Genomic DNA, 56,091 nt, shown 5'->3' with positions numbered 1-56,091 from the left:
CGATTCATTTACGAGCGGCGCCGATATGGTCAACAACCTGCTGATCCAGGGCAACATCGCCGTCAACAACGCCAACAACGCAACCGGCGCAACATTTGATATCAGCAATATCGGCGGCACGGCGGCGTCGGGGACGACGGCGGTCCTGAACGCCACGATCCTCAACAACACGCTGACCAACAACAGCACAACCGGTGGCCATGTTCTGGACGTCCTCAACAGCAGCGCCGGCGACGGCGAGACGCTCAACCTCAACATATCGGGCAACAACACCACGCTCGGCGCATCGACGCTCGGCGAAATCCGGCTGCGGCAGCTGAACGGGACATTCAACATCCAGGGCGGCATCGGCGCCGTCAGCGGCAACAATAACGGCGATACGCTCTCGCAGACTGGTTCTTTCGGGACCGTCGGTTCCGTCACGCTGCCGAGTCTGCCGACCGGCGGTTTCTAGGGGTAGTTCGCCTCGTCAGCGCAACAATCCGTCAGGATTGGCGCTGGCCATAGTCGATGCAAAGAGGCACGCCAGCCAGGACAGAAGTCGGTGGCGGCGGGACTGTTTCGTATTGCGTGAGTCCGCCACGCTGACGCAAATTTAAATAAAAGCAAAGTCAAAAAAATTTTTTTATTTGCACCTTGCGTGACGTTGCGTAAATTAGAAGTATCTGTTTGGTATGGATCGAAATCGAGGGAGCGACGATGTCGGAACCATTTCTTTCCGAAATCAGAATCATGTCTTTTGTGTTCGCGCCGAAGGGCTGGGCGCTTTGTAATGGGCAGTTGCTGCCCATCAACCAGAACCAGGGGTTGTTTTCGCTGCTGGGGACGACGTTCGGCGGCGATGGTCGCGTGAATTTCGCGCTGCCCAACTACCAGGGACGCGCGCCGATCCACGTCGGCGGCGGTCATACACTCGGCGAGCGTGGCGGCGAGCCGGCCCATACGCTATCGATCTCGGAATTGCCCACGCACACGCACATGATCAATGCCAATAGCAATCCCGGAGGGGTCGCCAATCCGAATGGCGCGATTCTCACCAAAGCTCCGGCCAACACCTACGGCACAGCCAGTCAGCTGGTGGCCATGGCGCCGGCTTCGGTCTCGAATACCGGTGGCAGCCAGGCGCATCTCAACATGCAGCCGTTTCTGACGTTGAGCTTCTGCATTGCCCTGCAGGGCATCTTTCCGTCGCAGAATTGAGGGAGCGCAACCATGGGACAACCCTATGTAGGCGAAGTTCGTATATTTGCCGGCAATTTCGCGCCGGCCGGCTGGATGTTCTGCAGTGGACAACTTCTGCCGATCTCAGAGAATGAGACTTTGTTTCAGTTGATCGGCACCACCTATGGTGGCGACGGGGAAAGCACGTTCGCACTGCCGGATCTGCAAGGGCGCCTTCCGATCCATCAGGGCAACGGCTTTATCCAGGCCGAAACCGGCGGCGTCGAAACGGTGACGCTGACGGTCACCCAGATCCCGGCGCATTCGCATGCGCCGTTGGGGTCCACAGCGACGGCCACGTCGCAGCTGCCGACCAGTTCGGTATTGGCCAATACGCAGGCTCAGACCTACTACAATCTTGCCGACAACGCGTCACCCATGGCTGCCAATGCCATCTCGAGCACGGGCGGCAGCCAGCCGCATGACAATTTCCAACCCTACCTTTGTGTCAATTTCATCATCTCGCTGTTCGGGATATTCCCCTCGCAGACTTAAAGAGGTCCGTCATGGCCAACCCGTTCGTCGCCGAAATCCGCATCTTTCCGTTCAATTTCGCGCCCACGGGATGGGCTTGGTGCGACGGGCAGTTGCTGCCGCTGTCTCAGAACACCGCCTTGTTCTCACTGCTCGGCACCACCTATGGCGGCAACGGCAAGAGCAATTTTGCCTTGCCTGATCTTCAGGGTCGCGCGCCGATGCACCCCGGGCAAGGGCCCGGCCTGTCGTTGCATGATCTCGGTGAGACTGGCGGTTCCGAGACCGTGACGCTGCTCGAAAGCGAGATGCCGGCCCATGCGCATACCATGCTGGGCGCCGAAGACGATGGCTCCTTCAAGACACCCCAAGGCAATTTCGTGGCGGCGGGCAACCAGATGTATCTGGGCTCAAACCCAGCCATCAATGTCCAACTGGCGCCGGAAGCGCTCGCGCCTGCCGGCGGCGGCCTGCCGCACAACAACATGCAGCCCTATCTCACCTGCTATTTCTGCATCGCGCTGCAGGGCGTATTCCCGTCACGGCCCTGATTTTTCGATGAACGACTTTCGCGTGGTGGTTTCGGCCGGCTGGGTACGGTCGGCTGGCGCCGGACTGACGTTTCGTCCGATGACGGATGCCGATCTGCCATTCCTGTCACGGGTCTATGCCTCGACCCGTGCCGAAGAACTGGCCGTGACATCCTGGACCGAGGCGCAGAAGACCGCATTTCTCGACATGCAGTTTCGGGCACAGCACACACATTACCGGCAGCATTATGCGCAAGCCGACTGGCTGGTGGTGATGTTTGGCGCCGACGACATCGGCCGCCTCTATGTCGAGCGTTGGCGGAACCAGTATGGCATCATCGACATCTCCTTCCTGCCGGCGTATCGCGGCAAGGGGTTCGGCGCGGCACTGCTCACCGATCTCATCGATGAGGCTGCCGCCATCGGCAAGGCGGTCTCAATCCATGTCGAGAAGAACAATCCGGCGCGGCGGCTCTACCAGCGCCTTGGCTTTGCTGTCGCCGAGGACAAGGGTGTCTACGACCTGATGGTTCGTTCGCCGGGCTGATCGTCACGCGCCGCGATACCAGGATACGATGGTGAAACGTTCGTTGCGGGTGACCGGGGTGACTTCGTGCGTCGTTTCCGAACGAAATGCGACGAGAGAGCCCGGCAGCGCCGGCATGGCGACGCGCAAATCCGGACCGCTATACGGACCATGCAGGACCAGCGAGCCGCCTGTGTAGCTTTCGGGCGTGGGATCGTCCGATTGGCGGTTGAGAAAGATCACCGCCGAGATTTTTCTGAATCGCGACTCGTCGTGAACGAGCGGCGTGTTGCCATCCTGGTGCGGGACGAAGAAATCGCCTTCCTGGTAGTGGAGGAACTGGGGTTTTTCAACGTGGCCGAGCGCGACGCCGAAATGCTGCTCCAGCGCTGCCTTCTGCTGCGCCAGCAGCATGTTCACCAGCGCTTCGGTCGCCGGCGAGACCTCGGCGCGCCTGGTCCTGCGAACCTCCGACCATTCCGGCTTCTGGCCCGCGCGCCCCATCAGGCCGGCCGGGCCGCCGCAGCCAGCCCTGATTTCCGCGCACAGCGCACTGCACGCTGCTTGGTCAAACACGCCTGCGATCTCGATAAAGTCGATCATGTCTCCAGCCGTCCTCAGCTGCGGAGTGCCCTGTTGGTCCGATCGTCGCTCTGATTGGCCGGATCGCCCGAAAATCAGTTGAAGACGGCCTCATAGACATAGCCGGTCGCGTCGACCGAAACCGGCACGATGAAGATGTCGTCGGTGATGGCGTCATTGGTGAAGTGGTAGGTGGCCTGGGGCAGCCCTATGTCGCGCGGCCCTTTGAACATCAGCGCGAAGCCGCCGCCGGGGCGCGGGCTGGCGACGATCTGGCGAACCGCGGTCAGTTCGAGGGAAACCGACCTGCCGCCAATCGCAATACCGAAAACCGACCCGACCGCACGTTCGAAATCCGCTACAGAAGCCATGCTGTTCGCCCTATCTGCCCGCACAAAACGGCAATGTCGCCGCTTCGCGGCAAGCTGTCCATAGCCGCCTGGCGCCTTCCGGAATTTACGCGCGCAAAACTGTCGTGCCAACCCGCACTACTTCGAATCCATGCACGCTCCTTTGCCGACGCAAGTGTCAGCGAAACAAAAAAACGATTTCGACTTTTCGGCATCATGCGTTAATTGAACCGACGCGATCGGGTGGCGGCAACAGGGAGACGGGCAATGGCTGACAGCGAGACAAAGCCGGCACCGGCAGCGGAAAACGCGACGGGCGCTGCCTTGCCGCTGTTCTACGCCAGGCCCGAGGCGCTTAACCCGCTGCGGCACGGTTCGCTCGGCCTGACCGCGCGGACCGACTTCTCCTTCGCCCGCTCCGCCAATGCCATTCCGGTGGTGGCCTCGGAAATGCCGGCGGCGATGCGCTCCTATCCGATCGTCTTCGTCGGGGCGGCCAAGGCGCCGGTGATCATCACCGGCCTGCGCCAGAACGAGAACCTGTTCGTCGATGCCAGCGGCAAATGGACGGAGCCGCACTACATCCCGGCCTATGTCCGCCGCTACCCCTTCATCCTCGCCGACGACAGCAAGACATCTGGGCGGCTGACGCTGTGTGTCGACCGCGCCAGCGAGCGTGTTGTCGACCAGCTGCTGGCGCCATTCCGCGACGAAGGCGGCAAGATGGCGCCGTTCTTCAACGGCACCGAGCCGACCGAGGCGACGAAACAGGCGCTCGCCTTCTGCAACCAGTTCCAGATCGACTTCAATGCGACCAGGGCGATGGTCGAGAAGATCGACGCGCATGGGCTGTTCGCGCCGCGCCAGAGCAAGGTGACGCTGGAAGGTGGCGAGATCCTCAACCTCACGGACTTCCAGGTGATCGACGAGCCGGCCTTCAACAAGCTGAGCGACGAGGCTTTTCTTGACCTGCGCAAATCGGGCGCACTGGCGCTGCTCTATTGCCACCTCGCGTCGAGCAACAGCTGGACGTCGCTGGTCTATCAGGCGTCGGCGCGAGCGAAGTAGCGCGCTGGCCGACATCGCAGGCGCTTTGCCAAAGTACCCGGCGCGAGGCGCCGTTCAATTCATGCGAATTTCTGATCCGCCAGCAGCGGCATCTCAACGCCGCGCCGCAATCCCGTCGCGACAACCGACACCCTGAACTTTCCCGCCAGTGCCCGGTCGAATATGGCGCCGACGATGATGTCGGCGTCGGCGTCGACCTCCTCGCGGATGCGGGTGGCGGCCTCGTCGACCTCGAACAGCGTCATGTCCATGCCGCCGGAGATCGAGACCAGCACGCCCTTGGCGCCGATCATCGAGGCTTCATCGAGAAGCGGGTTGGCGATTGCCGCTTCGGCAGCCCGCTTGGCGCGGCCTTCGCCAGTGGCTTCGCCGGTGCCCATCATGGCGCGGCCCATGTCGCGCATCACGGACTTTACGTCGGCAAAGTCGAGATTGATCAGGCCTTCCTTGACGATGAGGTCGGTGATGCAGCCGACACCCGAATAGAGGACGCGGTCCGCCATGACGAAAGCGTCGGCGAATGTGGTCTTGGCATCGACGATCCTGAACAGGTTCTGGTTGGGGATGACGATCACCGTATCGGCGCATTCGCGAAGCCGCTCGATGCCCTCTTCGGCCGATTGCATCCGGCGTTTGCCTTCGAAGGTAAACGGCTTGGTGACGACGGCCACGGTCAGAATTCCCGCTGCCCGCGCGGCCTGCGCGATGACAGGCGCGGCACCGGTTCCGGTTCCGCCACCCATGCCGGCGGTGACGAAACACATATGCGTTCCCGCCAGATGGTCCATGATCTCGTCGATCGATTCCACGGCTGCGGCGCGGCCGACTTCGGGCAGGGACCCGGCGCCCAGACCTTCGGTGATGTGAGCGCCCAACTGGATCAGCCGCGATGCCTTCGACATGGTCAGCGCCTGGGCATCGGTGTTGGCGACGATGAATTCCGCGCCCTGCAGGCCCTCGGCGATCATGTTGTTGATGGCGTTGCCGCCACCGCCGCCGACGCCGACGACCGTTATCTTCGGCCTCATCTCGGAGATTTCCGGCCTGGTCGCGGTGTTCATTGCCGTTTCTCCCTGGGAAAGCGTGGTCGACATGATCGTTGCCGGCACCCGCACGAAAACTTGGTCGTGAGGGATGCCAGAATCAGGCTCGTGGCCATGCCACAGGGAATCAGAACGCGGAGTCTGCGGCAAGGTGCAATGCACGTTGCCGATGTCACACGGAAGGTGAATTCGGGGTTTTGCCGGTGAAATGAACGACAATCTCGCGCCACATGGATTATTGTGGCGCCTTCGTGCACCATCAAAACCGTCTTCACCCAGGGTCAATTCATGGCAAATCCACCGCGCCGACCGACAAATCCAATGGAGGCTGCCGAAGCCGCCTTCAAACCCATCAAGAAACCGGCGGCGCCGGTTCGTGAAGCATCAGCCGCGCCCAATGTCAGAGAACTTGTTTCAATCAGGATCGACCGTGCCGTGCTGGATTATTTTCAGGAGGATGGGCCCGGCTGGCAGGATCGCATCAACGACGCGCTACGGAAGGCTATAGCCGGCAAGCCGATCGTCTGACCGACTGACCTCGGTCAGTGCAGGCCGAACTCGCGCAGCAGTTCTTCGCGATAGCGCACGAACCGGCTTTCGCTGCGGTCACGCGGGCGGGGCAAGTCGACATCGATCAACCGTGCCGCGCCGCCTTTCTCCTTGGGCAGGATCAGCACCCGGTCGGCAAGATAGATCGCCTCTTCCAGATCATGAGTGACCATGACCATGGTGACGTTCTCCTCGCTCCAGATGCGGGCCAGTTCCTCCTGCATGCCGATCTTGGTCATGGCGTCTAGCGCGCCGAGCGGTTCGTCGAGCAGCAAGATTTCCGGCTGCACGGTCAGTGCCCGGGCGATGCCGACGCGCTGCGCCATGCCGCCCGAAAGCTGGCTCGGCCAAGCATCGGCGAATTCGGCGAGGCCGACAAGCGCGATGTAGAAGCGGGCTCTTTCCTCGGCGTCGGCCTTGGCCACGCCGCGCACTTCGAGGCCGAAGGCGACATTGCCGAGCACCGTCAGCCAAGGCAGTAGGCGCGGTTCCTGGAAGATCACCGCGCGCTCGGCGCCGACGCCGTGAACCGGTCTGCCGTCGATGGCGACGCCGCCGCTGTCGGCTGCCTCCAGCCCGGCCAGGATGCGCAACAGCGTGGTCTTGCCGGAGCCGCTGGCGCCGACAATGACCAGGCATTCACCGGAGCGGACGTCGAGGTTGAGCGTCCTCAGTACGGCAAGCTGACGCCCGCCCAGCGTGAAGGATTTGGAGAGGTCGCGGATCGAGACCTCTCCGCCGCGGTTGGTGCCAGTCATTTCAGCGCTCAGTTCGTCTTGGTTTCGCCGGGCCGGTACAGGATGTCGGCGGCCTTCAGCTTGCCCTTGGCCAGGCGACCGTCGCGCTCCAGCACGGCGACCCAGAAATCGATGTCGCGGTCGTCCGCCTTCGCCCCTTCGCGCAGGCCAAAGCCGGTCCAGTATTTGGCGAGATCGCCATTTTCGCCGCGCTTGTTGAGAATGTCGGCGAGCACCTTGCGAGCTTCGTCCGGGTTCTGCCGCGACCAGTCGGCGGCGCGGGCCGACTGCTCGACGAAGTTGCGCGCGGCGTCCGGGTTGGCGGCAATGAAGTCGCGCCGCAGCACGACGAAGCCGCCGGCGAGTTCACCCAGCACGTCGGTGTCGTTGAACACGCCGCGCACGCCGCCATTGGCGACCAGCGCGCCGGCGAAGGTCGCCTGCCAGTAGCCCAGCCCGGCGATATCGACCTGGCGCGAGCGCAAAGTTTGTTCGAGCTGCGGCCCGGGCACGACGACAAGGTTGGCGGCATCCGGCGGCAGGCCGACGCTGTGCAGCGCCTCGCGCACCGTATAGTCGAGATGGGCGCCAAGCGTGTTGACCGAGATGGTCTTGCCGGCGATGTCGGCGATCGATTTGATCGGGCTGTCTTCCAGCACGTAGAAGACGCTTTTGACTTGGCTGTTGATGCCGTTGCTCGGATAGGCGGCGACGAAGTCGTTGCCGCCGGAGATCGAATTGATCACCGCGGCGGTGGCGGCCGAACCGAGGTCGACGCTGCCGGAGGAAAGCGCAAACAGCGATTCCGGGCCGCCGGCGGCATAGCCGACATTCTCCAGCTCGATGCCAAGGTCTTTGAAATAGCCGAGCTCGTAGGCCAGCTCATGCGGGGAGATGCTGCCCCGGCTGGCGAGGTAACGGAACTTGACGGCTGCGGCTTGCGCAAAGGCGAAGCGGGGCAGGCCGGCAGCGATGATGCCGGCGGCAATCGGTGCACCGGCAAGCAGGGAACGACGAGTGATTTTCATGGTCCGATCTTTCCTAAGTCGAGAGGAGGGGCAGGCCGAGATTGAGAGGGTTGGTCAGTTGACGGGATTGCTCCAGCGGCACAGCCGCCGCTGCAGGACAACCAGCGCCTGGTTGGCGATCAGGCCGAGGCCGGCGAGGATGACGATCGCCGCGAACATCAGCGGGATCTGGAAATTGTATTGCGCGTTCATCACCTGGAAGCCGATGCCCTTGTTGGCGCCGATCATTTCAGACGCGATCAGCAGCAAGAGCGCCGTGGTGGCACTCAGCCTCAATCCAACGAAGATCGAGGGAATGGCACCGGGCAGCACGACGCGGCGGAACACGGTGAGCCGCGTCGCGCCATAGACGCGCGCCATTTCCAGCAGCTTTGGATCGACTTCCTTGACGCCGCTGGTGGTGTTGAGCAGCAGCGGAAACAAAGTCGCCCAGAAGATGACGAAGATCTTGGAGGTTTCGCCCAGCCCCAGCAACAGGATGAACACCGGGTAGAGCGCCAGCGCCGAAGTCTGCCGGAACAGCTGCAGGATCGGGTCGAGCGCGGTTTCGACGGCGCGCACCTGGCCCATGAACAGGCCGAGCGGAATGGCGACCGCAACGGCAGCGGCGAAGGCAATGCCGGCGCGCTGCAGGCTGATGGCGATGTCGCCGAGCAAGATGCCGCCGGCGAGTCCTTTCCACAGGGCGGCAACGATCATGTCGACCGGCGGCAGCACCGCCGCATTGACCCACCCGACGCTGCTCGCGACCTGCCAGAGCGCCAGGAACCCTAGAAGAACGCCGTAGCGCGACAGGAAACGGACGGCCGCCCGGCCGCTGGGTCGCAGGAAGTCAGTGTCTACGCCGGTTCCGCTGCGGCGTGCGCCGATCGTGATCGGCCGTTCGATGTGCTGCAAAGTCATCGTCTTGCCCTTTCTTGGAAGATTGTTGGCGCGCCGGAGGATTATTCGGCAGCCAGCACGGTCGAGCGTGCTGATGTCCACGGGTTTTCCGGCCGCCTGAGGCCAAGGTTCTCGCGCAGCGTCCTGCCTTCGTAGGCGGTGCGAAACAGGCCGCGGCGCTGCAGCTCGGGGATGACGAGGTCGACGAAGTCGTCGAGCGCACCCGGAAGCCAGGGCGGCAGGATGTTGAAGCCGTCGGCCGCCTCGCTGGTGAACCATTCCTCCAGCAGGTCGGCCACCTCCGTGGCGCTGCCGACGATGGTGTAGTGGCCGCGCGCCGTCGCTACCCACTGGTAGAGCTGGCGGATGGTGAAGTTGTTCTCGTCGGCGATCTGGCGGATCAGCGCCTGGCGGCTTTTCATGCCTTCGGTTTCCTTGCTCGGCGGCAGCGGGCCATCGAGCGGATAGCCCCTGATGTCGAGTGTCTGGCCGGCCAAGCCGTTGAGCAAAGCAACGCCGTCCTCCGGCAGGATCAGGTCGTTAAGCTGCTGGTATTTCTCTCGCGCTTCTTCAGTGGTGCGGCCAACGAAGGGCGCCACGCCGGGCATGATCAGCACCTGGTCGGGATCACGGCCGACAGCGGCCACGCGCGCTTTGATGTCGCGGTAGAATTCCTGCGCCGTCTCAAGCTTCTGATGGGCGGTGAAGATGACCTCGGCCGAGTGCGCGGCGAGCCCGCGTCCATCCTCGGACTGTCCGGCCTGCACCACCACCGGATGCCCTTGCACCGGACGCGGCACGTTGAGTGGACCTTTGACGCTGAAATGCTCGCCCTTGTGGTCGACGTCGTGCAGCTTGTCCTTGTCGTAGAAGCGACCAGACTGCTTGTCGCGGATAAAGGCGTCGTCCTCCCAGCTGTCCCACAGCGCCTTGACCGTGTCGACATGCTCATGTGCCCTTGCATAGCGCTCGGCATGGTTGGGCTGGACATCGCGGTTGAAGTTCTGGGCGGTCTCATCACCGGCCGAGGTCACGACATTCCAGCCGGCGCGGCCGTTGGACAACAGATCGAGCGAGGCGAATTTGCGCGCAAGCGTGTAGGGCTCCTCATAGGTGGTGGATGCCGTGGCGATGAAGCCCAGATGCGTGGTCAGCGGCGCCAATGCCGCAAACAATGTGACCGGCTCGAAGCCGGCGATCTTGGCGTTGCCGCCCTCGCGAGCGCCAAGACCGACCGTCAGATTGTCGGCGAGGAAATAGGCATCGAACAGCCCGCGCTCGGCGGTCAGCGCAAGCTGCTTGTGGAACTCGAAATTGGTTGCGCCGTCGGCCGGCGCGTCGGGATGGCGCCATGCCGCGATATGCTGTCCGCCACCGGGCAGGAAGGCGCCAAGCTTGATCTGTCGGGACTTGCTGGGTCTGGTCATTGCGCTTTCCTTCTGGACGGTGCGGGAAGGGGATACTGGATTGTTGGCCGGTGACGCGGTTCAGGCGGCAACGCTGACACTGGCGGGCACCCCGACGATCCGGCTTGCCTCGGCGACCGCTTGCCGGGCGCGGGCCTGGATGGCCTCGGACACCAGCACACCATTGGCGAAGTCCTTGTCGGAGGCATAGATCGCGGTCGGCAAGGTCAGCGCCTCGAAGAAGCCGAACAAAGGTCGCAGCTGGTGTTCGACAATCAGCGAATGACGCTCGCCGCCGCCGGTCGCTGCGAGGATGATCGGCTTTCCCCTCAGGGATGACGGGTCGAGCAAGTCGAAGAAATGTTTGAAAAGTCCGGTATAGCTGCCTTTGAAGGTCGGCGAGCCGACGACCAGTATATCGGCGCCCAGCAATTGCTCGACGATGTTGCGGGCCGATGGATCGAGATCGGCAAGTCGCCTTGCCTGCGGGAAGGAAGGACCGAGATCCTCGATGTCGAAGACGGTCGAGGCTGCGCCGGTGTTTTGCGCCACTTCGCCGACGATGTGGCTGACGAATGCCTTGGTCTTCGACGGACGGGTCAGGTTGCCCGACACCCCCACCACCAGCTTTTTCGACATTTTGGGCTCCTCGCAAAGCGATCCATGTGCATTAAGACTACCGATTTTGTAGAATTAAATGAGCGAGAAGATTTCAAACCCAACCCGGCAAGCGGATTGAGTTTGCGGCAGGTCGCCGTTGATTGGATTATTCGTTGCGAAGGGGCGGCCTAGACGCTTTCGAGATAGGTCTCGAGCTCGAAGTCGCTGACATTGAGCGCGAACGTATTCAGCTCCTGGCGTTTGCAGGCGATGAAGGAGTCACGCAGGATGGCCGGGAAAATCTCCGCCACATGCTGCCCGCTTTCGAAGCTGGCGATTGCCGAGGCCCAGTCCGGCGGCAGCTTGGCCGGCGGCAGTCCCTGACCGTCATTGCCGGCGGGATCGCCCGGCGACAGCTGCCTTTCGATGCCGATCAGCGCCGCACCCAGGATCGCCGCCAGCACCAGATATGGATTGGCGTCGGCTCCCGAAACGCGATGCTCGATGCGGCGTGCGCTGGTCGGCCCACCGGGAATGCGGATTGCGACCATGCGGTTCTCATAGCCCCAGGCCACAGCGGTCGGTGCATAGGAGCGCGGCCGCAGCCGGCGGTAGGAGTTGAAGTGCGGCGCAAACACCAGCGTGCTCTCGGCCATGGCCGCAAGCAGGCCACCGACCGCATGGCGCATTGTTTCCGAACCCTGATCGCTGCCGTCGTCGAAGACGTTGCGACCTTCGGTATCGGTGAGGCTGAAATGGACATGAAAGCCGTTGCCGGCGCGGTCGCCATAGGGCTTGGCCATGAAGCAGGCGGCAAAGCCGTGCTTGCGGGCGATGCCCTTGACGGTGCGCTTGAACAGCACGGCATCGTCGGCGGCGCGCAAGGCATCGGCGACATGGTTCAGATTGATCTCGAACTGGCCGACACCGTTCTCGGCAATCGCGGTGTCGACGGGAATGCCTTGCGTGCGGCAGGCGTCGTAGACGTCGTGGATAAAAGCTTCGAAGTCGTCGATCTCGTCGATCGAAAGGGCGGCGTCGGAATCGAGCCGGCGCCCGGTGACCGGTGATACCGGTCCGACCGGCCGCTGCGATTGCGGGTCGACGAGATAGAATTCAAGTTCCGTGGCGGCGACCGGCGTCAGGCCAAGGGCTGCGTAGCGATCGAGGATGCGGGCCAGCGCCCGCCGTGGGTCGCCCAGGAACGGCGCGCCGGTTTCGTCGGCAAGCCAGAGCGGGACCAGGGCTGTCGGGTGTGCTGTCCAGCTGACAGGCAGGATGCCGCGTCCCGTCCATTGGCAAAGGCCATCGGCGTCGCCGGTCGAGAAAACCAGCGCATTGCCTTCGATGTCCTCGCCCCAGACGTCGAGCCCGATCAGCGAAAAAGGCATGCGCAGCTTGCCTTCCAGCGCCTTGCGGGCCTGTTCGACCGGGATGCGCTTGCCGCGCATGATGCCGTTCAAGTCGCACACCGCAGCCCTCAGGCTGTGGATGTCGTCCCTGCTTTCAAGCCAGTTCAAAACGTCCGCAATTGCATCGCTCAATTTCCGACCCCTGGTTTTTGAAGGTCGTAACCTCTTGGGTTACGATATCCCTGATAAAAATAGCTTCGTGAGTTTTCGAAAACCACTCTGGCTGTCGCCAGGTGCATTTCCTTTATTTTTTCAATTCACTAGCCGGGATGTCGGGAGGCATTTCAAAACCAATTGTGCGATCTGCGATCGCAACATAGCGACAATGTATGAGAAAGCCAAGCTGCCTTTGAGGACGGGTCATCAGTTTCGCGTTTCCGGAAACTTGACCTGCCGCAAGATATGCGCGGCACCCTCGTCGATATCGCGCATGATGGCGGCGCGCGCCCGCTTGCCATCCTGGGCCTCGATCGCCGCAACCGCTTCCTCGTGATAGTCGATGTCGAGAATGGAGGCGAGGTCGTCCTCGAAACCCATGGCCAGGTTCCTGAGAAACGGGCCGATCTGCATCCACACCGTCTCGATCAGAAAGATCATCTGTTCGTTGCCGCAATGGCGATAGATCGAGAACTTGAAATCGTGGTTCTTGCGCAGATAGTCGTCGATATCTCCCTTGCGGGCGGCCAGGGTCAGTTCGCTACCATGGCGGCGGATCGCCCGCAGATTGTTGCCATTGATGAGCCTTGTCGCAAGCTCGGTCGCCGAGCCTTCGAGAAGCGTTCGCACGGCGGTCAGCTGCGAAAAGCGTTCGGCCGAGATGATCGGCACCTCGACGCTGCCATTTGGCATCGGGCTCAATGCGCGCAGTGCTTGCAGCCGCATGAAGGCGCTGCGCACCGGCATGTCGCTGGTGCCCAGTTCCTTGGCCAGCTTGCGCGAGGTCAGTTTCTGGCCGGGCACGAACTGACCCGACATCAAGGCCCGGACGAGTTCCAGATAGACTTTCTCATGCAGGGGAACGGTGTCGACGGCGGTCAACCCGATTTGTGTTTTGTCAGCCATCGGCCACGCGCTGCTTCTTTGTTCTGAAATCTACACAGCTGGCGACATCCGCCGCCAGGTATCTTGCCCCGCCGAACGCGGCGTGAAGGCCGAAGTCAGCAATTTTCGAGCCCATGATAGGCGCGGCAAGCGCAGCGCCGCAAGCCGCGTCAGGATGCCTGTCGAGACATCAAATCTCTGGCGCTGCCGGTAGTCGCTGGCTCAATTCATCGACGAGAACACGCTTGTTTTCCGAGTAGTCGATGGGGACAACGACGAGATGGACGCCGCCGCCGGCGAACGCCTGCTCCAGAGAGGATCGGAGTTCGCCGATGGCGCTCACCCTGGTTCCCTTGGCGCCGTAGGCCTCGGCGTACCTGACGAAGTCGGGATTGCCGAATGTCATGCCGAAATCGGGAAACTCGTCGACCGCCTGCTTCCAGCGGATCATGCCAAAGGCGTTGTCCTCGATGAGCAGGACGACCAGGTTGAGCTTGAGCCTGACGGCGGTTTCCAGCTCCTGGCTGTTCATCATGAAGCCGCCGTCGCCGCAGACGGCCATGACGCGGCGTCCGGGATAGAGCATGGCGGCCGTCATCGCCGACGGCAGCCCGGCGCCCATGGTCGCCAGCGCGTTGTCGAGCAGCAGCGTGTTGGCGACCCGGGTGCGGTAATTGCGCGCGAACCAGATTTTGTACATGCCGTTGTCGAGCGCCAGAATGCCGTCCGCCGGCATGACCGCGCGCACGTCATGGACCAGGCGTTGCGGCGTGAAGCGGTCTTCGGTGGCGCGCGCGGCAATCCGGTTCAAGATGCCTTCGCGCAATGGCAACAAGGCTTGTGCGTTGGGGATGTTGCCTTCGACGCGCTGCGCGAGCAGGCTGAGCGAGGGGCCAATGTCGCCGATGACCTCGGTCTGCGGAAAATAGACCTGCTCGACATTGGCCGGCTGATAGCCGACATGGATCACCTTCGGCCCGTTGGCGCCCATGATGAAGGGCGGCTTCTCGATCGTATCGTGGCCGATGGTGATGATGAGGTCGGCTCGTTCGATCGCGTCATGAACATAGTCGCGTTCTGAGAGCGCCGCCGTGCCCATATAGAGCTCGGTTCCACCCGGCACGGTGCCTTTGCCCATCTGCGTGGTGAAATAGGGGATCTGAGTTCGCAGCACGAACTGGGCGAGGTCCGACGTCGACCTTGGTCGGGACGCCGCTGCACCCAGCATGATGAGCGGACGTTGCGCCTGCATGATCATCCGTGCGGCGCGATCAAGCGCAACCGGGCTCGCCAGGGGCAGTTCGACCGGGTGCGGGGGAACCAGGACCGCCTGTTCGCATTGCTCGGCCGCAATGTCTTCGGGCAGCTCAAGATGGACAGGCCCGGGACGCTCCTCCTCGGCCACGCGGAAGGCTTCGCGTACCAGGGACGGGATCATCTTCGGCGAGACGATCTGGCGCGAAAGCTTGGTCAGCGGCTTCATTGCCGCAACGATGTCGACAATCTGGAAGCGGGCCTGCCGTGACGACAGAATTCCCTTCTGCCCGGTGATCATGATCATCGGCATCGCCCCGAGCAGTGCATAGGCGGCGCCGGTCGAGAGGTTCAACGCGCCAGGGCCGAGCGTGGTGATGCAAACGCCGGGTCTGCCGGTGAGCCTGCCATAGGTCGCCGCCATGAATGCCGCAGCCTGCTCATGGCGGGTCAGGATGAGCTGGATCGACGATTTACGAATGGATTCGACGACGTCGAGGTTTTCTTCGCCCGGAATTCCGAAGATGCGATCGACGCCCTCATTCTCGAGGGCGGCAATGAGCAGGTCAGAACCCTTGTACACGAAGCAACTCCTGGAATGAACGGATCGGGTGAGACATTTTACTGGCGATAGAAATACAACTGAATCAGTAGGTTGTCGGTCAACTCGCTTTCCGGTCGTTCAACCTCACTGAGACGCCGAGACTGTTTTGAACATCAATTGACGTTAAATTAACATCGCGATATGGTTCATTTGGCCGGTATGGTGCCGATTCCATTCTTGTACCCCGTCGCTCATTGGTTGTCGTCAAATCCATGCGAAGCCGCTGCATCGAAAAATTCATGACGCCGGGAGGGCGCTGATCATGCCCTGCCTGCTCGGGATCGACAACGGCCTCACCGTCACCAAGGCGGTGATCTTCGATGCCGATGGCACGCAACTGTCGGTGGCTCGGCGGCGGGTGCCGCAATCGATGCCGAAGGCGCGCTGGGTGGAGCGCGACATGGCTGGTCTGTGGCAAGCGACCGCCGAGGCCATCCGCGAGGCGATTGCATTGTGCGGCCGGCCGCCCAGCGACATCAAGGCGGTGGCGGCGACTGCGCATGGCGACGGGGTCTATCTGCTCGACAAGGACCGCCGGCCACTGGGACCCGGGATCCTGTCGCTCGACAGCCGTGCGGGCGAGATTGTCGACAAATGGTCTCAAGGTTCGGTTTTCGACGAAGCGCTGGCGCTGACCGGCCAGGCGCCGCATGTGTCGGCGCCCTCGGCGCTGCTGGCCTGGATCCGGCAGAATGATCCCGACCGCTATGGGCGCATCGCTCATGTGCTGGCCTGCAAGGATTGGCTGCGCTTTTGCCTGACCGGCACGATCGGCACCGACCGGACGGAGGCCAGCACGTCATTCACGGATTTCCGCACGCAAGCCTTCGCGCCGGAAGCGATGCGCATCTTCGGCCTGGACAATCTTTTCGAGGCGCTGCCGCCAGTGGCGCATTCGGCCGACATCGTTGGACAGGTGACCGCCGAGGCCGCCGACATGACCGGCCTGTCCGAGGGCACGCCTGTCGCCTGCGGCCTGCATGACGTGACCGCATCCGCACTTGGCATGGGCGGCCATGAGGAGGGCACGCTCGCCATCGTCGCCGGCACCTATTCCATCAACGAAGTCGTTTCGTCGAAGCCGCGCGTCGACCGGCGCTGGTTCTGCCGCAACGCCATCGACGCCGGCCGCTGGAACAACATGGCGATCTCGCCGGCCTCGACCGCCAACTACGACTGGTTCCTCGACACGTTCTGCCGCGCGGAACAGGACAGGACGGATGGCGGCTCCATCCACGAATTGCTGGCAGCAGAAATCGACGCTGCGCTGAGAAAACCGTCGACCATCCTGTTTCATCCCTATCTGTTCGGCTCTCCCTATGGCGATGCCGCCAGCGGCAGCTTTGTCGGCCTGCATGGCTGGCACAATCGCGGCGATATGCTGAAGGCGGTTCTGGAAGGCATCGTCTTCAATCACCGCACCCATGTCGAAGCCCTGCGTGACGGCTTTGCTGTCAGAGAGATCCGTCTGACCGGCGGCAGTTCGCGCAACCCGGTCTTCGTGCAGATGTTTGCCGACGTGCTGAACGCCCCGGTCACTGTCACCTCGACGGATGAGACCGCCGCCCTGGGTGCCGCGCTTTGCGCGGGTGCCGCGGTCGGCTTGTTCAAGACGCCGCAAGAGGGGGCAAGGCAGGTCGGCATGACGGCGCGGACATATCAGCCCGCGCCCGCCTCCAGCGCTGTGTTCAATGAGCGGTTTTCGCTCTACGGCCGCATCGCCGAGCAGATGAAGGCGCATTGGCCGGAGATCGAAAGGCTGGCGCGGCCAGGAGGGAACGCATGATCAAGGCCGACGAACGACGCGAAGAGATCGCCGACTATGTGATCAAGCTCGGCCAGGTGCGCATCGACGATCTGGTCGAGCATTTCGGCGTGTCGCGCATGACCATCCACCGGCACATCGACCGACTGGCGCAGCAGGGCGTGCTGCGCAAGCTGCATGGTGCGGTGACGGTTCAGCCGTCCGGTCTCTACGAAAGCGCCTTCCGCTACCGTGTGACGGTCAACAGGGCCGAGAAGGATGCGCTGGCGCGGGCAGCGCTGGACTATGTCGAAGCCGGCCAGGTGGTGATGCTCGACGATTCATCGACGGCAAACGCGGTCGCGACGCTGCTGCTCGACGTCAAGCCGCTGACGGTCGTCACCAACAGCGTGTCGACGGCGGCGCTGATGATCAATGTCGACGACATCGATTTCATCTGTCTCGGCGGCCAGTATCACGGCACCTACAACGCCTATATCGGCATCGTCTGCGAGAACGCCGTGGCGCAGCTGCGCGCCAATGTACTGATCTGTTCGGCTTCGGCGATCACCGGAACCACGGCTTTCATCCAGGATCCGAATGTCGTGCGGGTGAAGCAGGCGATGATGGCCGCATCGGTCAAGCGCATCCTTTTGGTCGACCACGCGAAGTTCGACCGGATCGCGCTGCATGTCTTCGACGATCTGACCAGTTTCGACGCCGTGCTGGTAACCGAGGGCCTGGGCGACGCGCAGGCGCAGAGCCTCGAGCGGGCCGGCGTGAAGCTGCGCATCGTCAAGACGAAGGCGCCATGAGCCCAACCGACGGAGCAGGCACGGACAACGCCGCCGGGCGTGTCGCTACCATGGCTGCGACCGGCGAGGTCGACGTCGTCATTCTTGGCGCCGGCATCAACGGGGCAGGCCTGTTTCGCGACCTGTGCGCGCAAGGCGTCAGCTGCCTGATCGTCGACAAGGGCGATTTCGGCTCGGGCACCAGTGCCGCGCCGTCGCGGCTCATTCATGGCGGTCTCAAATATCTCGAAACCGGCGAGTTCGGGCTGGTGGCGCAGTCGACGCTCGAACGCAATCTGCTTCTGCAAAACGCGCCGCACTATGTCACTCCGCTGCCGACCGTCATCCCGATCTTCTCGTGGAGCAAGGGCATGCTGGCGGCGTTGCGAACGCTGTTCGGCTCGACCAGCGCGCCGCGCAGCCGCGGCGCCATCCTGATCAAGATCGGCCTGATGATCTATGATTTCTACGGTTCACGAAATCAGGTCATGCCGCGCCACAGCATGATCGGGCGCCGGCAGGCGCTTGGCGAGATGCCGGCGCTCAACCCGGCGATCGTCGCCACCGGCACCTATTACGACGCCAAGATAAGCCACCCGGAACGGCTGGTGCTGGAACTGATCCTCGACGGGCTGCAGGCAAACACAGCGTCCGCCAGCGCGAACTATACGGCGCTCGAGACTTCAACCGATGGCGTGCTCACCTTCCAGCGGGAAAATGGCAGTGCCTTTTCGGTGCGGCCGAAGCTGGTGGTCAACGCGGCCGGTCCATGGATCGATGACGTCAATGCGTTGCTTGGCGCGCCATCGAAGATGATCGGCGGCACCAAGGGCTCGCACATCCTGCTGAAGCACGACGAGCTGGTCAAAAGCCTGGCCGGGCGCATGCTCTATTTCGAGGCCGATGACGGCCGCATCTGCCTCGTCTACGACTATCTCGGCCTGGCGCTGGTCGGCTCGACCGACATCAAGGCCGACAATCCGGACGCGGTGCGCTGCGAACCGGAAGAAGTCGAGTATCTGCTCGACAGCGTGCGCACGCTTTTGCCAGGCATGGCGTTCGAGCGCGACCAGATCGTCTATGCCTATAGCGGCATCCGACCCTTGCCGACGTCCGAGGTATCGACGCCCGGACTGATCAGTCGCGATCATTCGGCGCCGGTCGCCGAGCCGGACGCCAACAGGCCGTTTGCGGTCATTTCGCTGGTCGGCGGCAAGTGGACGACGTTTCGCGGCTTTGCCGAGGAAGTCACTGATACCGTTCTCGGCCGCCTGCAGCGCAGCCGCAAGGTGTCGACGCAGTCGATGCCGATCGGCGGCGGCAGGGATTTTCCGGCCAATGCCGCGTCGCGCGCAGACTGGCTGGCTGAGGCAGTGCAGGCAACGGGCGCCGGGGAGGGGCGCCTCGACCAATTGCTGTCGCGCTACGGGACCACAGCAATGCGGATTGCCAAGTGGGCGCCGAATGATGAGGGGCGCCTGCCGGACTCCGACGGCTACGGCAAGGCGGAAATCGACTACATCGCGCGCAACGAATTCGTCGAGCATCTGGCCGATATCGTTATGCGCCGCAGCACCTTGGCGATAGGCGGTTCGCTGACAAGTCGCGATTTACAGGAGATTGCGTCGATCGCCGGGCGCGCGTTGCAGTGGAACGCTAAGCGCCTTGCGTGGGAAGTCGAAGCCGCTGCTGTCGAGCTCGAGGGCAGGAACCTGATGCGGCTGGGCTGATCGCGCCATCGCCGCGCCGATAACTTTTCCTGAGGCAACCCGATCGGTTTGCCCTGTTGCGCCGTGTGCGCCAAACTTCCCATCTCACAGCAAGATTGGGATTTTTCTGCCCCCCGATAGATTTAAGCAAAAACATATGGTTAGCGACAATTTCGGCTACCGCTGCCGACATTTTTTCGCTGTCATTGGCACGAGATAACACAGATTGACGTTAATTTAACATCACCGTATGATCGCCTCATATGCTGACCTCCTAATAGGCCTGCGTTGGCTGCCGATCCATCGGCTGAGGGCACCATCCGCGGAGGGATTGACAGCGATGCAAAGGTATGAAAATTTTTGCACAGAATGATAATAATATCATCTCGGGGAGGAGATGGCTTGAAATCCGGTGGAGCCGCGAACCGCGACCATGAGTCCAGCCTCGCCACGCGTGCGGCCTGGCTTCACTATGCCGGCGGTCTGACGCAGGCCCAGGTGGCCAAGCGGCTTGGCCTGACCAGCCTTAAGGCGCACCGGTTGATCACCAAGGCCAACCTGGAAGGTTTGGTCAGGGTCTTCATCGACGGCGACGTCGCCGAATGCGTCGATCTGGAACAGCGCCTGACCGCCGCCTATGGGCTCGACTATTGCGAGGTGGTCCCCGATCTCGATCAGGACGAGCTGCCGCTGAAGGGTTTGGGCATTGCCGGCGCCCAGTTCCTGAAGCGCGAAATCGATCGCGGCGAAGACATGCTGATCGGCGTCGGCCATGGCCGCACGCTTGCGGCCAGCGTCGAGTATCTGACGCGCACCACTGCTGCCCATATCCGTTTCGTCTCGCTGCTCGGCGGCGTGACGCGCAAATTCGCTGCCAACCCGCACGACGTCATGCATCGCCTGGCCGAACGGACCGGTGCTCAGGCCTTTGTCATGCCGGTGCCTTTTGTCGCCAACACGGCCGAGGACCGCGAGGTGCTGCTTGGCCAGCGCGGCATCAGCGATGTGTTCGCTCTCGCCGGTCGGTCCGACCTGATGTTCGTCGGAATAGGCACGGCCGAGCGAGAAGCCTCGCTGGTCGCAACGGGCATGATCGAACCGTCCGAAATCGACGAGGTCAAGCGTGACGGCGGCGTCGGTGAATTGCTGGCGCATTTCTTCGACGACAAGGGGCGGCCGGTCGAAACGGCGCTGTCAGAGAGAATACTGGCGCTTCCCCGCGACCAGTTGAAGGGCCGCAGGATCGTCGCCGTCGCCGGCGGCAAGGTGAAGGTGCGGGCCATCAAGTCAGTGCTCGAAAGCCGGTATCTGAGCGGCCTGATCACCGACGAATGCACGGCCCGCGCGCTGGTAGAGCAAAGCCGGCTCGACGATGCAGCCGGTGCCACGAAGCGCCGCGCGAACGGAGGATCGACGAATGCGTGACAACGGAAAATCCGCATCGCTGGTGGTTGTATCATGAGCGTGAAGGCTGCCTCCGCACCCGCCCGGCAGGCCTCGCCCGGTCTGCGCCGCGCACTTGCTGGCGCCGCGGTTCTGGTTCTGCTCGGCGCCATGGCGCTCGACACCAAGGTGGTGACGATCGGCTCCGCCGGCGACGTTCGCAACGCTGTCTTTTCCGCCGCCGACTATGGCAAATCGGAATTCCCCAAAGTGCAGACCGATGTCGAGGCGCGTGCCGCCGACGCCGCGACGGTGGCGGCGGCGATCGCCAAGGACAGGGCGACCGCCGAAAAGGAATATGGCGTGCCGGCGGGTGTCGGACCGGTCATCTCGGTCAAGTTCACCGGCGTCGTCGGCGAGGGAAAGTCGGGCATCTACAAGGTCGCCGTCGACGGTTTGCCGGATACGTTGACCGTCCGTGTGCAGACAGGGCCGGCGATCAACGGAACCGAGCTCCGCGACGCCACCGGCAAGATCACCTTCGGTCAGTTCACCAACCAGATCGAGTATCAGGACGCCGGCTCGGCGCTGAACAACGAGATGAAGACGGAGGTGCTGGCGAAAGTCGATACCAGCGCCTTGACCGGCAAGACCATAGCGGTGGTCGGCGCCTTCAAGCTGGTCAATCCGAAGAGCTGGCTGGTCACGCCGGTGAGGCTGGAGGTCAAATGAATTCGGCTTCCGGCACAGAGCCCGCCAATGGCGACGCCGTGCTTTCGGCGCGCAATGTCGTCATGTCGTATGGCGGCGTACACGCGCTCAAAGGCGTGAACTTCGACATCCATCGCGGCAAGGTCACCACCCTGTTCGGGGAGAATGGCGCCGGCAAGTCGACGCTGATGAAGATCCTGTCCGGCGTGGTGACACCGACATCCGGCGACATCGTGCTCGACGGCAATCTCGTCAGCTTTTCCTCGTCTTCGGATGCGCGCGATCGCGGCATTTCGATCATCCACCAGGAACTCAGCCTGGCGCCGAACCTCAGCGTTCGCGACAACATCTTCATGGGTCGCGAACTGCGCACCAGAACCGGCCTCGACTTCGCCGAGGAGTCGCGCCAGGCGCGGGCGCTGATGGCCGACCTCGAAGAAGACATCGACCCGATGACCCTGGTCGAGGATTTGCGCCTGGGGCAGCAGCAGATCGTCGAGATCGCACGCGCGCTGTCGGTCGATTCCCGTATCCTGATCATGGACGAACCGACCTCCGCGCTCAGCGCGACGGAGGTGGAGGTGCTGTTCAAGGTGATCCGCGACCTGACCAGCCGCGGCGTCTCCATCGTCTACATATCGCATCACCTCGAAGAGGCGCTGCAGATCACCGACTATGCCGTCGTGCTGCGCGACGGGGCGATCACGGCGACGGCCGAGGCCAAGGACATCGATCTCGAATGGATCGTCCGCAACATGGTGGGCGAGAATTTCGACCTCGGCTCACCGCCGACCGGCCATGCGTTCGGCGCGGTGGCGTTGTCGATCGAGAATGTCAGCGTCACCGACGCTTCCGGTTCAGGCTATGTCGTCGATCATCTGTCGCTGGACGTCAAAGCAGGCGAGATCGTCTGCATCTATGGGTTGATGGGTGCGGGACGCACGGAATTGCTGGAGGCCGTCGCCGGACGCGTGCCGATGGCGGGCGGACGGGCGCTGCTGGAAGGCCAGGACGTCTCGGGGCTGACCATTGCCCAGCGCATCGCCAGAGGCCTTGTGCTGGTGCCCGAGGATCGGCAGCGCGACGGTCTGGTCCAGACCATGACCGTCGGCCGCAATCTGTCGCTTGCCAGCATCGAGGCATTCGCCAAGGGCCTGTTCCTCTCCCGGCCGAGGGAACGCGCACTGATCGACGAGTCGATCCGCAAGGTGACCATCAAGACCGCAGGCGGCAACGCCATGATCGGATCGCTGTCGGGCGGCAATCAGCAGAAGGTCGTCATCGGCAAGATGCTGACGACAAATCCCAAGGTCATCCTTCTCGATGAGCCGAGCCGCGGCATCGATGTCGGCGCCAAGGCCGAGGTCTTCCGTCTGCTCAGCGAGCGCGCCGCGCAAGGCCTGGCGGTCGTCTTCTCGACCTCGGAAGTCAACGAGTGCCTCAGCATCGCGCACCGCATCGTCGTCATGCGGCGCGGCAAGATTTCAGCCGAATTCGGCGCGAACGCCACCAAAGAGCAGATCATGGCCGCCTCCGGCGAAGCCGTGGTCGCCTGATCACCAGGATTTTCGGAGCCCCGATCATGACCGATGTCAGCCAGGCCAGCAAACAGTCCAGCCCCAGCGCGGGTGGCGAGGGCTTCGACGTGGCCAAGCTGCTGCTCGAGGGCCGGGCCTTCTTTGCCCTGATCGTCATCATCGTCGTCTTCTCGATCCTGTCGCCCTACTACCTCTCGGTGGCGAATTTCCTGACCATGGCCTCGCATGTCGCCATTTTCGGGATTCTCGCCGTCGGCATGCTGCTGGTCATCCTCAATGGCGGCATCGACCTGTCGGTCGGATCGACACTCGGCCTTGCCGGCGTCGTCGCCGGTTTTCTGATGCAAGGCGTGACGCTGACCTGGCTGGGCGTCGTTCTCTATCCGCCGGTCTGGGTGGTGGCGGTGCTGGCCTGCATGCTGGGTGCTGCCGTCGGGCTGATCAACGGCGTGCTCATCGCGCGGTTCAAGGTTCCGGCCTTCGTCGCCACGCTCGGCGTCATGTACATGGCGCGCGGCCTAGCGCTGCTGATGACCAGCGGCCTGACCTACAACAATCTCGGCGGCAAGCCGGAGCTGGGCAACACCGGCTTCGACGCGCTTGGCTTCAACCGCCTGTTCGGCGTGCCGACCGGCGTCGTGGTGCTGGCTGTCATCGCGCTGATCGGCAGCATCGTCCTGAGCCGCACCGCCTTCGGCCGCTGGCTCTACGCCTCTGGCGGCAACGAGCGCGCCGCCGAACTCTCCGGCGTTCCGGTCAAGACCGTGCAGATTTCCGTCTATGTGCTTTCGGGCATCTGTGCCGCCATTGCCGGCCTGATCCTGTCGTCGCAGCTGACCTCGGCCGGGCCGACCGCGGGCACCACCTACGAACTGACGGCGATCGCCGCCGTCGTCATTGGCGGCGCGGCGCTGACCGGCGGGCGCGGCAACATCCGCGGCACCTTGCTCGGGGCTTTCGTCATCGGCTTCCTGTCCGACGGTCTGGTGATCATCGGCATCTCATCCTACTGGCAGACAGTGTTCACCGGCGCCGTCATCGTGCTCGCCGTGCTCCTCAATGCCGTTCAGTATCGCCGCCGTAGCAAGCTTCCGGCTTCGACGGGCGGCCAACCAACTTCTCAGAAACGGGGGAAGGCCTAACCGGCCAATCCTGCCCAAGGGAAGACTGCCAGGTGACTGGAGCAACACCGCGTAAATCATTGGAGGAATGTACATGAAAATCGTGCTTAGAAGTTTGCTTGCCGCCGCGATGGTGGTTGGGTTTAGCGCAGCCGCATCGGCCGCGGGCCTGATCTCGATCATCGTCAACGATCCGGCCAACCCGTACTGGCTGACCGAAGGCAACGTCGCCAAGGCCGAGGCCGAAAAGCTTGGCTATACGGCCAATGTCGCTGCCCACAAGGGCGACACCAACACGGAAAGCAATCTGATCGACACCGCCATCACCAACAAGTCGGTGGCGATCATCCTCGACCCGGCCAATGCCGATGGTTCGGTCGGCGCGGTGAAGAAAGCGATTGCCGCCAACATCCCGGTTTTCCTCGTCAATGCCGAGATCAACCAGGAAGGCCTCGCCAAGGGTCAGCTCGTTTCCAACAACGCGCAGGGCGCGGCTCTCGGTGCCCAGCAGTGGGTGCAGGCGGTCGGTGAAAAGGGCAAGTATGTCGAACTGCTCGGCGCCCCGTCGGACAACAACGCCGCCACGCGCTCGAACGGCTACGCGACCGTGCTGAGCCAGTACCCGGATCTCGAAAAGGCAGCTTCGCAGGTCGCCGACTGGGATCGTACCAAGGGCCACGACAAGATGCAGAGCATGCTGCAGGCCAATCCCGACATCATCGCCGTGATCAGCGGCAATGACGAAATGGCGCTCGGTGCGGTTGCCGCGCTGAAGGAAGCCGGCAAGCTGGCTGGCATCAAGGTCGGCGGCTTCGATGGGTCTCCGGATGCGGTTGCGGCCATCAAGTCCGGCGAACTGCAGTACACCGTGCTTCAGCCAGTGGCCATCTTCTCGGCGAAGGCCGTGCAGCAGGCCGACTCGTTCATCAAGTCTGGCGCCACCGGTGCCACCAGCGAGAAGCAGCTGTTCGATTGCCTGCTCATCACCAAGGACAATGTGGACAAGTACACCGCACCCTTCGTGCTGTCGGAGTAAGACCTGCACAGGGGGTGTCCTTGCGGACACTCCCTGCCTCTTCTACGGCTTCCCTACAACAAAGACTGCTACTTTGAATTGCCTTCATAACCATCCGGAACTTGCCGCATGAAAGACCTGCTGATCGGGATCGACGCGGGAACATCCGTGATCAAATCGGTCGCTTTCGATCTTTCGGGGCGGCAGCTTGCCATGGCGTCGGTGACCAACAGCTTCGTCACGCTGGAAGGCGGCGGCGCCGAGCAGGACCTGGATCAGACCTGGCGCGACATGGTGCAGACCGTTCGCGAGTTGGCGACGAAAATTCCCGACTTGGCGCGGCGAACCGCAGCGGTCGCGATCACCGGGCAGGGCGACGGCACCTGGCTGATCGATGGTCAAGGTATGCCGGTCGGGCGCGCCTGGCTCTGGCTCGATGCTCGCGCAGGACATCTGGTGGACGAGATGCGCGGCGATACCCGGGATCGCACGCGGTTCGAGATCACCGGCACTGGGCTAAACGCCTGCCAGCAAGGGGCTCAGCTGAGCTGGCTGAAGAAGAACAGCCCGGAAATCCTGGAGCGGGCGGCCACTGCCTTTCATTGCAAGGACTGGCTCTATTTCAGAATGACCGGCGAGCGTGCCACCGATCCCTCGGAAGGCACATTCACTTTCGGCGATTTTCGCTCGCGCAGCTATTCCGACGAGGTGCTCGACATTCTCGATCTGACGACGCATCGGCGCCTGTTGCCGCCCATGCTCGAGGGCACGACCGACCATCATACGCTTTCGCCTCCGGCAGCCGGAGAGACCGGCCTGCTTGAGGGCACGCCGGTGGTGCTGGGTTATGTGGACATGGTCAGCACCGCGCTTGGCGCCGGTCTCTATGATCCGAGCGGCAATGTCGGCTGCACGGTCATCGGTTCCACCGGCATTCACACGCGCCTGGCGCGCACCCCTGACGATGTCGTCCTCAACGACAACGCATCCGGCTACACCATCGCCATGCCGGTTCCCGGCGCCTATGCGCAACTGCAATCCAACATGGCGGCGACGCTCAACATCGACTGGCTGCTTGGCCTGGCGCGCGACGTGCTGACCGCCAGCGGCGCAAAACCTTCGCGCGACGAGCTGCTGAAGGCGCTCGATGCCTGGGTGGAAGGATCGGAGCCGGGGTCGCTGGTCTACCAACCTTATATCTCGCTCGCCGGCGAACGCGGACCGTTCGTCGATCCAGACGCACGCGCCGGCTTCATCGGCCTTTCGGTCAAGCACGGCTTTGGCGATCTGGCGCGCGCGGTCCTCGAAGGATTGGCCTTCGCGGCCCGCGATTGCTACGAGGCGATGGGCAGCATGCCGAGCGAGATCCGCCTGTCGGGCGGTGCGGCGCGCAGTCCGTCGCTGCGCCGCATCATTGCTGCTACGACCCGCGCGCAAGTCAGAACCAGCAGCCGCCAGGAGGCAGGTGCTGCGGGTGCCGCGATGATGGCCGCGGTTGGGCTCGGCATCTATCACTCCATGGATGAGTGTTGCGCCGAATGGGTGACGCCGCTTCTGGGCGAATGCGATGCCTATGACGAGGCGCTTTCCCACACCTACGATGCGCTGTTTCCATCCTTCGTCGCGGCGCGCCAGGCGCTGCGGCCGGTATGGAAAGGTATGGCGCACCGCACAGGAGCAAAGTCTTGAGCGATATGTCTGATGTTGTCGATCTCTTCGTGATTGGCGGCGGCGTCAACGGCGCCGGCATAGCGCGCGATGCGGCCGGTCGCGGGCTGTCGGTCATCCTGTGCGAGAAGGACGATCTGGCGCAAGGCACCAGTTCGCGCTCCGGCAAGCTGGTGCATGGCGGCCTGCGCTATCTCGAATATTACGAGTTCCGGCTTGTGCGCGAAGCGTTGATCGAACGCGAGGTGCTGCTGGAGGCGGCGCCGCACATCATCTGGCCGATGCGCTTCGTGCTTCCGCACAGCCCCGAGGACAGACCGGCCTGGCTGGTCCGGCTCGGGCTGTTTCTCTACGACCATCTTGGTGGCCGCAAGCGGTTGCCGGGCACTCGAACGCTGGACCTGAGGACCGCGCCGGAAGGGGCACCGATCAAGGACGAATTCAAACGCGGCTTCGAATATTCCGACTGCTGGGTCGATGATGCCCGCCTGGTGCTGCTCAACGCGCTCGACGCCAGTCAGCGCGGCGCAAAAGTGTTCACCCGCACCGCCTGTATTGCTGCCCGGCGCGAAGGCGGGCTGTGGTCGATCGACATGCAGGACGGCCGCACCGGTGCGGTGACGAAGGTTCGCGCGCGGGGTCTGATCAATGCGGCGGGGCCGTGGGTGAATGACATCGTCAGCCGCGTGGCGGGACAAAATTCCACCCGCAACGTCCGCCTGGTGAAGGGCAGCCATATCGTCGTGCCCAAATTCTGGGAGGGACGGCAGGCCTATCTCATCCAGAACAACGACAAGCGAGTGATTTTCGTCAACCCGTATGAGAACGATCTGGCGCTGATCGGTACGACCGACATTCCCTACGAGGGCAGGCCTGAGGAAGTGGCCGCCGAGGCCAGCGAAGTCGATTATCTGATCAAGGTGGTCAATCGCTATTTCAAGCGGCAGCTGACGGCGCAGGACGTGGTCTACAGTTTCTCGGGCGTGCGTCCGCTCTATGACGACAATGCTGACAATCCTAGCGCGGTGACGCGCGACTACATCTTCGAGCTCGATGCTCCGAATGGCAGCGCGCCGCTGCTTTCGGTGTTCGGCGGCAAGATCACCACCTTCCGCAAGCTGTCCGAACATGCGTTGGAGAAGATCCAGCCGTTCTTCCCGGCGATGAAGAAAGCCTGGACGGCCAAAATTCCGTTGCCGGGGGGCGACCTGCCTAACGCGGATTTCGAGCAGTTTCTGGGCGATCTGCACGCCGAGTTTTCCTGGCTTAGCCCCTCGCTGGTGAAGCACTATGCCCGAAGCTACGGCACGCGCACGCGCGCCTTGCTAAGAGGGGTCAAAGGCGAAGCCGATCTCGGCCAGCGTTTCGGCCCGGATTTCTACGAGCGGGAAGCGGTTTTCCTGTTCGACACCGAATGGGCGATGACCCCCGCCGACGTTCTCGAGCGCCGGACCAAGCACGGCCTGCATATCAATGCGGCGGAGCGGAAGATATTCGAAGACTGGTGCACCAAGATCATGGCGGCGGCGAACTGATGGCCTTCACGCTTTCCCTCAACACCAACCCGCTGGTCAATCGCTTCGCCGATCCGGACGATCTGATCGACGCGATTGCTTATGGCATCGGCATTCGCGACGTGCAGCTGACGCATGAGTTCGTCAATCCGGGCTGGCCGGCGGCAACGATTGCCAAATTCATTCGTAGGTTCAATAGCGCGCTGGCGCGGACCGGCGTGCGCATCACCTCAGGGATGACCGGGCCCTATGGCCGGCTCAATCATTTCGGCCATCCGGACGTGGATGTGCGCCGCTACTATGTCGACTGGTTCAAGACCTTTGCCGACATTTCCGCCGAGCTTGGCGCGTCGGGCATGGGCACGCAATTCGCCATATTCACCTACAAGGATTATGACGATCCGCAGCGGCGGGCAGTGCTTCTCGAGATAGCGCTCGAATGCTGGCGCGAGGTGGCCGAGCATGCCAAGGCGGCGGGCCTGACCTACCTGTTCTGGGAACCGATGTCGGTGGGCCGCGAATTTGGCCACACGATCGAAAGCTGCGTCGAACTGCAGGGCGCCATCGATGCGGTGAAGCTGCCGCTACCGATGCAGATGATGGTCGACATCGACCATGGCGACGTGACCTCGCCCAATCCTGACGACACCGATCCCTATGCGTGGGCGAAAGCCTTTCCATTGCAATCGCCGATCATCCACATCAAGCAGTCGTCGATGAACAAGGGCGGGCACTGGCCGTTCACGGCCGCCTACAACAAGGATGGCCGCATCATCCCGCAGAAGCTGCTCGACACTGTGCGGGCGGGTGGTGGAACCGACAATGAGATTTGCCTTGAACTTTCGTTCCGGGAGAGGGAACCGGTCGATCATCAGGTTGTTGCAATGATCCGCGAGTCGGTGGATTTCTGGGCGCCTTACATCGACAGCGGCCGCGACAGTCTCAAGCCTCGCGCTTGAGGCAAAACGCCGGGCCGAAGGCCGGCGCCCGGCCTGGACACGCATCATCCGAATTTCGGATCGAAGGAGAAAAGAATGTCCCCATATTGGGTCGGCACCAGCTGGAAGATGAACAAGACGCTGGCGGAGGCGTTGCAATTCGCCGAGGCGCTGGCGGCCTTTGTGCCGGGCTTAGATGCGGCGATACAGCCTTTCGTCATTCCGCCGTTCACCGCCGTGCGCGAGGTCAAGGCGGCGCTCGCCAAAACCCGCGTCAAGGTCGGCGCGCAGAATGTGCACTGGGCCGATGCCGGCGCCTGGACGGGCGAGATTTCGCCAGTGATGCTGAGGGATTGCGGGCTCGACCTGATCGAGCTCGGCCATAGCGAGCGGCGCGAACATTTTGGCGAGACGGACAAAACCGTCGGATTGAAAACGGCGGCGGCAGTCAGGCACGGCTTCGTGCCGTTGATCTGCGTCGGTGAGACGCTGGCCGAGCGTGAGGTCGGCCGCGCTGATGAAGTCCTGACCACGCAGGTTCTGGGCGCGCTGCAAGGCCTCTCGGACAATGAATTGTCGGCAGAAATCCTCTTCGCCTACGAGCCGGTGTGGGCGATCGGCGAGAAAGGCATTCCGGCCAGCGCAGACTATGCCGACAAGCAGCAGGCCCTGATCAAACAGGTCGCCGCGAGCCGGTTACCGGACGCCCCGCCTGTGCTTTACGGCGGCAGCGTCAATCCCGGCAATGCCGCCGAATTGATCGGCCAGCCGCATGTCGACGGCCTTTTCATCGGCCGCTCGGCATGGCAAGCGGAAGGCTATATCGACATTCTGAAAAAGGCGTCGGCCGCCCTCGCGCGCTGACCATGAAAACGAAGGAGTTTATTGCCATGAAGATCGCACTTGGAGCCGACAGCGCCGGCAAGCCGCTGCTCGATGTCATCGCCAAGCATCTCGCCACCAAGCCCGAGCTGCAGGTCGTCGATCTCAGCCAGGCCGGCTACTACGCCGATATCGCCGCCGCGGTCGGCCACGAAATTATCGACGGCAATTACGACCGCGCCATCCTGTTCTGCGGCACTGGCATCGGCGTCAGCATTTCGGCCAACAAGGTCCCGGGCATTCGCGCCGCATTGACCCACGACACCTATTCGGCTGAGCGCGCGGCCAAATCGAACAACGCCCAGATCATCACCATGGGCGCGCGCGTCATCGGTCCCGAACTGGCGAAATCGATCGCCGATGCGTGGCTGGCCTCGGAGTTCGATCCAAACGGCCCCTCTGCCGGAAACGTGGATGCCATCGACAAGCTCGACGCGAAGCGCTGAAGATGGGTCTTTCCAGATAGAGTCAAGTTGAGCCTCTATCCTATTGTTTGAATATGATCTTTTTCCGAAAGGGAGATGGTCTAACCGGTCAACGCGACCCGCATCGCCTCGATCACGGTTACGGCGGACGCCGCGCCTGGATCCATATGGCCAAGCGAGCGTTCGCCGAGGCGGGAGGCCCGGCCCTTGGTGGCGATCATCGTCTTGGTCGCTTCCGCGCCGGCCTTTGCCGCCTCGGCCGCAGCCGCGAGGCTGCGGGCCAGATCCTTGCCGGCAGCCAGCGCCTCGCCCGCCGCCGTTGCGGCCGGCGCCCAGGCATCCATCATTGTCTTTTCGCCAGGCTCGGCCTTGCCGCGATCCTGGATGCCTTTGGCCATGGCCTGGAACAGGGCGACCGTGTCCGCGTCATCGAGCGTCACTTTGCCCTTCACCGCTGCAGCAGCGCGCATGAAAGCCGTGGCGTAGAGCGGTCCGGAGGAGGCGCCGACGGCGTTCAGGAACGACTTCGCCGCCGTATTCAGCAAGGTGGTTGGATCGGTCGCCTCGGCGTCCAAGGCCGCGACCGCATCGCGCGCCGCTGCAAATCCCAACTCCATGGCGATGCCGTGATCGGCGTCGCCGATCACGCCGTCAAGCGCGCACAGTCGGTCTCGGTCGGCTGACATGGCGCCGGCGATGGCCGCGAACATCCCGGCGAGGCGGGCGCTGTCGATTGTCGTCATCTGTTTATCCTCGGTGGACTTATCGTTTGACGATGATCCGTTCCGAAAACCGGGTTCCACTTTTCGGGATCATGGTCTAGCCGGCGCGAAACATGGCGCAGTCGCAAGGGTGGTCCAGCATCGTCTGCAACTCGCCGTCGAGTCGGTGCAGCGTAATCGAGGCGCCAGCCATCTCAAGCGAGGTGCAGTAATTGCCGACCCAGGTTGCATGGACGCCGACGCCGATATCGGCCAGCCTTTGCGACAGGCGCCGGTTGATGATGTAGAGTTCCATCAGGGGGGTCGATCCGAGTGAATTCACAAGAATGGCGACGCGGTCGCCGCGCGACGGCGCCATTTCCTGCAAAATATGGTCGAGCATTTCGTCGGTGACCTCGTCGGCGCTTTTCAGCGGCCCGCGCGCGACGCCGGGCTCGCCATGGATGCCCATGCCGATCTCCATCTCGTCGTCGCCGATCTCGAAATTCGGCCGCCTTGTCTGCGGCAGTGAGCAAGGCGAAAGCGCGACGCCCATGGTGAAGGTATGATCGTTGGCCTTTGTGGCGATGCGCTCGCATTCGTCGAAAGACAGCATGCGGTCACAAGCAGCACCGGCCGCCTTGAAGATGAAGAAATTGCCGGCGACGCCGCGGCGCTTGTGCCTTTCGCCGCGCGGCGCGGACGCGACGTCATCGGTGCTCAGAACCGAGCGCACTTCGATGTCGTCCATCGCTGCCATTTCGGCCGCCATGTCGAAATTCATGACGTCGCCGGCATAGTTGCCATACATGAACAGCACGCCGGCGCCGCCGCTGACTGCCTTGGCGCATTCGAGGATCGGGTCGGGAGGAGGGGAGGCAAAGACGTTGCCGATTGCCGCCGCGTCGGCCAGGCCCTTGCCGACAAAGCCGAGGAAGGTCGGCTCATGGCCGGAGCCGCCGCCGATCACCAGGCCAACCTTACCGGGGCGCGGGCCGTTTCTGGCTACAATTGAGCGCGGGCTGCCGGGCACGGCCTGAAGATGTCCTGGATGCGCGGCGAGAATTCCGGCCAGCATCTCGTCGACCGCTTGGCCGCCGTCATTGATAAGTTTCTTGGTTTTCAACAAGTGTCCTCCCAGAATGCCAGTCGACCATGCCATCGCGGTCGTCAAAGGAAAAGACATGTGGCCGGTTGGCTATGTCGTTCGGGCGAAATGGTGCCAGACCACAGCAATACGTGCCTCCGGCCAAGATCAGGATTGCGTTGGTGCATAGGCTGTGGATTTCTCTGATGCTGCCGGCGATCCGGTGCAAAGGGTGGGGATCCCTCGAAACATGGCTTTCAAAAGAGTGCGAATATTCCTGGGGTTGAAGGACGACCCCAATTCTATCCCGCGCCACGCCAGGATTGGCCGATACTCAAAAAGCCTGGATGGTGGATCGTTCGTGAACTGCAGCGAACAATCCCCGGTCGACATTGGCGCATTCTGTGCCATCGGGCCTGGCGTCCGGTTCTTCTGCCAGGCCAATCATCCGACGGAGACAGCCGCGAACTACGCGCTCCAGCACCAGCTGTTCAAAACGAAATCGACCTACGAATATCTGCGATCAAACGGCCCGATCAAACTCGGCCATGATGTCTGGGTCGGAACCGATGCCATCATCCTGTCCGGCGTGACCATCGGCGACGGTGCCGTGGTCGCCGCCGGCAGTGTGGTGACGAAGGACGTCCCGCCTTACGCCATTGTCGGCGGCAATCCGGCCAAGTTCATCAAGAAGCGGTTTTCCGACGAGACAATCGCGGCGATGCTGAAAATCCGCTGGTGGGACTGGCCCTTGGAAAGATTGATGCAGGAAAAGTCGGCCTTCGACTTGCCGGCCGAACAGTTCGTTGCCCGGTTTGGTGGCGGTTGAAGGCGCGCTCATGGATCGTCAACTAACGTGTTAAAAACGCTCGCGATAGTCGCGCGGGTTGGTGCCCAGCACGCGCAGGAAGCCGCGCCGCATCGTCTCTTCCGAGCCGAAGCCGCAGCGGCGTGCGGTCTGGTTGACGGGCTGGCCCCGCTCCAGCATCCGTCGCGCCGCCTCGATCCGGATCTCTTCGACCGCACGAGCAGGTGTCCTGCCCGTCGCCTCCAGATAATGCCGCGAGAAGCTGCGCGGGCTCATATTGGCGTGGTCGGCCAACTGCGTCAGCGACAAGTCGCCGGCCAGATTTTCGAGCACCCAGCCATGCAGCCGGTCGAAGCGTCCGTCACCTTGCTGTAGCTTCAGGGTCTGGCTGAATTGCGCCTGGCCGCCGGGCCGTTTCAGGAAGACCACCAATTCGCGCGCCACCGCCAGCGCCGTGTGCCGGCCAAGATCGGCCTCGACGAGGGAGAGGGCGAGATCGATGCCCGCCGTTACGCCGGCTGATGTCCAGACATTGCCGTCGCGGATGAAGATCGGATCGGGTTCGAGGCGGACTGCCGGAAAGCGCTGGGCAAACTCCGCGCAGCGTCCCCAATGGGTCACCGCGCGGCGGCCGTCGAGAAGGCCTGCCGTCGCCAGCAGCATGGCGCCGCTGCAGACGGAAGCGGTTCGCGTGGCGTCGCGCGAGCGGCCGGCGATCCATTGGACCAACTCGGGATCCTCGCAGGCTGCGTTGACGCCCCATCCGCCGGGCACGATCAGCGTGTCGATCTCCAGCCCGTGCGTAGGCAGCGCCGCTGCCTCCAGCACGAGACCGGCCGATGTCTTGATCCGCGGCGAGGCGGCGACGACCGTGACCTCGTAGGGAGCTGGTTCGCTGGCCTGCGTCCTGAAGTCGTTGGCGCTGGCAAAGACCTGAAGCGGTCCGCTGACGTCGAGAAGCTGGATGTCAGGATAGGCAAGCACTTCGATACGGCGCATTGGGTTTGGCCTGAAACGAGGGGTGAATGGCAATCGTGCCAAAGCATGATGCCCTAGATTGGCCGAAGTCAACCCACGGAGATTTCCATGTCCCTTCGTTTCGGCATCCTCGTCTTCCCCAACGTCCAGCAGCTCGACCTCACCGGGCCCTACGAAGTCCTGGCATCGGCCAAGGGTGCAGAGGTGGATCTGATCTGGAAGGATCGCAACCCGGTGATGTCGTCGACGCACCTCTCCCTCAGCCCGACGGCGACCTTCGACGATTGCCGGCCCCTCGATGTGCTGTGCATTCCGGGCGGGGGCGGCGTCAACGCGCTGCTGGAGGACCAGACAGTGCTCGATTTCGTGTGGGAGCGTGCGGCGCAGGCGCGCTACATCACCTCGGTGTGCAGCGGCGCCCTGGTGCTCGGCGCGGCCGGGCTGTTGAGGGGTAAGCGGGCGACGACGCACTGGTATGCGCATGATTTCCTTGAAGAGTTCGGGGCCATCCCTGTCGACGAGCGTATCGTGGAGGACGGCAAGCTGATTACCGCCGGCGGCGTTACCTCCGGGATCGATTTCGGGCTGCTGCTGGTTGCAAGGCTTCTCGGACAGGCCGAGGCCGAGATCGTGCAGCTCTCGCTCGAATATGCCCCGGCGCCTCCTTTCCAGTCGGGCACGCCTGGCGAGGCTTCGCCTGCCGTGCTGGCGCAGGCAAAGGAGCGGCTCGCGGGCTCGAGGCGGGTTCGCGAGGAAATGTTCGCCCGCTGGCGCGAGGCTCGCGCGGCTGCGCCGTCGCGCGCTCACGGTTGAAGCGGCCCGGTCGAATGGCGCATCTCCGCGCTGTTCGACCCTCCTTCATTTTGGCGGTTGACTCGCCCCCTCGGCCTGTGCAGAAATTGGTTGGACCATTGAACCACTTTAGGCTCAGCCTGCGTGACCGATTTCCTTCCGCCGATCCAGACGACGGCCCGCGACGATGCGGTGCTGAAGGCGTTGGCCGGCTTCGTCATGCAGGAACAGCTGGAGCCCGGCGAGAAACTGCCGACCGAACGCATCCTGGCCGAGCGTCTCAAGGTCAGCCGCAACACCGTGCGCGAGGCGCTGACGCGCTGGGAAGGGCTAGGCCTCGTCGAGCGGCGGCAAGGCAGCGGCACCTATCTCAAGGCGGCCGTCTCGCTCGACATGCTGCACATGCCGCTGACGCTGGCCGGCGGCAATGATTTCACCGGCCTGATGCGGACACTGGAAATCCGCCGCGCGCTGGAAGCCGAAGCCGCGGCGCTATGCGCGGTTCGTGCCGACAAGGCCGACATCGCCGAGATCGAGCGCAAGCTCGACATCATGGAAGAGGCTTTTCACACCCGAGCCGGCATGTCGTCGGAAGAGGATTGGGAGTTCCACCAATCGATCTACCGCGCCTGCGGCAATCCGCTGTTCGAGCAGATCATCGCCGCCATGCATGAACTGTTCCACCGCTTCTGGGAGCATCCGCTGGGCGTGCGCGATTTCGGCCACGCCAGCTTTCCCTACCATCGCACCATGTACAACTGCATCGCCGCGCATGACCCGGAGGGAGCCCGGGCCGAAGCGCTGAAGCTGATCGCCACCGTCGAGGACGATCTGAAGCGCGGTGCCGCCAAACTCAAACTTTCGGACCGCAAATGAACGAGCATCCTGCCAGTTTCAACATGGACTACATCTCGGAAGCGGCAACGTTGCTGGCGCATGACGATCCGTTCCCCGGCGGCGCGGTGGTGCCGCCGATTTACCAGACCTCGCTGTTCACTTTCGCCAATTATGCCGAGATGGCCGACACCTTTGCCGGCCGGCGGCGCCAGCCGATCTATTCGCGCGGCGACAACCCGACGGTGATGGAGTTCGAGGCACGCGTTGCCGCCCTTGAGGGTGCCGAAGCGGCGCGCGGCTTTTCCAGCGGCATGGCGGCGATCAGCGCCACGGTGCTCGCCTTCGTCGGTGCCGACGAGCGCATCGTTGCCGTGCGCAATTGCTATGGCGATGCCTACCGTCTGTTCGAGCGGCTGTTCCCGCGGCTCAATATCAAGGTCGACTATGTCGACGGTTCCGACCCGGACGCGGTCGCGGCGGCGCTGCCCGGCGCCAAGCTGCTTTATCTGGAAAGCCCGACCTCGATGATGTTCGAGCTGCAGGACATCGCGCATCTGGCGCGGCTGGCCAAGGAGCAAGGCATCGTCACCAGCATCGACAATTCCTGGGCGACGCCGGTGTTCCAGAAACCGATCACGCATGGCGTCGACCTGGTGCTGCATTCGGCTTCAAAATATCTCGGCGGCCACAGCGATACCGTCGCCGGCGTGGTCGCCGGATCGGCGGCCCATATCGCCCGCATCAACGAGCAGACCTATTCCTCGCTCGGCGGCAAGCTGTCGCCGTTCGAGGCGTGGTTGTTGCTGCGCGGCCTGCGTACGCTGCCGCTCAGGCTGCCGCATCACATGAAGAGCGGGCTCACCATCGCCGAGCGGCTGAAGGCGCATGGCCAGGTCGAGCGCGTCAACCACCCGGCCTATTCCAACCATCCGGGCAAGGCGACGCTGGCCGGCTATGCCGGGCTGTTTTCCTTCGAGGTGACGGAGGATGTCGACATTCCGGCCTTCGTCGACGCGCTGAAGTTCTTCCGCATCGGCGTCAGCTGGGGCGGGCACGAGAGCCTGGTCGTCCCGGCAAAAGCCTCGCTCGAGCAGACGCCGGGCCTCAATTCGATGGCGCGCTTCGGCGTCAGCCCCCGAACCATCCGCTTCAACGTCGGATTGGAAAGTGTCGAGGATCTGTGGGCCGACATCGCCCAGGCCTTCGACAAAGCAAAAAAATAAACGGAGCAATTCAAAATGGGAGTACCTGACATGAAAAGACTGAGCATCATGCTTGCCACTGCCGCCGGCCTGGCAATCTCGGCCAGCGGCGCGCTGGCCGAGTCCACGCTGAAGATGGTCGAGGTGATCACCAGCCCGCCGCGCACCGAATTCTTGAAGAAGCAGATCGCCGAGTTCGAGGCGGCCAATCCGGGCGTCAAGGTCGAGCTGGTCTCGCTGCCCTGGGGCCAGGCGTTCGAGAAATTCCTCACCATGGTGCAGGCCGGCGACACGCCCGACATTGTCGAGATGCCGGAACGCTGGATGGGCCTCTATGCCAACAACGCGCAGCTCGAAGACCTTGGCCCCTACATGGCCAAATGGGACGACGCCAAGACGCTCGGCGACCGCGCCAAGCAGTTCGGCTCGACCGTCAACAACACCCAGTTCATGATCCCTTACGGCTACTATGTGAACGCGCTGTTCTGGAACAAGAAACTGTTCAAGGAGGCCGGCCTCGACGGCCCGCCGGCGACACTCGATGAGTTCGTCGCCGACTCCAAGAAGATCTCGGCCATCCCCGGCAAATATGGCTACTGCCTGCGCGGCGGTCCCGGCGCCTTCAACGGTATGCACATGTTCATGAACATCGCTCAGGGCAAGGGCGGCTATTTCAACGAGGACGGCACCTCGACCATCAACGATGAAGGCTCGGTCAAGGGCCTGCAGATGCTGGCCGACATGTACAAGGACGGCCTGGCGCCAAAGGATGCGGTCAGCTGGGGCTTCAACGAGACCGTGACCGGTTTCTATTCCGGCACCTGCGCCATGCTCAACCAGGATCCGGACGCGCTGCTAGGCATTGCCGACAAGATGAGTGCCGACGACTTCGCCGTGGCGCCGTTGCCGGTCGGGCCGAGCGGCAAATCCTACCCGACGCTGGGTTATGCCGGCTGGGCAATGTTCGCCAATTCGCAGCACAAGGACGATGCCTGGAAGCTGATGGCGACGCTGCTTTCGCCGAAGGACAATCTGGAGTGGGCCAAGGAAGTCGGTGTCGTGCCGATCCACAATGGCGCCGACCAGGATGCCCATTTCAAGACCGAGCAGTTCAAGGGCTGGTTCACCGAGCTGAGCGACACCTCCAAATATGAAATGGTGACCCCGCCGACGCATCTGGAAAACCTCGGCAATTTCGTCGACCAGGTGGCGATCAAGAACTTCCAGGAAGTGCTGCTTGGCCAGAAGACGGCCAAGGAAGCGGCCGATGCATGGGCCGCATTCCTGACCAAGGAGCAGCAGGACTGGCTGGCAAAGAACAAGAAGTAGTTCTTCTCCTTCTCCCCGTTCACGGGGAGAAGGTGTCACGAAGTGACGGATGAGGGGCGGCGCCATACTTTCGCAAGTTCGCGCTGCCCCTCATCTGGCCGCCGCCATCTTCTCCCCGTGAACGGGGAGAAGGACGCTTGTCGCCAGCCCCGACGCTCTTCCAGGAGACGATCCAGAACCGATGACCTATGCCGTGTCCGCAATACGACCCGCAGGCAGACCGCGAAAGAAGCGGCTGACGCATGCCGCTATCGAGCCCTGGCTTTATCTCAGCCCGGCGATCGTGCTTCTGGTGGTGGTGCTGGTGGTGCCGCTGATCGTCGGCATCAGCTATTCGTTCAGAAAGTTCTCAGCCTTCAAGTCGGAATATGTCGGTCTCGGCCAGTATCAGGCCATGCTGTCCGACCAGGTGCTGGGGCAGGCGCTGGTCAACACGCTTTGGTGGACGGTCGCCAGCCTGTTCTTCCAGTTCTTCCTCGGCCTCGGCCTGGCGTTGCTGCTCGACAAGCCGTTTGTCGGCCGCAAGTTCGTGCAAGCTGTGGTCTTCCTGCCCTGGGCGGTGCCGTCCTTCCTTTCCGGCCTGACCTGGGCTTGGCTGTTCAACCCGATCATCGGACCGCTGCCGCATTGGCTGTTCGCGCTGGGTTTGAAGGCCGAGCCGACCAACGTGCTCTCTGATCCGGCCACCGCCATGTGGGGGCCGATCATCGCCAACATCTGGTTCGGCATCCCGTTCTTCGCCATCACGCTGCTGGCGGCGCTGAAGTCGATCCCGTCGGAACTGCATGAAGCCGCGGCGATCGACGGCGCCTCGCCGTGGCAGCGCTTTAGCAAGGTGACGCTGCCGTTCCTGGCGCCGACCATCGTCATCACCGTCATGCTGCGCACCATCTGGATCGCCACCTTCGCCGACCTGATCTTCGTCATGACCGAAGGCGGGCCCGCCGGCTCGACCAGCACGGTGCCGGTCTACATCTATGTCAGCGCCTTCAAGTCGCTGGACAAGGGCTATGCATCGGCGGTGGCGGTGCTGCTGCTGGTGCTGCTCATCGTCTACGCGATCGCGCTGATCGCCATCCGCCGCTCGCTGGTGAGGCACGTCTGATGATTGCCGGACGCTCGACCTCCTCGCGCATTGTCAGTGGCATCGGCCTCTACGGCGCCATTGCCGCCTACATGATCTTCGCGCTGTTCCCGATCTACTGGACGCTGAAGATATCGGTCACGCCGGAGCGGCTGCTTTACTCCGAAGGCATCACACTGTGGCCGTCGCAGACCACCTTCCGCAACTTTATCACTGTGCTGGAAGCCTCTGATTTCCCGCGCTATTTCATGAACAGTGTCATCGTCTCGGTGTCGACGGCGGCCTTCGTCACCATCATCGCCACGCTCGCCGGCTACGCCATGTCCCGCTTCACCTTCCGTGGCAAGGCGACGCTGGCGATCATGCTGCTGCTCACCCAGACGTTTCCGCTGGTGATGGTCATTCCGCCGATCTACCGCGTCATGGGAGAACTCGGCCTCACCAACAGCCTGGTCGGGTTGATCATCATCTACACCGCCTTCAACACCGCCTTCGCCACCTTCCTGATGCAGTCCTTTTTCGACGGCATCCCCAGGGATCTCGAAGAGGCGGCTATGATCGACGGCTGCACGCGTGCTCAGGCGATGCGCAAGGTGATCGTGCCGCTGACGCTGCCCGGCATGGGCGCGACGCTGGGCTTCGTCTTCACCGCGGCGTGGAGCGAGCTTCTGTTCGCACTGATGCTGATCTCCAGCGATGACCAGAAGACTTTTGCCGTCGGCCTGCTCACCTATATCGGCAAGTTTGCCGTCGACTGGGGACAGATGATGGCGGCGTCGATCCTGGCGCTGATCCCGGTCTGCATCTTCTTCGCCTTCCTGCAACGCTATCTCGTCACCGGCCTCACCGCCGGCGCGGTCAAAGGATAATCGATGGCTTCCGTCACACTGCAAAACGTCGAGAAGGACTATGGCTCGCTGCGCATCCTGCACGGCGTCGATCTCGAGATCGCCGACGGCGAGTTCGTCGTGCTGGTCGGCCCGTCTGGCTGTGGCAAGTCGACCCTTTTGCGCATGATCGCCGGGCTGGAAGAGGTGTCAGGCGGCGAGATCCGCATCGGCGACCGCCTGGTCAACGACGTCGCGCCCAAGGACCGCGACATCGCCATGGTGTTCCAGTCCTACGCGCTCTACCCGCATATGGACGTGTCGTCGAACATGGGCTTCAGCCTGCTGTTGAAGAAGGCGGAGAAGACGACGATCGACACACGGGTGGGCGCCGCCGCCAAGCGGCTTGGCCTCGACGCTTTCCTGCAGCGCTTGCCGCGCCAGCTGTCCGGCGGCCAGCGGCAGCGCGTCGCCATGGGCCGCGCCATCGTGCGCGATCCAAAAGTGTTTCTGTTCGACGAGCCGCTGTCGAACCTCGACGCCAAATTGCGGGTCCATATGCGCGCCGAGATCAAGGCGCTGCACCAGCAATTGAAGACCACTTCGGTCTATGTCACCCACGACCAGATCGAAGCGATGACCATGGCCGACCGCATCGTCGTCATGCATGACGGCTTCGTGCAGCAGGTCGGCCATCCGCTCGAGCTCTACGACCGGCCGATCAATATGTTCGTCGCCGGTTTCATCGGCTCGCCCGGCATGAATTTCCTGCCGGCGACGGTCGACAAAGGCGGCAAGGTCGACGCGGTGCTGGCCGATGGCCAGAAGCTGCGGTTGCCGGACGGCTTGCCGCTGAAGAATGGCGACAAGCTCACCGTCGGGCTGCGGCCGGAACATATCCAGCTTTCCGAAGGTGGGCCGCTCGAAGCCGAAGTCGAAGTGGTCGAGCCGCTCGGCCTGTCGACGCAGTTCTACGTCAAGCTGGCGGGACAGCAGGTCTGCGTCTTCGTCATGGGGCGCAGCAATGTCCGGCCGGGCGACAGGGTGCGGCTTTCCGCCGAGCCGGCGTCGCTGCATCTGTTCGATCCGGCAGGCGGCAATCGCATCGGATAGGGGTTCGTGCCGGCGGGACCATTCACATCGCTCGCCGAAAAATTGACCGCGGCCATCATCCGTTTGCGCGAACTCATGGAAAAATAGTTCGTCGCGGCGATGCTGAAAGGCCTATCATTCCTTTTACCGCCTTCGGAAGTCTATCAAACTTGTAGACATTGAAGGCGAGCTTGCCCGTAGCGAGAAGGTGCCACAGCATGCCCAATCCAACCGTCGTCGGCTTTTCCGGCAATTTCACCCGGCCGTCCAAGACGCGCGGCTTCGTCGAGCAAGTGGTCAAGGACATTGCGCGCCAGCATGGCCTGTCGGCGAGCAGCTACGACGTGGAAGATCTCGGCCCGTCGCTCGGTGGTGCCAAATGGGCACGCGACCTCGACAGCCAGGCGCGGGCCATCCTCGACAGCATCGTCAATGCCGATGTGCTGGTTGTGGGCTCGCCGACCTACAAGGGCAGCTACACCGGCCTGTTCAAGCACTTCTTCGATCTCTTCGATCCGGTTTCCCTAAAGGGCAAGCCAGTGGTGCTGCTGGCGACCGGCGGCGGCGAGCGGCATGCGTTGATCGTCGAGCATCAATTGCGGCCGCTGTTCGGCTTCTTCGAAGCGCTGGCCTTGCCGACGGCGGTCTACGCCACCGACAAGGATTTCATCGACGGGGTGCTTCGGTCGGAGGCCATCCTGAAGCGCGTCGCGCAGGCCGTGGACGAGGTCGGGCTTGTACTAGCCCATCGCTCTGGCGCCAGGGTTGCCGCCGAATAGATTTCCGCAACGGTCTGTCTGAATAGCGGTCAGGCCGGAAACAGCAATGCGGCGGCCGGATCGAAGAATACCTGCCGGCGGGACTGCGCTGTGCCATGCGATTGCATGGCGGCAGAGGTCGGCCTGATGTCGATCTCCTGTCCTGAGGCGGTGCGCGCGACGATGCGCCGGCGTTCGCCATAGAAGGCGACATCGACGATCTCAACATCGAGTTCCGCGCTCGCGGGCTTTCGCTCCATGCCAAACGCTTCCGGCCGGATCATCAGCCTGGTTTTTTGCCCCTTGTCGAAAGCGCCGTTGATGCTCACGCCGGACACGACCGAACCGTCCGCCAGCCGGATCGTTGCCGCCCCGTCGACGGTTTCGAGATGCTCGGCGGCGAGGAAATTCGAATTGCCGATGAAGCCGGCGACGAAATCGGTTGCTGGCCTGAGATACAGATCCTCACCGGTGCCGGTCTGCTCGATGCGGCCGTCCTTGAACAGGGCGATGCGGTCCGAGAGATGCAGCGCTTCTTCCTGATCGTGGGTGACATAGAGGATGGTGACGCCGGTCTCGCGATGGATGCGGCGGATCTCGGCCTGGATTTCCTCGCGCAGTTTCTTGTCGAGGGCCGACAGCGGCTCGTCCATCAGCAGGATCGGAGGATCGTAGGCCAGCGCCCGGGCCAGCGCGACGCGCTGCTGCTGGCCGCCCGACAGCGCGCCCGGCAGTCTGTCGGCGAAGCTTTCGAGCCGCACCAGCGAGAGCATGTCGGCGACCTTGCGCTTGACCTCGGCGTCGGGCCGGCGGCGGACGCGCAGCGGAAAGGCGACGTTTTCGGCAACGCTCAGATGCGGGAACAGCGTGTAGCGCTGGAAGACCATGCCGATGTTGCGCTTGTGCGAGGGGATCGCCAGCAAGGATTTGCCTTCCAGCTGCACGTCGCCGGAGCTGGGGTCCTGGAAACCGGCAATGGCATAGAGCGTCGTCGATTTTCCAGAACCCGATGGTCCGAGAAAGGTCAGGAATTCGCCCTTGGGGATATCCAGCGTCACATCATGAACGGCCGTGAAAGCACCGAAAGCCTTGCGCAATTTGCGGATCGACAGGAAGGGCTGGGTCATGTCTGGAGCTTTCGGCGCAGCAGGGCCGTCACGACCATCAGGGCGAGGGTGAGCGCGACCAGCAGGCTGGAGGCGGCGGCGATGACGGGGGTGAGGTCGGACCGGAGGCTGCCCCAGATCTTGACCGGCAAGGTCTGCAGAGTTGGGCTGGCCATGAAGATCGCCACCACGACCTCATCCCAGGAGGCGAGGAAGGAAAAGATCGCCGCGGAAAAGATGCCGATGCGGATCGACGGCAAGGTGATCCTGAGCTTGGCCTCGAGTGGGCTGGCGCCGCAGACGATCGCCGCATCCTCGATCGACTTGTCGAAGCCTTCGAGTGCGGTGGCGATCGGGATGATGGCGAAGGGCAGCGCCAGCACGGTGTGGGCGATGACGAAGCCGACCGTGGTGCCGCCGAGGCCAAGCCGCAGGAAGAAGGCATAGATGGCGATGGCGAAGACCACGACCGGCAGGACCATCGGCGTCAGCAGCAGGCCGCGCAGGATCTCGCGTCCACGGAACTGTCCGCGAACCAGGGCAAAGGAGGCGAGGAGGCCGATCACCACGGCAAGGACCGCCGTCATTGTGGCGATGCGGGCGCTGGTCAGTGCCGCCTCCAGCCAGGAGGGGTCGGCAAACAGCTCCTGGTACCATCTCAGCGTCCAGCCGGGTGGCGGAAAGGCCAGCCAGCGCGACGATCCGAACGAGAGCAGAACGATAAAGACCACCGGCAGCAACAGGAAGGCGGCGACGCAAGCGGTGAAGGCAAGGAGCGCCACCTTCAGCCAGCCGAGGCGGTCGTAGTCGAGCAGCATCTCAGACGCCTCCCGTCACGCGTCTGGCGCCGACAAGGCGTAGCTGCAATGCGTAGAGCGCCATGGTGACGACCAGCAGGATGAAGGCGGCGGCGCTGCCGAGCCCCCAATTGAGCAGCGACTGGATCATCTGCGCGATCATTTCGGCCAGCATCATATTCGACGTGCCGCCGAGCAGCGCAGGCGTGACGAAATAGCCGAGCGACATGACGAAGACCATCAGGCCGCCGGCGGCGACGCCGGGCAGCGACAGCGGCAAAAGGATTCGGCGGAATGCCTGGAAGGGGCTGGCGCCGCACAGCGCCGCGGCGCGCAACGTCATCGGATCGATCGCCCGCAAGGTGCCAACCAGTGGCAAGATCATGAAGGGCAGCATGATGTAGACCATGCCGATTGTGACGCCGGTGAGGTTGTTGATGAGCGGCAGGGGCTGGTCGATGACGCCAGCCGCCATCAGTGCCCGGTTGATGACGCCGGTGCGTTGCAGAAGCACCATCCAGGCATAGGTGCGCGTGAGTAGGTTGGTCCACATCGACAGGATGATGATGCCGAACAGGATCGAGGCGAGCGTGGCCGGCATGATCGCCAGCATCCAAGCGACCGGGAAGGCGACGAGCACGGTGACGATGGTGACGACGAAGGCGACCAGGAAGGTGTTGAAGAACACCCGCGCGTAGGTGCCGTCGCCGAGCAGGGCCGCGTAATTCTGCAGGCCGGGAGCTGGGTCGGTGACGCTGCGCAGCAGCAGCGCAAGCACCGGCACGACGAAGAAAAACGCAATCAGAAGCACCGCCGGCAGCAGGCCGCTGAAGCCTGCCGGCATCTTGACTATTCCAAAGCTCTGACGCGTTTCGACCGACATGGGTGGAACCTGTTTGTGGAACGAGACAGCCTGCGCCGCCCCGTTCCGTTCTGTTGCGGCAGCAGGCGTTACTTCGCCTGCCAGGCGTACCAGCGCGTGGCGATGGCGTCGCGATTCTCAGCCCAATAGTTCATGTCGAGATTGATCTGTCCGTCGACATGGGCGTCCGGCAGCGACTTCACGACATCCGCCGCCATCTCGGCCTTGGCCTTGGTGTTGATCGGCGCATAGCCGCTTGCCTCGGCAAATTTTGCCTGGCCGGCCGGGCTGCTCGCCGCGGCGAGGAACTTCATCGCCGCATCCTTGTTCTTGGCGCCCTTCGGCACGACCAGAACATCGGCCGCCGTCAGGTTCTGGTTCCAGGACACGCCGACATCGGCTTCGTCATGCTGAAGCGCGAAGACCCGGCCGTTCCACAGCTGGCCGAACGCTGCTTCGCCGGAGGCGATCAACTGCTGCGATTCCGCACCGCCGCCCCACCAGACGATGTCCGACTTGATGGTGTCGAGCTTCTTGAAGGCGCGGTCGAGGTCGAGCGGATAGAGCTTGTCGGCGGGAACGCCGTCGGCGAGCAGCGCGATCTCGATGACGCCGGGCGCCGACCATTTGTAGAAGGTGCGCTTGCCCGGGAATTTCTTGGTGTCGAACATGTCTGCCCAGCCGGCAGGTTCGCCCGAGACGGCGCCCTTGTTCCAGGCGAGCACGAAGGAATAGTAGAAGCTGCCGATGGCGTGCTCATTCGAGAAGCGCGGGTCGAGATCGGCCTTTGGCACGGCGGCGAAGTCGATCGGCTCGAGCAGGCCGTCCTTGGCCGCCTTGATGGCGAAATCCATCTCGACGGCGACGACATCCCAGGTGACGTTGCCGGCGTCGACCATGGCCTTCAGCTTGCCGTAGTCGGTCGGGCCGTCCTGCAGCACCTTGACGCCGGATGCGGCGGTGAAGGGTTCCGCCCAGGACTTGGTCTGGGCTTCCTGCGTCGTCCCGCCCCAGCTGGTGAACACCATGTCCTCGGCCTTGGCGGCCGTCGTTGCCATGAGCCCGGCAAGGATGCCGGCGAAAATCAGTTTCATGTCGTTCTCCTCTGATTGGTGTGTTCCGTTTCTTGTTCTTCAGTGCACCGTCGCCATGTCGCCTCAGCGCATGACGAAGGGATCGGGGATCGGCTCGTCCGAGGTGCGTATCCACACCGATTTCGAACGCGTGTAGTCGCGGATGGCATCGAGGCCGCCTTCGCGGCCAAGGCCGGACAGGCCGTAGCCGCCGAACGGAACCAGCGGCGAGACAACGCGGTAGGTGTTGACCCAGACCACGCCTGCATGGATGCCGCGGGCCATGCGGTGCGCCCTGGCGAGATTGGAGGTGAAGACGCCGGATGCGAGCCCAAAGGGCGTGTCGTTGGCGAGCGCCAGCGCTTCCGCCTCGCTGTCGAAGGCAAGCGCGCTCAGCACCGGGCCGAATAACTCCTCGCGCACGCAGGCGAGCTTCTGGTCGGACGCTTCGATGATCGTCGGTGCGTAGTAGAAACCGTTCGCCTTGCCCTTGGGGCGGGCGCCACCGGTGATCAGCCGGCCGCCGTCGGCCAGGCTTTCGGCGACGATCTTTTCGATCCGCTCGCGCTGGCGCGAGGTTGCCAGCGGTCCCATTTCGGTGGCCGGATCCTGCGGATCGCCGATGACGATGGCTTCGGCCTTCCGTTTCAACCGGGCGAGGAACTCATCCTTGACCGAGCGCTCGACCAGCAGCCGCGAGCCGGCGACGCAGCTCTGCCCGGTCGCCGCGAAAATGCCGGCGACGACGGCGTTGGCGGCGCTGTCGAGATCGGCATCGGCGAAGACGACGACCGGGCTCTTGCCGCCAAGCTCGAGCGTCGTATAGGCGAGGTTTTCGGCCGTGTTGATGACGATCTGCTTGGCAGTCGAGGGGCCGCCGGTGAAGGCGACGCGGGCGACCAGCGGATGGCTGGTCAGGCGGTGCCCGCAATCATGGCCAAAGCCGGTCAGGATGTTGACGGCGCCCGCCGGAAATCCGGCCTCATGGACGAGTTCGGCAAAGGCGAGCAGCGGCGCCGGGCCGTCTTCGGAGGCCTTCAGCACGACCGTACAGCCCGCCGCAAGCGCCGCGCCGAGCTTGACCGCCGACAGGAAGAGCTGCGAATTCCATGGCACGACCGCCGCAACGACGCCGATCGGCTCGGGCCGCACCGTCACCTCCATGTCGGCCTTGTCGATCGGGATGAAGGCGCCTTCGTGCTTGTCGGCCAGGCCGCCATAGTAGCGGTAGTAGTCGCCGACATAGGCGATCTGGGCGCGCGTCTCGCGGATGATCTTGCCGGTGTCGCGCGTCTCCAGTTCGGCCAGCCGGCCGGCATTGGCGGCGACCAGATCGCCGAGCCTGACCAGCAGCTTGCCGCGCGCCGTCGCCGTCATCGCTGCCCATGGGCCGGAGCGCAGCGCCTTGTGCGCGGCCTCGACGGCGCGGTCGACATCGGCGACGGAAGCAACCGGCATCGTCGCCCAGGGCACGCCGGTCGCAGGATCGATGCTGTCGAAGGTCGCAGTGGCCTCCGCGAACTGGCCGTCTATGTAATTCTTGAAGGCGGCGGTGCTCATCGCGGCCCCGCTTCCTGGAAGGCCGGCATCACCTTGTCGATGAAGAGCTGCAGCGATTTCTTCTTGCGCTTATGCGAAAGGCCGCTGTCGATCCAGATCGAGTACTGGTCGTAGCCCTGGGCCTCGTAGGTCTTCAGCCTCGCGATCACCTCTTCGGCTTCGCCGATGACCAGGTTCTGCCGGATCTTGTCCGGCGCATATTGCGGCATGGCCGCGATCTCTTCCTCGGTCAGCGGCTCCAGGATGCCCTGGCGCACCGGCTTCTTGTTCTGGAACCAGGCGCCGAACTGGCAGTAGAACAGAGACAAGTCCTGCGTCAGGCGGTCGGCGTCGGCTGCATCCTCGGCGACGAAGGTGTGCATCAGCAGCATGATTTCCGGCCGCTTTATCTCCGGATGAGCCTGGCAGGCGGTGTTGAAGCGCTCCATCAGGCTCGCCACCTCGCCATCGCCCGAGGCGAGTGGCGTCACCTGCACGTTGCATTTGTTGGCCACCGCGAAGTCGTGCGAGTTCGGATCGCGCGCAGCCACCCAGATCGGCGGGTAAGGTTTCTGCAGCGGCTTCGGCGATGAGGTGGTGGGCGGGAAGGACCAGAACTCGCCGGAGAGCTCGAAATCGCCGTCCCAGAGGCCGCGCAGCGCCGGCACCATCTCGCGCATGCGCTGACCGGCGCCCCAGGCGTCGAGGCCGGGGAAGAGCCGCTGGTATTCATAGCTGTAGGCGCCGCGCGCGATGCCGATGTCGAGCCGGCCGCTGGTGATGATGTCGGCCATCGCCGCTTCGCCGGCAAGTTTGATCGGGTGCCAGAAGGGCGCGATGATGGTGCCGGTGCCGAGGCGGATGGTCGTCGTCTTGCCGGCGAGATAGGCGATGTTGATGAACGGGTTCGGCGAGATGGTGAATTCCATGCCGTGATGCTCGCCGATCCAGGCGGCCTCGAAGCCGGCCTGCTCGGCAAGCAGGACGAGTTCTCCCAGCTCCGTCAGCAGCTCGGAATGCGGCTTCTCCAGTTCCGAGCGCTCCATGTGGACGAAAAGCGAAAATTTCATCGGTCTCACCCGTGGCCGGAATGGAGTGCAGGCGCGGGCTTGGCGAGCGGCCGGACCTCGCCTTCAACCTCGTTGCCGACATAGACGCCGAACGCATCTTCGGTGCGTTCGCGCACGTAGCGGCTCAACATCGAACGCACCGCCGGGTCGGCGATCGTCAAGTCGGCGATCCGCTCGATCTCGACAAACCGGACCTGCCCGTCACCGGAACGGGGAGAGCCCACTGTTCCACGATAGTAGACATGAGTGCGCGAGGCTTCCGTCGCGTCGTCCCAGACCGCGTAGAGGAAGCCGAGCTCGGCGTCGATCGCCTTGGCTGCAAGCTTTCCCCTGAGACTGCGAGCGTCATTCGCGGCGCCAAGGCCGCGTCCGGCAGGCAATTGGCAGGAGCCGTCGGCCGCCTCGAAGAAGAGCACGCGGCCTTCATTTTCAAGAATGGCGCCGACTTCGGTTCCGGGCGGGGCGGCCGCAAGCGCCTCCTGGCTGAGGCCGGGCGTGACATAGGTGCCGCGGCAGTAGCCCAGCGGCTGCGCGCTGCTGTGGGTGAAATCGTGGACCCGTCCGATGAGGATCGAATGGTCGCCGGCATCGACCAGTTGTTCCATGTCGCAATCGAACACCGCGACGGACCCCTCGATCACCGGATTGCCGGTCTGCCCTGGCTGCCACGCCACCGCAGCGAATTTGTCGGCGGCCTTGGAGGCAAAGATGCCGGACGCGGCCTTCTGGTCTTCCGACAGAATGTTGATGGCGAATCCTCTGGAGGTCGAAAAGGCCTGGTGCCCTAGCGCTTTCTTGGCGATGCAGACCAGCACCAGCGGCGGCTCGAGCGAGACGGAGGTGAAGGAGTTGGCGGTAAAGCCGCGCGGCTCGCCTTCGGCACCGATGGTGGTGACGATGGTGACGCCGGTCAGGAAGGAGCCGAGCGCGCGCCGGAATTCGATGACGTCGAATGCGGGACCGGTGGCAGCGCTGGCGGAAACAGCCGCCGCCTTGTCGAGGAAGGCGATGATTTGTTGAGTCACTTTTTGCGGCGAAGCGATTGTCATCATGTGCTTTTCGCCGCTCAGCACGAGGCATTGCCCTGAAGGCGCGAGTCGCGCCATCGCGGCCGACATGGCAGGCGTGGAATTGCGGTCTTCCGACCCGGTCATGAACAGCGCCGGCACGGCAAGGTCGGCCAGGCGATCGACATGCGCGGCGTCGGCGCTGGCAAAGAGGCGATAGGTGCGGGCATAGCCTTGCGCGTCGACGCTTTCGAGCGCGGTCCATGCCGTGGCAGCCGCAGCGGCCAGATCGGCTGGGATCGGGTCGCCGAACCAACGGGCGATCGTTGCGGCGATGGATGATGGATCGCCCCGGCCGCCAAGCGCTGCTGCCCGCTCCCGCACTGCCTGCGCGAGCTCCGGAGGGCGGCGGAAGACTGCATTGAGGCAGACGAGGGAGCTGACGCGCGAGGGCGCGCGCAACGCGATTTCCTGGGCAACGAGCGCGCCCATGGAGTGACCGATGACCGCGACGCGATCGAGGCCGAGATGGTCGAGCAGGCGGATCGCCTGGTCGGCGAAGTCGGACAGTCCGGCATCCTGCGGCGGCAGGGGAGAGGCGCCATGGCCGAGCATGTCGATGGCGATCAGCTCGAAGCGGTCCTGCATCAGCGCGATCTGCGGTTCCCAGATCGCCGCGCTCATGCCAACGCCGTGAATGAGCAGGACCGGCGCGCCGGAACCGGCCCTGATGAAGCCGGTGCCGTCGGGAGCCTTGCCCCGGGCCGGTGCGGCACCGTCAGCCATGCAGGTCTCCGAGCTCCTTCAGATCCTGGTAGCGATCACCGATGCGGTGATGCGGACGGCCGCCGATGGAGGCGCCGAGCGCCACCACCAGTTCATCGGGGCCGGGCGCGTCACCGATCTGGAAATGCACGGTGAGATAGTGCGAGCGGCGGCCTTCGTCGTTCTTGTCCATCAGCGGGATCATGATCGGCGTGTTCGGCCCGCCGCGCAGATTGGTGAAGGCGAGATAGGTCTTGGCGCCGACGGCGCGACGATAGTGGTTGCCGAAATGCAGCGTGTGGATCAGCGCCGAGGCATGCTCGACTTCGCCCGACGTGCCGCAGATGGCGGCCTTGCCGTAGCCCTCGATTACCTCGCCCGAACCTGCCACGGCGATGATTTCGCGTGTCAGCATCTCGCCGAGGACGGGCGCGATGACGCGGATCTCGGGCGAGAGGTCTTCGGTGAAGCCGCGTCCGGCCCATGGGTTGGTCAACACGGCGGCGACGCCGATCAGGCGCAGCGGCTTTGGCGCCGCCTTGCCGCCTTCGATCAGCGTGTTCTCGACATAGGTCACGATCTTGCGAATGGCCGGCTGCATGCAAATCCTCGGTCGAAAGGGGCGCGACAGGCTCTCGTCTTTCCATCGCGTCTTATGGTATACCATGCTATGGAGCGCCATGTACCTTGTCAACCACCTATGGAATCTGTTTTTGTGGCCGGGCAAGAAAGCGGAGGAAAAATGGCTGACGATACGCTTCGGATCGACCGCTCAGCCAAGACGCTGCGGACGCTGGCGCTGGAGCGCATGCGCGAGGCGATCATGGATTTTCATTTCCAGCCCGGCGAGAGGCTGGTCGAACGACCGCTTTGCGATCAGCTCGGCGTCAGCCGTTCGGTGGTGCGCGAAGTCTTAAGGCAACTGGAAGCGGAAGGCCTGGTGCAGATGATACCAGGGCACGGACCCGCCGTGGCCAAGCCGGATCTCGGCCGCACCGATGAGATCTATGAATTGCGGGCGCTGCTGGAGGGCATCGCGGCGCGGGCCTGCGCGACGTCGGCCACCAAGGAGCAGATTGCGCTACTCGATGCCGCCCTGGAAAAGCTTCTCGAAGCCTGGGCGTCGGGCGCACCGGTCGAGGTGATGCGGGCGACGGCCCGATTCTACGAGGTGCTGTTCGAGGCCGCCGACAAGCGCATCGCCTGGGAGATCGTCACCGGGCTGAATGTGCGCATCAACCAATTGCGCTCAATGACGATCGCCTCGGAGAACCGCCGCGACGCGGCGATCGCGGAGATGCATGCGATCATGGATGCGATCCGCTCGCGCAAACCGGAAGAGGCGGAAGCGGCGGCACGGCGCCATGTCGAATCCGCCTGGCGGATCGCGCGCAATGCGCTGCGGCTGGGGCCGCTGTAGGCCTGCCCAGCCAAGTCTAGTTCTTGTCGACCGGCTTCGAGCGCATTCTGGAAACCGTCTCACGCTCCGCCCGCTTGGAGCGTAGCGGCGGCAGGCCACGGTCGACCAGGTCCATGTCCTCCAGCACCATGTCGCCCATGCGCTTGAAGGCGATGTCGAGTGCGCCGGCGCGGTGTGCCGAGCGCAGGAAGCCGGGCAGGGCGCGCACCGGATGGTCCTGCGCCAGCGGCTCTTCCGGGAAGACGTCGCTGGCGGCGACGATGTGGCCGCTCTTCACCGCCGCCATCAGCGCGGGGAAGTCCACCACGCCGGCGCGGCTGAGCAGGATGAAGGCGGCTCCTTTGCGCATCTTGGCGAAGGCATCGGTGCCGAGAAATCCCTGGTTCTCGCTGGTCACCGAGGCGACGACGAAGACGAAATCGCTCTGCGACAGAACCTTGTCCAGAGAGGCCGGCTCGACGCCGTTCTCGACCAACACGGAGGGCGGCAGCCAGGGATCGAACACCCTGATGCGGGTGCGGAAGCCAGACAGCACACGGTTCAGGGCGCGGCCGAGATCGCCAAAGCCGACGATGCCGACATCGGCGTCGGAGAGCAGCCGTGCCGTCTGGTTGCCATCGCCGCCCCACAGCTCCTTGCCTTGCCGGAAGGCGAGGTCGGCATCGACGATATCGCGCGCCAGGTTGAGTGCCATGGCAAGGCCGAGTTCGGCCACCGGTTCGGCGAAGACGAGGCCGGTGGTCACGACATGGATGCCGCGGGCGAAGAGCGTCTCGTACGGCATGTTGTTGAGGAGGTTGGTCTCGACGTTGAAGACGCAGCGCAGCGCCTTCATCTTGTCCAGCGTCTCCGGCGAGATCGGCGGCTGGCCGACAATGTATCGCGCTTCGGCCAGCACCTCGGCCGGCAGTCCCGCGACACCTCCAGGCGTCGTCTCGACGATGCGGTACTTTTCGCGGAAGCGCGCCAGCTGCGGTGGTGTGAAGATCAGCTCGAGCGTGCGCGGCTCGGGCACGCTGATAACCAGCGGCAAGGCATTGTTTGACATGATGTTTCCTCCCGGCGCGACCGGATCGTGCCATCCACAATGGTGTTTTACTCCGGATTAAACGATTTACAACTACGAAAAATCGATTTATCGGTACATCTGCGAGGCAGCACGCGGCTGCCTGCCCTCGGGAGGAGGATCATGGCGCATCAGGAAGCCCAACGGCGTCCGTCGATACACGACGTGGCAAGCCGCGCCGGCGTGTCCGCCGCCACAGTCTCCAAGGTCATGGCCGGCGTCACCACGGTGAAGCCCGAAAATGCGCAGCGCGTTTTCGATGCCGTCGAACATCTCGGCTACCGCGTCGACCCGCTGGCCTCCGACATGCGCCGGGCCAAGCGCCGCATCATCGGCGCCATCATGCCGGAGTTCGAAAGCGAGTTCTTTGGTCAGATGGTCACCCAGCTCGAAAGCCTCGCCGAGCAGCGCGGCTACACGCTGGTCGCCGCCTCCAGCCGCGAATCCGAAGCGCGCGAAAAGGAGATCCTTGCCCGCATGCATGATTGGCGCGTTGCCGGCGTGGTGCTAGCGCCGGTGCGCAACGAGCACGGCCCGGCGGCCGGTTTCATGAAGGCCAACGGCATGACCGGCGTGCTGATCGACCGCGTGCTGGCCGACGATGCCTTCGACACGGTCTCGGCCGACAGTGCCGGGGCCAGCGCCGAGGTGGCGCGGGCGCTGGTCGGCAAGGGCCACCGCCACATACTGGTGGTCGGTCTTGGCCAGCAGGCGGCGACGGTGCGCGCCCGCCTTGAAGGCTTTCGCGCCACGGCGCTCGAACTGGCGCCTGATATCCGTATCGACGTCGTGCTCTCGGAGAGCGATGTCGAACCGCTGCGGGCGCTGCTGCGCGACTATTTCGAGAAGGGCGCCAAAGAGGGTGAGCGCCCGACGGCGGTCTACTCGCTGTTCCTCAAGGGCACGCTGGTGGCGCTGTCCGAATTCCGGCGGCGCGGCTGGCATTGCCCCAACGACATTTCGCTGGTCGGCTTCGACGATGCCGAATGGATGCAGGTGACATGGCCAGCCATCGCCGCAGTGGTGCAGCCGGTGCGCCAGATCGCCGTCCACGCGATGGACGTGCTGTTTGCCAGGATCGAAGGCGAGGAGGGGCCGCCCAAGGCGCGGCTCGAGCCTTGTCAGGTTTTGATGCGGGAATCCGTTGGCTCGCCAGGCAACGGCCCGCATTCCGGGGGAGGAAGCCGACAATAGCCCCCATTGTCGAAGACGGACCAGAAGCGCCGGACCTGGCTTTGGCTCGCGGCGCGTGACATCAACCGGAGGAGAAACGAGATGAAATCACTCGCACTGAAGATAAATCGATTTACTTTGGCTTTTGGCGTCGCAATGGCGCTTTCCGCCGTCAGTGTGGCCAAGGCCGAGGACGGCGAATATGGCGTGCTGATGAAGACGCTGGCCAACCCGTTCTGGGGCGCGATGGGCCAGGGCGTCGAGGACGGCGCCAAGGCAGCCGGGGTGAAATATTTCCAGCAGGCGGCCGACAGCGACCAGGCGGCCGAGCCGCAGCTCAATCTGTGCAACACCATGCTCGAGCGCAAGCCGGTGGCGATGATCACCGCCGCCATCAACTCGACCAATCTTTTGCCCTGCCTGAAGGCGGCGCAGGATGCCGGCATCAAGGTCGTCGACCTCGACGGCAATCTCGACCCAGCGGTGCTCGACAAGGAAGGCATCAAGATCACCTTCCGCATCGGCTCCGATAATGTCGCGGCAGGCGGGCAAGGCGCCGAATATCTCGTCTCCAAGCTCGGCAAGGACGCAAAGGGTCCGGTGCTGGTGATCGAAGGCCTGTCCGGCAACATCACCGGCGAGAAGCGCGCCAAGGGTTTTGCCGACAAGCTCAAGGAATTGGCGCCGGGGCTGGAAATCGTCGCCTCACTGCCGGGTGACTGGGATCGCAACAAGGCGGCTTCGATCGCCACCGACACACTGACCGCGCATCCCGACCTCGTCGCCATTTTCTGCGCCAATGACGGCATGGCGCTGGGCGCGGTGGAATCGATCTACGCGGCAGGCAAGGGCGAACAGGTGACGATCATCGGCGTCGACGGCAATTCGGACGCGGTCAAGTCGATCAAGGAAGGCCGACTCAACGCTTCTGTTGCGCAGCTTCCCTATCTCGTCGGCAAGCAAGCGGTCGAGAACGTCAAGAAGGCGCTGGCCGGTGAAAAGGTCGAGGAAAGCATCGCCGTGCCCACTTTGGTGCTGACCAAGGATGTGATCGAAGCCGGCAAGGAGCCGATGCTCGAATACGTGAAATAGTCCTCCCGGACTGGGCTGGCGCGGGTTTAGCCTGCGCCAGCCACTTTTTCTTAAAGGTGAGGCAAGATGGCTTCTGAAATAGCACGGCCCGGTATCTGGGCTCGGGTGCAGCGTGCGTCCGTCGAACGACTTCATATCCGCCTGGAATCGCTGGTGGTGCTGCTGGCGCTGAGTGCGGCGATGGCCGTGCTGTCGCCGTATTTCCTGTCGCTCAGCAATTTTCTCAACATCCTGCTGGCGACGTCGACGATCGGCGTGCTGGCCATCGCCGCCACCTTCGTCATCGGCTCGGGCGGGCTCGACCTGTCGCTCGGCTCGGTCATGGGTCTCGCTGGCGTCGCCGGCGCCTTCGTCGCCGTCAATCTCGGCTGGCCCTCGGTGTTCGCGGTCGTTGCCTGCATCCTTGCCGGCGGGCTTGCTGGATACATCAACGGGCAATTGGTCACCCGCGCGTTTGTGCCCGCCTTCATTGTCACGCTCGGCATGCTCGGTATGGCGCGTGGCCTCGCTTTGATCATTTCGCAGGGCAGGGCGATCTACGGATTGCCGGCGGCGATCGTCTATATCGGCCAAGGCCGGCCGTTCGGCATTCCGATGCCGGTCATCCTGCTGGTGCTCACGGCGATCGTCGCGCATTGCGTGCTCGCCTACACGCGCTTTGGCCGTCATACGCTGGCGCTCGGCGACAGTGAGGGCGCGGCGCGCGCGGCCGGCATTCGCGTCGAACACCATCGCCGCATCATCTACACGCTGTCTGGGGCGCTGGCCGGTCTCGCCGGCCTGCTGTTCACCGCCCGCGTCAATGCCGGCGATCCGACCGCCGGCATCAACTACGAACTGACCGCCATAACCGCAGCGATCATCGGCGGCACCAATT

Annotated in this window: 56 protein-coding genes (2 of these 56 running past the window's edge); 33 read left to right on the top strand and 23 right to left on the bottom strand. The window is 63.4% G+C overall.

What is annotated here, in order from left to right:
* The 5 genes from AC1DX6_RS08825 to AC1DX6_RS08805 form a co-directional block, all read left to right on the top strand.
* Positions 1-454 carry the end of a beta strand repeat-containing protein gene (locus AC1DX6_RS08825; RefSeq protein WP_477312353.1) on the top strand. The gene continues 11,975 nt to the left of window position 1, outside the view, so the window shows 454 of its 12,429 coding nt (coding positions 11,976-12,429); its start codon lies beyond the left edge, outside the window; its stop codon occupies positions 452-454.
* 245 nt (positions 455-699) lie between these two features.
* The gene (locus tag AC1DX6_RS08820) at positions 700-1,200 is read left to right on the top strand and encodes a phage tail protein (RefSeq protein WP_477312352.1); all 501 of its coding nucleotides are present in this window, start codon (positions 700-702) and stop codon (positions 1,198-1,200) included.
* A 12-nt stretch (positions 1,201-1,212) separates the two neighbouring features.
* The gene (locus AC1DX6_RS08815) at positions 1,213-1,716 is read left to right on the top strand and encodes a phage tail protein (RefSeq protein WP_477312351.1); all 504 of its coding nucleotides are present in this window, start codon (positions 1,213-1,215) and stop codon (positions 1,714-1,716) included.
* 11 nt (positions 1,717-1,727) lie between these two features.
* On the top strand, positions 1,728-2,246 hold the full coding sequence (locus AC1DX6_RS08810) for a phage tail protein (protein WP_477312350.1): 519 nt from the start codon (positions 1,728-1,730) through the stop codon (positions 2,244-2,246).
* Positions 2,247-2,253: 7 nt separating this feature from the next.
* Positions 2,254-2,772: an N-acetyltransferase family protein gene (locus AC1DX6_RS08805; protein WP_477312349.1), complete on the top strand. Its 519-nt coding sequence runs from the start codon at positions 2,254-2,256 to the stop codon at positions 2,770-2,772.
* A 3-nt stretch (positions 2,773-2,775) separates the two neighbouring features.
* Here the strand turns inward: AC1DX6_RS08805 and AC1DX6_RS08800 are convergent, their stop codons facing one another.
* Positions 2,776-3,354, bottom strand: a complete 579-nt coding sequence (locus AC1DX6_RS08800; RefSeq protein ID WP_477312348.1) for a 2OG-Fe(II) oxygenase — start codon at positions 3,352-3,354, stop codon at positions 2,776-2,778.
* 74 nt (positions 3,355-3,428) lie between these two features.
* On the bottom strand, positions 3,429-3,704 hold the full coding sequence (locus AC1DX6_RS08795; protein ID WP_477312347.1) for a DUF6916 family protein: 276 nt from the start codon (positions 3,702-3,704) through the stop codon (positions 3,429-3,431).
* A 246-nt stretch (positions 3,705-3,950) separates the two neighbouring features.
* Between AC1DX6_RS08795 and AC1DX6_RS08790 the strand changes: the two genes are divergently transcribed.
* Positions 3,951-4,751 (top strand): SapC family protein, encoded by an 801-nt coding sequence (locus AC1DX6_RS08790; protein WP_477312346.1) that lies wholly within the window; start codon positions 3,951-3,953, stop codon positions 4,749-4,751.
* 59 nt (positions 4,752-4,810) lie between these two features.
* On the opposite strand, the gene ftsZ is transcribed toward AC1DX6_RS08790, so the two are convergent.
* Positions 4,811-5,812: a cell division protein FtsZ gene (ftsZ, locus tag AC1DX6_RS08785; protein ID WP_477312345.1), complete on the bottom strand. Its 1,002-nt coding sequence runs from the start codon at positions 5,810-5,812 to the stop codon at positions 4,811-4,813.
* A 270-nt stretch (positions 5,813-6,082) separates the two neighbouring features.
* On the opposite strand from ftsZ, the gene AC1DX6_RS08780 reads away from it, so the two are divergent.
* Positions 6,083-6,322 (top strand): BrnA antitoxin family protein, encoded by a 240-nt coding sequence (locus AC1DX6_RS08780; protein ID WP_477312344.1) that lies wholly within the window; start codon positions 6,083-6,085, stop codon positions 6,320-6,322.
* Positions 6,323-6,336: 14 nt separating this feature from the next.
* Here the strand turns inward: AC1DX6_RS08780 and AC1DX6_RS08775 are convergent, their stop codons facing one another.
* From AC1DX6_RS08775 to AC1DX6_RS08740, 8 genes are all read right to left on the bottom strand, one after another.
* Positions 6,337-7,101, bottom strand: a complete 765-nt coding sequence (locus AC1DX6_RS08775) for an ABC transporter ATP-binding protein (RefSeq protein ID WP_477312343.1) — start codon at positions 7,099-7,101, stop codon at positions 6,337-6,339.
* Between the two features lie 8 nt (positions 7,102-7,109).
* A complete protein-coding gene (locus tag AC1DX6_RS08770) occupies positions 7,110-8,108 on the bottom strand; it encodes an ABC transporter substrate-binding protein (RefSeq protein ID WP_477312342.1) in 999 nt (332 codons plus the stop codon).
* Between the two features lie 54 nt (positions 8,109-8,162).
* Positions 8,163-9,011, bottom strand: coding sequence for an ABC transporter permease (locus AC1DX6_RS08765; RefSeq protein ID WP_477312341.1), 849 nt, complete (start codon positions 9,009-9,011; stop codon positions 8,163-8,165).
* A 41-nt stretch (positions 9,012-9,052) separates the two neighbouring features.
* Positions 9,053-10,417: an LLM class flavin-dependent oxidoreductase gene (locus AC1DX6_RS08760; protein ID WP_477312340.1), complete on the bottom strand. Its 1,365-nt coding sequence runs from the start codon at positions 10,415-10,417 to the stop codon at positions 9,053-9,055.
* A gap of 60 nt (positions 10,418-10,477) precedes the next feature.
* Positions 10,478-11,035 (bottom strand): FMN reductase, encoded by a 558-nt coding sequence (gene msuE / locus AC1DX6_RS08755; protein ID WP_477312339.1) that lies wholly within the window; start codon positions 11,033-11,035, stop codon positions 10,478-10,480.
* 149 nt (positions 11,036-11,184) lie between these two features.
* A complete protein-coding gene (locus tag AC1DX6_RS08750; protein WP_477312338.1) occupies positions 11,185-12,540 on the bottom strand; it encodes a glutamine synthetase family protein in 1,356 nt (451 codons plus the stop codon).
* Between the two features lie 231 nt (positions 12,541-12,771).
* The gene (locus AC1DX6_RS08745; RefSeq protein WP_477312337.1) at positions 12,772-13,470 is read right to left on the bottom strand and encodes a GntR family transcriptional regulator; all 699 of its coding nucleotides are present in this window, start codon (positions 13,468-13,470) and stop codon (positions 12,772-12,774) included.
* A gap of 169 nt (positions 13,471-13,639) precedes the next feature.
* The gene (locus tag AC1DX6_RS08740; RefSeq protein ID WP_477312336.1) at positions 13,640-15,286 is read right to left on the bottom strand and encodes an acetolactate synthase large subunit; all 1,647 of its coding nucleotides are present in this window, start codon (positions 15,284-15,286) and stop codon (positions 13,640-13,642) included.
* Positions 15,287-15,569: 283 nt separating this feature from the next.
* Between AC1DX6_RS08740 and AC1DX6_RS08735 the strand changes: the two genes are divergently transcribed.
* The 13 genes from AC1DX6_RS08735 to derI all read left to right on the top strand — a co-directional run bounded on the left by AC1DX6_RS08735 (position 15,570) and on the right by derI (position 30,770).
* A complete protein-coding gene (locus AC1DX6_RS08735; protein ID WP_477312335.1) occupies positions 15,570-17,093 on the top strand; it encodes an FGGY-family carbohydrate kinase in 1,524 nt (507 codons plus the stop codon).
* Positions 17,090-17,866 (top strand): DeoR/GlpR family DNA-binding transcription regulator, encoded by a 777-nt coding sequence (locus tag AC1DX6_RS08730; RefSeq protein WP_477275274.1) that lies wholly within the window; start codon positions 17,090-17,092, stop codon positions 17,864-17,866. The genes AC1DX6_RS08735 and AC1DX6_RS08730 overlap by 4 nt, the downstream gene beginning before the upstream one ends.
* The gene (locus AC1DX6_RS08725) at positions 17,863-19,575 is read left to right on the top strand and encodes a glycerol-3-phosphate dehydrogenase/oxidase (protein ID WP_477312334.1); all 1,713 of its coding nucleotides are present in this window, start codon (positions 17,863-17,865) and stop codon (positions 19,573-19,575) included. The genes AC1DX6_RS08730 and AC1DX6_RS08725 overlap by 4 nt, the downstream gene beginning before the upstream one ends.
* A gap of 381 nt (positions 19,576-19,956) precedes the next feature.
* Positions 19,957-20,979 (top strand): sugar-binding transcriptional regulator, encoded by a 1,023-nt coding sequence (locus AC1DX6_RS08720; RefSeq protein ID WP_477312333.1) that lies wholly within the window; start codon positions 19,957-19,959, stop codon positions 20,977-20,979.
* Positions 20,980-21,012: 33 nt separating this feature from the next.
* Positions 21,013-21,669 carry a DUF2291 family protein gene (locus tag AC1DX6_RS08715; RefSeq protein ID WP_477312332.1) on the top strand — a complete coding sequence of 219 codons (657 nt, stop codon included), beginning with the start codon at positions 21,013-21,015 and terminating at the stop codon, positions 21,667-21,669.
* A complete protein-coding gene (locus AC1DX6_RS08710) occupies positions 21,666-23,204 on the top strand; it encodes a sugar ABC transporter ATP-binding protein (protein WP_477312331.1) in 1,539 nt (512 codons plus the stop codon). Before AC1DX6_RS08715 ends, AC1DX6_RS08710 begins: the two co-directional genes overlap by 4 nt.
* A gap of 26 nt (positions 23,205-23,230) precedes the next feature.
* Entirely contained in the window at positions 23,231-24,328 is a 1,098-nt protein-coding gene (locus tag AC1DX6_RS08705) for an ABC transporter permease (RefSeq protein WP_477312330.1), read from the top strand.
* 73 nt (positions 24,329-24,401) lie between these two features.
* Complete coding sequence (locus tag AC1DX6_RS08700; protein WP_454576318.1) at positions 24,402-25,343, top strand: D-ribose ABC transporter substrate-binding protein; 942 nt, start codon at positions 24,402-24,404, stop codon at positions 25,341-25,343.
* Between the two features lie 108 nt (positions 25,344-25,451).
* Positions 25,452-27,011 carry an FGGY family carbohydrate kinase gene (locus tag AC1DX6_RS08695; protein ID WP_477312329.1) on the top strand — a complete coding sequence of 520 codons (1,560 nt, stop codon included), beginning with the start codon at positions 25,452-25,454 and terminating at the stop codon, positions 27,009-27,011.
* 5 nt (positions 27,012-27,016) lie between these two features.
* Positions 27,017-28,525 (top strand): glycerol-3-phosphate dehydrogenase, encoded by a 1,509-nt coding sequence (locus AC1DX6_RS08690; RefSeq protein ID WP_477313649.1) that lies wholly within the window; start codon positions 27,017-27,019, stop codon positions 28,523-28,525.
* Entirely contained in the window at positions 28,525-29,463 is a 939-nt protein-coding gene (locus AC1DX6_RS08685; protein WP_477313647.1) for a sugar phosphate isomerase/epimerase family protein, read from the top strand. The genes AC1DX6_RS08690 and AC1DX6_RS08685 overlap by 1 nt, the downstream gene beginning before the upstream one ends.
* A 75-nt stretch (positions 29,464-29,538) precedes the next feature.
* Positions 29,539-30,306: a triose-phosphate isomerase gene (locus AC1DX6_RS08680; RefSeq protein ID WP_477312328.1), complete on the top strand. Its 768-nt coding sequence runs from the start codon at positions 29,539-29,541 to the stop codon at positions 30,304-30,306.
* 26 nt (positions 30,307-30,332) lie between these two features.
* Positions 30,333-30,770 (top strand): D-erythrulose-4-phosphate isomerase, encoded by a 438-nt coding sequence (derI, locus tag AC1DX6_RS08675; RefSeq protein WP_352583466.1) that lies wholly within the window; start codon positions 30,333-30,335, stop codon positions 30,768-30,770.
* Positions 30,771-30,850: 80 nt separating this feature from the next.
* On the opposite strand, the gene dhaL is transcribed toward derI, so the two are convergent.
* Together dhaL and AC1DX6_RS08665 are read right to left on the bottom strand one after the other, a co-directional pair.
* Entirely contained in the window at positions 30,851-31,492 is a 642-nt protein-coding gene (gene dhaL / locus AC1DX6_RS08670) for a dihydroxyacetone kinase subunit DhaL (protein WP_477312327.1), read from the bottom strand.
* 76 nt (positions 31,493-31,568) lie between these two features.
* The gene (locus tag AC1DX6_RS08665; protein WP_477312326.1) at positions 31,569-32,576 is read right to left on the bottom strand and encodes a dihydroxyacetone kinase subunit DhaK; all 1,008 of its coding nucleotides are present in this window, start codon (positions 32,574-32,576) and stop codon (positions 31,569-31,571) included.
* A 322-nt stretch (positions 32,577-32,898) separates the two neighbouring features.
* On the opposite strand from AC1DX6_RS08665, the gene AC1DX6_RS08660 reads away from it, so the two are divergent.
* Positions 32,899-33,366 carry a CatB-related O-acetyltransferase gene (locus AC1DX6_RS08660; protein WP_477312325.1) on the top strand — a complete coding sequence of 156 codons (468 nt, stop codon included), beginning with the start codon at positions 32,899-32,901 and terminating at the stop codon, positions 33,364-33,366.
* A gap of 30 nt (positions 33,367-33,396) precedes the next feature.
* Here the strand turns inward: AC1DX6_RS08660 and AC1DX6_RS08655 are convergent, their stop codons facing one another.
* Positions 33,397-34,344: a GlxA family transcriptional regulator gene (locus tag AC1DX6_RS08655; RefSeq protein WP_477312324.1), complete on the bottom strand. Its 948-nt coding sequence runs from the start codon at positions 34,342-34,344 to the stop codon at positions 33,397-33,399.
* An 87-nt stretch (positions 34,345-34,431) separates the two neighbouring features.
* Between AC1DX6_RS08655 and AC1DX6_RS08650 the strand changes: the two genes are divergently transcribed.
* The 8 genes from AC1DX6_RS08650 to msuE (AC1DX6_RS08615) all read left to right on the top strand — a co-directional run bounded on the left by AC1DX6_RS08650 (position 34,432) and on the right by msuE (AC1DX6_RS08615) (position 42,265).
* Positions 34,432-35,136 carry a DJ-1/PfpI family protein gene (locus tag AC1DX6_RS08650; protein ID WP_477312323.1) on the top strand — a complete coding sequence of 235 codons (705 nt, stop codon included), beginning with the start codon at positions 34,432-34,434 and terminating at the stop codon, positions 35,134-35,136.
* Between the two features lie 123 nt (positions 35,137-35,259).
* Positions 35,260-35,991, top strand: a complete 732-nt coding sequence (locus AC1DX6_RS08645) for a FadR/GntR family transcriptional regulator (RefSeq protein WP_477312322.1) — start codon at positions 35,260-35,262, stop codon at positions 35,989-35,991.
* A complete protein-coding gene (locus AC1DX6_RS08640) occupies positions 35,988-37,175 on the top strand; it encodes a PLP-dependent transferase (RefSeq protein ID WP_477312321.1) in 1,188 nt (395 codons plus the stop codon). The genes AC1DX6_RS08645 and AC1DX6_RS08640 overlap by 4 nt, the downstream gene beginning before the upstream one ends.
* Before the next feature lie 30 nt (positions 37,176-37,205).
* Positions 37,206-38,483, top strand: coding sequence for an ABC transporter substrate-binding protein (locus tag AC1DX6_RS08635; protein WP_477312320.1), 1,278 nt, complete (start codon positions 37,206-37,208; stop codon positions 38,481-38,483).
* A 181-nt stretch (positions 38,484-38,664) separates the two neighbouring features.
* Complete coding sequence (locus tag AC1DX6_RS08630) at positions 38,665-39,588, top strand: carbohydrate ABC transporter permease (protein WP_477312319.1); 924 nt, start codon at positions 38,665-38,667, stop codon at positions 39,586-39,588.
* Positions 39,588-40,436: a carbohydrate ABC transporter permease gene (locus AC1DX6_RS08625; protein ID WP_477312318.1), complete on the top strand. Its 849-nt coding sequence runs from the start codon at positions 39,588-39,590 to the stop codon at positions 40,434-40,436. The genes AC1DX6_RS08630 and AC1DX6_RS08625 overlap by 1 nt, the downstream gene beginning before the upstream one ends.
* Positions 40,437-40,439: 3 nt before the next feature.
* Positions 40,440-41,507 (top strand): ABC transporter ATP-binding protein, encoded by a 1,068-nt coding sequence (locus AC1DX6_RS08620; RefSeq protein WP_477312317.1) that lies wholly within the window; start codon positions 40,440-40,442, stop codon positions 41,505-41,507.
* A 197-nt stretch (positions 41,508-41,704) separates the two neighbouring features.
* Positions 41,705-42,265, top strand: a complete 561-nt coding sequence (gene msuE / locus AC1DX6_RS08615; RefSeq protein ID WP_477312316.1) for an FMN reductase — start codon at positions 41,705-41,707, stop codon at positions 42,263-42,265.
* A gap of 29 nt (positions 42,266-42,294) precedes the next feature.
* Here the strand turns inward: msuE (AC1DX6_RS08615) and AC1DX6_RS08610 are convergent, their stop codons facing one another.
* The 8 genes from AC1DX6_RS08610 to AC1DX6_RS08575 form a co-directional block, all read right to left on the bottom strand.
* Positions 42,295-43,371, bottom strand: a complete 1,077-nt coding sequence (locus tag AC1DX6_RS08610; protein ID WP_477312315.1) for an ABC transporter ATP-binding protein — start codon at positions 43,369-43,371, stop codon at positions 42,295-42,297.
* Positions 43,368-44,168 carry an ABC transporter permease gene (locus AC1DX6_RS08605; RefSeq protein WP_477312314.1) on the bottom strand — a complete coding sequence of 267 codons (801 nt, stop codon included), beginning with the start codon at positions 44,166-44,168 and terminating at the stop codon, positions 43,368-43,370. Before AC1DX6_RS08605 ends, AC1DX6_RS08610 begins: the two co-directional genes overlap by 4 nt.
* 1 nt (position 44,169) lies before the next feature.
* Positions 44,170-45,030 (bottom strand): ABC transporter permease, encoded by an 861-nt coding sequence (locus AC1DX6_RS08600; RefSeq protein WP_477312313.1) that lies wholly within the window; start codon positions 45,028-45,030, stop codon positions 44,170-44,172.
* A gap of 68 nt (positions 45,031-45,098) precedes the next feature.
* Positions 45,099-46,103: an ABC transporter substrate-binding protein gene (locus AC1DX6_RS08595; RefSeq protein ID WP_477312312.1), complete on the bottom strand. Its 1,005-nt coding sequence runs from the start codon at positions 46,101-46,103 to the stop codon at positions 45,099-45,101.
* Positions 46,104-46,166: 63 nt separating this feature from the next.
* A complete protein-coding gene (locus AC1DX6_RS08590) occupies positions 46,167-47,642 on the bottom strand; it encodes an aldehyde dehydrogenase (protein ID WP_477312311.1) in 1,476 nt (491 codons plus the stop codon).
* Positions 47,639-48,691: an LLM class flavin-dependent oxidoreductase gene (locus AC1DX6_RS08585; protein WP_477312310.1), complete on the bottom strand. Its 1,053-nt coding sequence runs from the start codon at positions 48,689-48,691 to the stop codon at positions 47,639-47,641. Before AC1DX6_RS08585 ends, AC1DX6_RS08590 begins: the two co-directional genes overlap by 4 nt.
* Before the next feature lie 5 nt (positions 48,692-48,696).
* Positions 48,697-50,484 carry an alpha/beta fold hydrolase gene (locus tag AC1DX6_RS08580; protein ID WP_477312309.1) on the bottom strand — a complete coding sequence of 596 codons (1,788 nt, stop codon included), beginning with the start codon at positions 50,482-50,484 and terminating at the stop codon, positions 48,697-48,699.
* On the bottom strand, positions 50,477-51,064 hold the full coding sequence (locus AC1DX6_RS08575; protein ID WP_477312308.1) for an amino acid synthesis family protein: 588 nt from the start codon (positions 51,062-51,064) through the stop codon (positions 50,477-50,479). The genes AC1DX6_RS08580 and AC1DX6_RS08575 overlap by 8 nt, the downstream gene beginning before the upstream one ends.
* A 141-nt stretch (positions 51,065-51,205) precedes the next feature.
* Between AC1DX6_RS08575 and AC1DX6_RS08570 the strand changes: the two genes are divergently transcribed.
* Positions 51,206-51,883 carry a GntR family transcriptional regulator gene (locus AC1DX6_RS08570; protein ID WP_477312307.1) on the top strand — a complete coding sequence of 226 codons (678 nt, stop codon included), beginning with the start codon at positions 51,206-51,208 and terminating at the stop codon, positions 51,881-51,883.
* A gap of 16 nt (positions 51,884-51,899) precedes the next feature.
* Here the strand turns inward: AC1DX6_RS08570 and AC1DX6_RS08565 are convergent, their stop codons facing one another.
* Positions 51,900-52,931, bottom strand: a complete 1,032-nt coding sequence (locus AC1DX6_RS08565) for a hydroxyacid dehydrogenase (protein WP_477312306.1) — start codon at positions 52,929-52,931, stop codon at positions 51,900-51,902.
* Between the two features lie 141 nt (positions 52,932-53,072).
* On the opposite strand from AC1DX6_RS08565, the gene AC1DX6_RS08560 reads away from it, so the two are divergent.
* The 3 genes from AC1DX6_RS08560 to AC1DX6_RS08550 all read left to right on the top strand — a co-directional run.
* Positions 53,073-54,143, top strand: coding sequence for a LacI family DNA-binding transcriptional regulator (locus AC1DX6_RS08560; protein ID WP_477312305.1), 1,071 nt, complete (start codon positions 53,073-53,075; stop codon positions 54,141-54,143).
* Between the two features lie 81 nt (positions 54,144-54,224).
* Positions 54,225-55,214, top strand: coding sequence for a sugar ABC transporter substrate-binding protein (locus AC1DX6_RS08555; protein ID WP_477312304.1), 990 nt, complete (start codon positions 54,225-54,227; stop codon positions 55,212-55,214).
* A 66-nt stretch (positions 55,215-55,280) separates the two neighbouring features.
* Positions 55,281-56,091, top strand: the 5' portion of a protein-coding gene (locus tag AC1DX6_RS08550; RefSeq protein ID WP_477312303.1) for an ABC transporter permease. The gene runs 182 nt beyond the window's last position; 811 of the gene's 993 nt are visible here — the first part of the coding sequence; its start codon is at positions 55,281-55,283; its stop codon lies beyond the right edge, outside the window.

This window comes from Mesorhizobium sp. P2_C4, assembly GCF_056404575.1.
This window is presented reverse-complemented; position numbering and strand designations above follow the sequence as displayed.

Coding starts and splice junctions, on each gene's coding strand:
- AC1DX6_RS08820 (WP_477312352.1), top strand. CDS start 700: ATGTCGGAACCATTTCTTTCCGAAATCAGAATCATGTCTTTTGTGTTC.
- AC1DX6_RS08815 (WP_477312351.1), top strand. CDS start 1,213: ATGGGACAACCCTATGTAGGCGAAGTTCGTATATTTGCCGGCAATTTC.
- AC1DX6_RS08810 (WP_477312350.1), top strand. CDS start 1,728: ATGGCCAACCCGTTCGTCGCCGAAATCCGCATCTTTCCGTTCAATTTC.
- AC1DX6_RS08805 (WP_477312349.1), top strand. CDS start 2,254: ATGAACGACTTTCGCGTGGTGGTTTCGGCCGGCTGGGTACGGTCGGCT.
- AC1DX6_RS08800 (WP_477312348.1), bottom strand. CDS start 3,354: ATGATCGACTTTATCGAGATCGCAGGCGTGTTTGACCAAGCAGCGTGC.
- AC1DX6_RS08795 (WP_477312347.1), bottom strand. CDS start 3,704: ATGGCTTCTGTAGCGGATTTCGAACGTGCGGTCGGGTCGGTTTTCGGT.
- AC1DX6_RS08790 (WP_477312346.1), top strand. CDS start 3,951: ATGGCTGACAGCGAGACAAAGCCGGCACCGGCAGCGGAAAACGCGACG.
- ftsZ (WP_477312345.1), bottom strand. CDS start 5,812: ATGAACACCGCGACCAGGCCGGAAATCTCCGAGATGAGGCCGAAGATA.
- AC1DX6_RS08780 (WP_477312344.1), top strand. CDS start 6,083: ATGGCAAATCCACCGCGCCGACCGACAAATCCAATGGAGGCTGCCGAA.
- AC1DX6_RS08775 (WP_477312343.1), bottom strand. CDS start 7,101: ATGACTGGCACCAACCGCGGCGGAGAGGTCTCGATCCGCGACCTCTCC.
- AC1DX6_RS08770 (WP_477312342.1), bottom strand. CDS start 8,108: ATGAAAATCACTCGTCGTTCCCTGCTTGCCGGTGCACCGATTGCCGCC.
- AC1DX6_RS08765 (WP_477312341.1), bottom strand. CDS start 9,011: ATGACTTTGCAGCACATCGAACGGCCGATCACGATCGGCGCACGCCGC.
- AC1DX6_RS08760 (WP_477312340.1), bottom strand. CDS start 10,417: ATGACCAGACCCAGCAAGTCCCGACAGATCAAGCTTGGCGCCTTCCTG.
- msuE (WP_477312339.1), bottom strand. CDS start 11,035: ATGTCGAAAAAGCTGGTGGTGGGGGTGTCGGGCAACCTGACCCGTCCG.
- AC1DX6_RS08745 (WP_477312337.1), bottom strand. CDS start 13,470: ATGGCTGACAAAACACAAATCGGGTTGACCGCCGTCGACACCGTTCCC.
- AC1DX6_RS08735 (WP_477312335.1), top strand. CDS start 15,570: ATGCCCTGCCTGCTCGGGATCGACAACGGCCTCACCGTCACCAAGGCG.
- AC1DX6_RS08730 (WP_477275274.1), top strand. CDS start 17,090: ATGATCAAGGCCGACGAACGACGCGAAGAGATCGCCGACTATGTGATC.
- AC1DX6_RS08725 (WP_477312334.1), top strand. CDS start 17,863: ATGAGCCCAACCGACGGAGCAGGCACGGACAACGCCGCCGGGCGTGTC.
- AC1DX6_RS08715 (WP_477312332.1), top strand. CDS start 21,013: ATGAGCGTGAAGGCTGCCTCCGCACCCGCCCGGCAGGCCTCGCCCGGT.
- AC1DX6_RS08710 (WP_477312331.1), top strand. CDS start 21,666: ATGAATTCGGCTTCCGGCACAGAGCCCGCCAATGGCGACGCCGTGCTT.
- AC1DX6_RS08705 (WP_477312330.1), top strand. CDS start 23,231: ATGACCGATGTCAGCCAGGCCAGCAAACAGTCCAGCCCCAGCGCGGGT.
- AC1DX6_RS08700 (WP_454576318.1), top strand. CDS start 24,402: ATGAAAATCGTGCTTAGAAGTTTGCTTGCCGCCGCGATGGTGGTTGGG.
- AC1DX6_RS08695 (WP_477312329.1), top strand. CDS start 25,452: ATGAAAGACCTGCTGATCGGGATCGACGCGGGAACATCCGTGATCAAA.
- AC1DX6_RS08690 (WP_477313649.1), top strand. CDS start 27,017: ATGTCTGATGTTGTCGATCTCTTCGTGATTGGCGGCGGCGTCAACGGC.
- AC1DX6_RS08685 (WP_477313647.1), top strand. CDS start 28,525: ATGGCCTTCACGCTTTCCCTCAACACCAACCCGCTGGTCAATCGCTTC.
- AC1DX6_RS08680 (WP_477312328.1), top strand. CDS start 29,539: ATGTCCCCATATTGGGTCGGCACCAGCTGGAAGATGAACAAGACGCTG.
- derI (WP_352583466.1), top strand. CDS start 30,333: ATGAAGATCGCACTTGGAGCCGACAGCGCCGGCAAGCCGCTGCTCGAT.
- dhaL (WP_477312327.1), bottom strand. CDS start 31,492: ATGACGACAATCGACAGCGCCCGCCTCGCCGGGATGTTCGCGGCCATC.
- AC1DX6_RS08655 (WP_477312324.1), bottom strand. CDS start 34,344: ATGCGCCGTATCGAAGTGCTTGCCTATCCTGACATCCAGCTTCTCGAC.
- AC1DX6_RS08650 (WP_477312323.1), top strand. CDS start 34,432: ATGTCCCTTCGTTTCGGCATCCTCGTCTTCCCCAACGTCCAGCAGCTC.
- AC1DX6_RS08640 (WP_477312321.1), top strand. CDS start 35,988: ATGAACGAGCATCCTGCCAGTTTCAACATGGACTACATCTCGGAAGCG.
- AC1DX6_RS08635 (WP_477312320.1), top strand. CDS start 37,206: ATGAAAAGACTGAGCATCATGCTTGCCACTGCCGCCGGCCTGGCAATC.
- AC1DX6_RS08630 (WP_477312319.1), top strand. CDS start 38,665: ATGACCTATGCCGTGTCCGCAATACGACCCGCAGGCAGACCGCGAAAG.
- AC1DX6_RS08625 (WP_477312318.1), top strand. CDS start 39,588: ATGATTGCCGGACGCTCGACCTCCTCGCGCATTGTCAGTGGCATCGGC.
- AC1DX6_RS08620 (WP_477312317.1), top strand. CDS start 40,440: ATGGCTTCCGTCACACTGCAAAACGTCGAGAAGGACTATGGCTCGCTG.
- msuE (WP_477312316.1), top strand. CDS start 41,705: ATGCCCAATCCAACCGTCGTCGGCTTTTCCGGCAATTTCACCCGGCCG.
- AC1DX6_RS08610 (WP_477312315.1), bottom strand. CDS start 43,371: ATGACCCAGCCCTTCCTGTCGATCCGCAAATTGCGCAAGGCTTTCGGT.
- AC1DX6_RS08605 (WP_477312314.1), bottom strand. CDS start 44,168: ATGCTGCTCGACTACGACCGCCTCGGCTGGCTGAAGGTGGCGCTCCTT.
- AC1DX6_RS08600 (WP_477312313.1), bottom strand. CDS start 45,030: ATGTCGGTCGAAACGCGTCAGAGCTTTGGAATAGTCAAGATGCCGGCA.
- AC1DX6_RS08595 (WP_477312312.1), bottom strand. CDS start 46,103: ATGAAACTGATTTTCGCCGGCATCCTTGCCGGGCTCATGGCAACGACG.
- AC1DX6_RS08590 (WP_477312311.1), bottom strand. CDS start 47,642: ATGAGCACCGCCGCCTTCAAGAATTACATAGACGGCCAGTTCGCGGAG.
- AC1DX6_RS08585 (WP_477312310.1), bottom strand. CDS start 48,691: ATGAAATTTTCGCTTTTCGTCCACATGGAGCGCTCGGAACTGGAGAAG.
- AC1DX6_RS08580 (WP_477312309.1), bottom strand. CDS start 50,484: ATGGCTGACGGTGCCGCACCGGCCCGGGGCAAGGCTCCCGACGGCACC.
- AC1DX6_RS08575 (WP_477312308.1), bottom strand. CDS start 51,064: ATGCAGCCGGCCATTCGCAAGATCGTGACCTATGTCGAGAACACGCTG.
- AC1DX6_RS08570 (WP_477312307.1), top strand. CDS start 51,206: ATGGCTGACGATACGCTTCGGATCGACCGCTCAGCCAAGACGCTGCGG.
- AC1DX6_RS08565 (WP_477312306.1), bottom strand. CDS start 52,931: ATGTCAAACAATGCCTTGCCGCTGGTTATCAGCGTGCCCGAGCCGCGC.
- AC1DX6_RS08560 (WP_477312305.1), top strand. CDS start 53,073: ATGGCGCATCAGGAAGCCCAACGGCGTCCGTCGATACACGACGTGGCA.
- AC1DX6_RS08555 (WP_477312304.1), top strand. CDS start 54,225: ATGAAATCACTCGCACTGAAGATAAATCGATTTACTTTGGCTTTTGGC.